We start from the raw sequence: 47,615 nt of genomic DNA, 5'->3' as shown, positions 1-47,615 counted from the left end.
GCCCTGGCTGTGCTCCGCCCCCCGGGCGGGGGGTGTGCAACCAATTGGGGTGACACACCCCGCTCCTGGTATTTAATGCCTACGACTCGGCAGCAGCCATCTCGGCTTTGACCACCTCGTACGACATCCCCGCTGAATATCCCTTTCGTGCGAGCATCGAGACCAGTCGGCGCGTGACCTTGTCACGATCATCGACGGGCTTGTTCTTCAGCTTCCGCCGAACCAGCTCAGCTGCTCGCTCGCGCTCGTCTTCCGGATCGATCTGCGACAGCGCTTCGGAAGCCACATCCTGGTCGATGCCTTTGAGCCGCAATTCGACTGCAAGCGCGCGCTTTCCCTTGCCCGAGTACGTGTGCCGCGAATGAACCCACTGGTTCGCGAAGTCTGCGTCGTCGATCAAGCCGATTTCCTGGAGCCGATCGAGAACGCTCGTGATGATCTCAGGCTCGAAACCGCGCCCGATCAGCTTTGTGTCCAGTTCGGAACGACTGCGCGCCCGGTCGGCCAGGAGGCGTAGGCAAGCATCTTTGGCCTGCGCCTCCGTCCCACCTTCCGCGCGTTGCGACGGCTTCTCGGATCGTTGACGGGATCGACGCCGAGGCGCGCCGTACTCTTCACGAGCATTCTCGCCGTTGTCACCGTCGTCGAAGCTCATGACTGAACTCAGAAGTCAGCGGGAGCTTCGTCGGTTGCAGTGACGTCAGCACCGATACCGAGCTTTTCCTTGATCTTCTTCTCGATCTCGTCGCGGATATCGGTGTTCTCCAGCAAGAACTTACGAGCATTTTCCTTGCCCTGACCCAACTGGTCACCTTCGTAGGTGTACCAGGAGCCGGACTTGCGGATGAACCCGTGCTCGACACCCATATCGATGAGCGAGCCTTCCTTGCTGATGCCCTGGCCGTAGAGAATGTCGAACTCGGCCTGCTTGAACGGCGGCGCGACCTTGTTCTTGACGACCTTGACACGAGTGCGGTTACCGACTGCGTCGGTACCGTCCTTGAGAGTCTCGATGCGACGGATGTCGAGGCGAACCGAAGCGTAGAACTTCAATGCCTTACCACCGGTGGTGGTTTCGGGAGAACCGAACATCACGCCGATCTTCTCGCGAAGCTGGTTGATGAAGATGACGGTGGTGCCCGAGTTGTTCATGGCACCGGTGATCTTGCGCAGCGCCTGGCTCATCAGTCGAGCCTGCAAACCGACGTGGCTGTCACCCATCTCACCTTCGATCTCGGCGCGAGGAACAAGAGCGGCCACGGAGTCGATCACGACGATGTCGAGGGCGCCCGAACGGATCAGCATGTCGGTGATCTCGAGAGCCTGCTCACCCGTATCGGGCTGCGAGACCAGAAGCGCGTCGGTGTCGACACCCAACTTGGCTGCATAGTCAGGATCAAGCGCGTGCTCGGCGTCGATGAATGCGGCGATGCCGCCGTTGGCCTGAGCGTTGGCAACTGCGTGCAGTGCCACGGTGGTCTTACCCGAGGATTCCGGGCCGTAGATCTCGATGACGCGGCCACGCGGCAGTCCGCCGATACCCAGCGCGACGTCGAGCGCGATGGAACCGGTGGGAATGACGGCGATGGGCTGGCGGACACCCTCACCCAGGCGCATCACCGAACCCTTGCCGAAGTTCTTGTCGATCTGCGCCAACGCGAGGTCGAGTGCCTTGTCCCGATCAGGTGCCTGTGGTGCCATCGTGATCCCCATCCTTGTTTCAGTCTTCAGTGCCTGCCTGAGCAGACTCCGTCTCTTCAGCGCCTGCCTGAGCCGACCCTGTTGGTGTGTTGCGATCAGAGTAGATCCGGCCACCGACAGACTTTTCGATCTTGGTTTCGTGCTCGTCGATCACTGTGTTTGTCGATCACCGAAAGTTCGCAGTTACGAAAGGAGCGTCACCACCGAACAGCTTCAGCATAGACGAACACGTGTTCGAACAGAAGACGAGAGACGTTCGACACGCCGAAAAATCAGCGGCGGGCCGGCGGTACGTCGAACTCCACGCAGAGCGCGCGCCACACCTCACGGGGCTCCCAGCCTGCTTCGACGGCCTCCGCGGCAGTCATTCCGTCGAGACTCTGGAGTACATGGTCGATCAGCATCGAGTCACCTCGTACCTGCCCGAACTCTTCGCGCACCATTTCATGAAATTCGGTCAACCGCACAGCCGCCACCGTAGTCCACAGGGTGATGTATCTGCACCCAGGCGCAGTCGGCTCACGCCGACACACCGCCGTTGACCACCTGTCGGCACACCACGACCGGATCGACGACCTGCGACGCAGTAGCGGCAGCCGCCCTCGCCGCTTCCGTGAATCGCCCATCGGAAAGCACCTGTAGTACTGCATCGCGAATCGACTGCGCATCCGCAGGCCGCACGATCACCGACGTGCCTGCCCGCGCAGCGCGATTGGCCAGCTCCCACTGGTCCCCTCCCCCAGGAACGACGACGGTCGGCACTCCGGCCAACAGCGCCTTCGCCAACATGCCGTGCCCGCCGCCGCACACCAACACCGCCGCGTCACGCAGCATCGCGTCCTGACGACCGAGACCTGCACGAACCCAGTCAGGTTGTTCGCCTTCTGCTCCCTCGAGTATCGATGCGATCAGCCTGACACCGGCTCCGTCGAGGCCTTCGACGGTCCCCTCGAACATTCCCACTGCGCCGGTGTGTGCCGTGGACGGCGCCACCATGACCAGCGGCTCGTCACCTGGCGGTGGATCCAGAATCACCTGAGTCGGCTCCCACAGAAGTGGGCCGACGACGTGTGCGTGCTCCGGCCAGTCGGGGCGAGGCACCTCCAGTGCCGGAAGTGTTGCGATCAGCCGCGCTTGGGGACCGGGATCGAGAGCGGGCAGTCCGACACCGACACGGGCCTGCGAGCGCTGGGCCAACCCTTGCTTGATCGAACGTCCTGTCGCTGCGCGCATCAGGGTGTCGCGGAGTCGACCGCGAATTCCGACGCCGGGCGCGAGCCCACTGCCGATCGGCGGCAGACCGCGCGAGGGTGAGTACAACGGGTGAGGCGAGAGTTCCACCCAGGGGATGCCCAGCCGTTCCGCGGCCAATCCACCTCCGGCAGTGAGGATGTCGGAGACGACGAGATCCGGGGAGACGGATTTCAGGTCGGGAAGCAGTTCGCTCGAAATATAGGCGGCGCGCGAATGAATCCGAGCGCCTGCATCGAGATCGTCGTCTCCCGGCCGCGGAGCCAAGCCTTTGAGAGGCTCGGCTTCCACGCCCGCTGCTCGCGCTGCCTCCACCCACCGGGTCCCGGTGTACAGGATCGGATCGTCGCCGGCCTGGATCAACGCCAGCGACAACGCTATTGCGGGAAAAGCATGACCCGGGTCCGGCCCGGCAACGACGGCTACACGCACCGGATCAGAGTGTCACACCGAGTGAAACGCCTGTTCCGCCGCACCCAGTGCGCCTTCGCGATCCGAAGCCACCAATCCGATTCTGGTCCTGCGATCAAGGACGTCGTCGACATCGAGGGCAGCTTCGTGTGATACCGCGAAATCGAACTCGGCGCCGCAGATCTCCAAGTCCGCAACCGGCCGAAGACGATCACTGCTCGCGGAGGCAACGATCTCCGCTTCGGTGCCGTATCGCGCCACGAGAGAGGCGGGAGCCTTGATCTTTTTCAATTCCGCCGGCGATGCAGCACCTACCAGCGGCAATGCGCGTGTCCTACACGCACCGGCACTCAGCGACCCGACCTCGACCGCAGCGCCGACAGCGTCTTCGGCCATCTTGCGGTACGTCGTGAGCTTGCCGCCCACCACCGTGACCAGGCCCGAAGCCGAACGAACAACAGCGTGATTGCGGGAGAGGTCGGCAGTCGAGCCTTCACCGGTGTCCAGCAAGGGGCGCAGACCCGCAAAAGTCCCCAGAACGTCCTGCCGTGTCAGCGGAACTTCCAACGCCGTGTTCACGGTGCTGAGCAGGAAGTCGATCTCGTCCTCGGACGCCGTCGGCACGTCGGGCACCGGCCCCGGCGCTGCTTCGTCGGTCAACCCGAGGTAGATCCGCCCGAGCTGCGCGGGCAGGGCGAAGACGAAACGGTTGGTCTCACCGGGAATCGGCACGGTCAGCGCTGCCGTGGGGTTCCCCAATCGCGCCGCGTCGAGCACCAAGTGCGTTCCGCGGCTGGGGCGAAGAGTGATGCTGGAGTCGACCTGATCAGCCCACACCCCGGTCGCATTGATCACGACGCGCGCCCGCATCAAGAACTCGGACCCGGTCAACTCGTCGCGCAAGGTGGCCGATGTTCCGGATACGTCGTACGCACCGACACGGGTCAGGATTCGCGCGCCGTGGGACGCTGCGGTTCGTGCGATGCCGACGACAAGACGGGCGTCGTCGATGAGCTGCCCGTCGAACGCAGTCAAGGCGCCGCGTAGGTTCTCTTGCTTGACCGCAGGTGCCAATTCGCGAGCGCGAGCAGCACTGACCGTCCGTGATCTTGGTAGTACCGACGCCGGGGTTCGCGCCGACATGCGCAGAGCGTCACCGGCCAGGAAACCGGTGCGCACCAGGGCCTTGCCGAAGAACGACGTCTCCGGTAACAGCGGTACGAGTTGAGGCATGGCGCGAACCAGGTGCGGCGCGGTGCGCGTCATGAGAATTCCACGCTCGACCGCACTTTCACGGGCGATGCCGACATTGCCCGAAGCAAGGTACCGCAGGCCGCCGTGTGCCAGTTTCGAACTCCACCGGCTGGTACCGAACGCGAGGTCGCGCTTTTCGACCAGCGCAACACTCAGCCCACGAGTCACGGCGTCGAGAGCGACACCGACGCCCGTGATTCCGCCACCGATTACCAGGACGTCGACCGAATCGCCGTTCGCCAACTGCTCGAGTTCACGAGTACGCCGCTGTGCGTTGAGAGCTGAATCGCTGCCTGCTGAATCTCGAGGGTTCACAGCTATTCTCCCGAATTCTCGACAGGTGCCAGATACGCAGCGACCGCATATCGAAGTTGCTCGACCGACGCCTCGGAGGAAAGCTCCGGCTCGAGTGTCGGTGCGGAGATGACGACGGACTGAGCCATCAGCAGAACCATCGCCGCGATCTCGGTGACGCTTCCCTCGCGAATCGAACCGTCCTGTTGACCGGCGGCGACGACGGATGTGATCAGCTCGAGAATCGACTTCTGGCTTGCGCCGAGCCGGTCCACGATGTACGTGGTCAGCAACTCTTGATCAGCTTGCCGAATTTTCACGAAGAGCGGATGGTCGCGAATCTGACCGACGACGTCACCGATCGCCTCCACGAGCAGCGCGCCCGCAGACCCGGTGAAGGTCACCTCGGGCAGCACCGATCGGATCTCCCGGGTGAGCAGGTCCGCGACCACGGCCCTCGTGTCCGGCCACCGCCGGTAGACCGTCGGTCGGCTCACGCCGGCTCGACGGGAGATCTCGGCAAGTGTGGTTCGCTGCATTCCGAAATCGAGGACACACGATCTTGCGGCGTCGAGAATCACGTCGTCGATCTCGCGGCTGGGGATGCGCTGACCGTCGGCCTTGCGAGGGGCAATTGGGTCATCTGCGTTACGGATTACCATCGTATGTAACACAATACCGGACAAGTCACCGGTAATCCCGTCGGGACTTGCGACTTTTCTCGCTCAGCTCATCAGAAATAGTACAACTCGAAACCAACTGCGCGCTCGGCATCAAAACCAGGCTTCGGTCCGCTGACCATGTCGATCTGTGCGCGGGCCTGTTCCCGGATCGGCACGGAACTCAATGCCGCCAGATAGCGTGCGTGTTCCGCGAGCGAATCCACGGCGCGATCGACCGTCGACGTCACGTCGACGCAGTGTGTGGGAGTCATCGTGTTCACCGCGACCCACCGAACACCGGACCACGGCGCCAACCCCTGAGCCGTCAAGGACGGAAAGATCCATTCGTTTGCTGCGTCGGCAGTTGCATCCAGGACGCTGATCCCGAGCGCGCGGTGATCCGCACTGTTGAGGTAGCCGGGCCCCCAGGTGTGCGAGTAGTTCATCGTCACCACCAATTCCGGACGGTGGCGACGAATTGCAGCGGCGAGAGTCGAGCGCAACTCCAGGCCTTCCACGAGACGACCGTCGGGTAGGCCGAGGAACTCCACCTCACTGACGCCGACGATCGCGGCCGAGCGGCGCTCTTCTTCCTCACGGACCGGGCCGGACTCTTCGGGCGACAGACCAGCGATTCCGGCCTCGCCTCGCGTGGCCAGGACGTATCGGACGTCCTTGCCTCGATCGGTCCACTGCGCCACCGCTGCAGCTGCGCCGTATTCGATGTCGTCTGGATGCGCCACGATGACAATCGCGCGCCGCCAGTCCTCGGGGAAATTTTCCATAGGGCCGATCTTGCCCGTCAGAACCGCGAAGCGGGGGAATTGTCATCACTTCCCGACATCGCCTTCACCAGGAAATAGATTCCGAAGCCGACAGCGCCGACCACCAGAACCCAGAAAAGCCCTTTGATCAGGGCACCGACCACCGCGAGTGCAACCCACACCAGAACGACGGCCAAAGCGATCTTCCAAAACATGCTTACCTCCAACGTGCCGTTGAATAATCAGTCGAATCGGACAGGTGCTGCGTCGTCCGTAGAACCAGCCTGACAGGTCTGACGCGACAAAGCAGCAGCTCAGCGGCAAGTTCAGGTAAAGATCAGGGTTCACCCCGAGACCGCCCCTCACGCAGGTCAGGTGTCCAACCCATTGCAGCGTGCGACTGGCGTAAACTCGCGAAGTTCCATCCCGTACGTCGAAGGAGCACGTCCGCAGTGTCTACGACCCGTTTCCCCGCTCGCGATCTCGCGCATGTAGCCGTCTTCGCCGCACTCATCATCGCGCTGGGCCTCCCCGGGTCGATCAACATCGGCATTTCCGGCGTACCGATCACACTTCAGTCGATGGGCGTCATGATGGCCGGCGCTCTGCTCGGACCGCGCAAGGGTGTTCTCGCCGTCCTGACGGTCATCGCCCTGGGATTGGTGGGGCTACCGGTCCTTGCCGGCGGTCGCACCGCACTCGTGTCTCTTTCGAGCCCGACGGCCGGATTCCTCATCGGCTGGATCCCGACGGCATTTGTCATCGGGTGGCTGACTGCCAAGATGTTGCCGAAGTACCGGATCATCGCGGGCATCGGGATCAACCTGCTCGGCGGGGTTGTCATCCTCTACGCGTTCGGCATCGTAGGAATGATGGTCCGCGGACACATGAGCTTCCTGGCCGCCTGGTCGGCCAACGCTGCCTTCATTCCTCTCGACGCGGCAAAGGCTGTGGTCACCGCGCTCGTCGCGTCCCAGGTCCATCGCGCATATCCAGCACTCCTGCGTGATCCGGTGATCTCGTCCACCAAGACCGTGGTGGCGAATTAATCTCCGATGAGTGAGATCGTCTTCGAGAATGTCGGCCACAGTTTCGGTGAACGAGCAGTCCTGCAGCAGATAAATCTGCGACTGAGCGAGCAGCGAATCGGGATCGTGGGTGCGAACGGAAGCGGCAAGTCTACCCTCGCTCGCATGATCAACGGACTGGTCGTTCCCACCGAAGGGCGCGTCCAGGTGAACGGCCTGGATACCGCGAAGAAGGGCCGCGACGTACGCAAGCAGGTCGGGTTCGTCTTCACCGATCCCAACCATCAGATCGTGATGCCGACGGTGGCCGAGGACATCGAATTCTCGCTCCGCCGTAGCGGTTTGGGTAAATCCGAGCGCGCCGCCAAAGTCACCTCGGTCCTGCAACGCTATGGTCTCGCCGGGCACGCCGACCATCCCACCCACCAGCTTTCCGGTGGGCAGAAGCAGCTTCTCGCACTTGCGGCCATCATGGTGACGGAGCCGAACGTGCTCGTCGCCGACGAACCCACCACGCTCCTCGATCTTCGCAACTCGCGACTCATCAGCTCGGTGTTCGAGTCACTCGATCAACAATTGATCGTCGTGACCCACCAACTCGATCTCCTCGAATCCTTCGAACGTGTGTTGGTTGTCGACCAAGGTCGTGTCGTCGCTGACGGCTCCCCCGCCGACTCGATCGGCCATTACCGGTCGTTGGTCTCGTGACCACACTCGGCGTCTACCGGCCTGGCACGTCGCTCCTGCACCGGATGCCGACGGGGATCAAGCTCCTCGGATTGGTCGTGGCCATCCTCTCCGTCTCGATCTTCGTACGTGAGCCGTGGCAACTGGCAGCTCCCGCGATCGTCGTTGTTGCCCTGTACGTCATTGCGCGCATTCCTCCGATGACTGCCATCCGGCAGCTGCGTCCGGCGCTGTGGATGTTGCTGTTCATCGGGGCGTTCCAGCTGGTGGTCGCGGGGTGGCAGCGGGCGGCCGTCGTTTGCGGCGTCCTGATCATCTCGATTGCCTTCGCGGCGATCATGGGATTGACGACACGAATCTCCGAGATGCTCGACGCGATCACCACATTCCTGACACCCTTGCGACGCTTCGGCGTCAATCCCGAACGGATCGCCTTGCTCCTGGCAATGACGATCCGGTGCATCCCACTCATGTTCGAGGTCATTACACAGGTGTCCGAAGCACGCAAGGCACGGGGGCTCGGCTTCTCGCTGCGTTCCTTCGCAGTGCCGGTCATCGTCGGCACCCTGATGACAGCGGATGCAATGGGTGAAGCATTGGCAGCCCGCGGCGCCGACGACTGAGCGCCGATCAGACCGAGCTGTCAGTTGTACTTGCGCGTGATGTCGTCCACCTCGCCGATGGCGTCGGCAAGCGCCGAAAGTCGCTCGGCGGCCGCGTGCAGCGCCGAGAGTTCTCGGTTGAATCCCACGAGCGCCGAAGGGCTGTGAGGCGCTGTCAGTGCAGCTGCCGAGGTCACCAGATCCTCGTACTGATCCAACCCCGACTGCAACTCACGAACTGCGCTGTCGATTGTGGGATCAAGAGGCTCGGTTACCTTGGGCGTCGCGGCCACCGCGCGTTCCATCGCGACCACGTCCGAAGACACCGCGAACATCGCTATCAGTGCCGAATCGGCGGTAGCGGTGATTTCGTCCAACTCACCAGGGTCGATGGTGTCGGCGCGTCTGAGAACACTCAAAATCTCGAACAGCGACGTCTCGGCACCGATGAGGCGAGACATCGGAACGAACGCGCGAGATGACGACGGTGGCAATCGTCTGCGAATCGGCGCCAACGGCGGTGGGCCGGAGCTCATCGAACGGTAACGGCCGACCGCGATGACGGCGGGAACCGCGAACAGTGCCGCTCCCCCGCCTGCCACCACCACCGACCACTCGGGAGCTGCTGCAACCGCGAGGCCGGCAGTGCCGACCACTGAACCGCCGGACATGAATCCCCATCGCTGCGCCCGTCGACGCGCACGGGCACGCTTGCGCTCGAACTTGGCACGCGGGTCCTGCCACCGCCGAGCGGCATCCGCCGCCGACAGTCCGACCTCGCGCAACGTGTCCGCGGTACGTCCCAACGCTCCGAAAGCGCCGGATACGGAAACGGGAACGGCCGACCGGGGCTCACGCCCAGATCGACCGTCTCGTGAAGAAAACATCAGAGCATCACTGCCGACATCGAGGATTCGGCTACTGCCCGGTCTGACCGGCAGCCGGGGGCTGCTTCTCGACGGACGGCGTCGCGGGAGTGGCTGCTGCGCCGCCGGACGGCAGTGCCTCGCCCTTCATGGATGCACGAATCTGCTCGAGGCGGCTGTGCCCTGCCATCTGGACCGAGGCCTGCTGGACCTCCATCATTCGGCCCTGGACGGAGTTCTGGGCGAGCTCGGCTGAGCCGAGTGCGTCAGCGTAGCGGCGCTCGATCTTGTCGCGCACAGCCTCGAGGCTGGGTGTGTTGCCGGGAGCCGACAGCGTGCTGTCCATGGAACGAAGCGACTCGCTCACGCGCTCCTGCATCTTGGCCTGCTCGAGCTGGCTGAGCAGCTTGGTGCGCTCGGCAACCTTTGCCTGCAGAGTCATCGCGTTCTGCTCAACGGCCTTCTTGGCCTGAGCGGCTGCCTGCAAGGACTGGTCGTGCAGTGCCTTCAGATCCTCGACGCCCTGCTCGGCCGTCACCAACTGAGCCGCAAAAGCCTCGGCGGCGTTGGTGTACTGGATCGCCTTGTCGTTGTCACCGGCAGCAGCAGCCTGATCGGCAAGGTTGACGGCTTGGCGCGCGTTGGCATTGAGCTTCTCGACCTCGTCGAGTTGACGGCTGAGCTTCATCTCGAGTTGACGCTGATTACCGATCACCGACGCAGCCTGCTGGGACAACGCCTGATGCTGGCGCTGTGCGTCCTCGATCGCCTGCTGAATCTGAACCTTTGGATCTGCCTTCTCATCGATCTTCGAATTGAAGAGCGCCATCAGGTACTTCCAGCCCTTGACGAAAGGATTAGCCATTGGTTTGATCCTGCCTCCATCTGATGCGCCGCGCCGAACGCGACCCGGAGCGCGACCGTCGCGCACCGAAACAAGGGCTGCGCCCTATCTGCTCTGACCCCACCTGCTGGAAACCGGCGGTTACGTACAAAATCTATCGGTTACGGCCGGTAGTGGCTACGCCGCCGCCAACCTTCGAGCGTTCGGTGCCGGAATCACGACGCGGGTATCTCGTGCGATAGTCGGCGAACCGGAAGCCGAGACAGAGCCGGATGCCGACACGGCAGGTTCGGTGACCTGTCGACCAGCTACCGGAGCGCTCTTCTTCGTGGCCAAGGTCTCGCTCACGTCGACCAGCACGTCGGACAGTGGGACTGCGAGCGCATCACAGATCGCTGCCAACAGTTCGCTCGATGCTTCCTTACGTCCACGTTCCACTTCGGACAGATAGCCCAAGCTCACACGCGCGCTGTTCGACACCTCACGTAGCGTGCGGCTCTGCGAAACGCGCGTACGCCGGAGACTGTCACCGATTGCCTCACGCAATAGCAGCGCCATCTCGCTCCTCCTTCATCCGTGACCTCATCGTGCATGGTCGTACGTCTTCACAATCGTCAACGTCCGAACACATCCGATTGGTTCCCGAGCCTATCTTGCCGCACGCTCTACGACACGATCACGCAACCGCGACACGGCAGTCGCGACCGCGGTTGTCCGAATCTCCCACCGTTCGCCGCAAAGCGCGAGCGCTACACATTCGGTTCCGTCCGGGCCGGCGATACCGAGAAACACCGTTCCGACCGGGTGTCCGTCCTGCTGACTCGGACCGGCAACTCCGGTCAGTCCGATACCCCAATCGGCACCGCACCTCGTCCGGGCGCCGAGCGCCAAAGCCACGGCAGTGCTCTCGGACACGGGGCCGTCTGACGCCAGGCGGTCGGGATCCACGCCGGCCAGCGTTGCTTTCAGGTCGGTCGCATACACGACCAGGCCCCCACGCAGCACCGCGCTCGACCCCGGAACGGACGCGACCGCAGCCGTGAACAATCCGGCCGTCAGAGATTCGGCGGCGGCGACAGTTTGCCTCGCAGCGCCGAGGGCTTCGACGAGTTCGACCACTCCGAGTCCGAGCAGCGGGTCGGTCATGACTCGACTGCGCGAACTCCGGCGCGAAGCCTGATCGCCTGCACGATGTATTCGATTCCCGTCGCCACCGTCAGCACGACGGCAGCAGCCATCAGCAGTCCGCTGACGATGGCCCAACTGCTCGGCAGCGGGCATAGGTAGAACCCGATCGCGACGGCCTGCACGAGGGTCTTGAGCTTGCCGCCCTTGCCTGCCGGGATGACCGCGTGCCGCAGCACCGCGAACCGCAACAGAGTGATTCCGAGTTCTCTGGCGATGATCACTCCGGTCACCCACCACGACAGATCGCCGAGAACCGAGAGCCCGATCAGCGCGGCTCCGATCAATGCCTTGTCCGCGATCGGGTCCATGAGTTTCCCGAAATCGGTGACCAGACCGTACTTCCGAGCCAATTGGCCGTCGATTCGATCCGTGATCGCGGCGACGATGAACACGCCCATCGCTCCGAGACGCCACCACGTCGAGTGTCCGCCGTCGACAAACAGAACAACGAGAAACACCGGAACGAGAACCATTCGCACCATCGTGAGAATGTTCGCGATGTTCAGCAACGGAACCGGGTTGTCCGCGACAGGTGTGCCATCGGACGGGCCGACGGCGGCGCGATGGGCGTCGGTCTGATCGCGCGGGGTACTCATCGGATCACCGCGCGGGCGGTGAGCCGAACCCGGGATACAGCCGAGCGGCGCGGGAATTGCGTGGGGCGGACAGGCACGCGACTTAGAATATCGGTAGGGCCATTGACTAATGTGCACCACATGACTTCGACCGCGCCGACCTATACCGAGAGCCAGTTGATCGTGCGTCGCGCGCGAACGTCGGACATCCCCGAAATCAAGCGCCTGATCGACATCTACGCCGGCAAGATCCTGCTCGAGAAGAATCTCGTGACGCTGTACGAGGCCGTCCAGGAGTTCTGGGTCGCCGAGCGTGGTGACCAGGTAATCGCTTGCGGCGCACTGCATGTGCTGTGGGCAGACCTGGGCGAGATCCGCACCGTCGCAGTCGATCCGACAGCCAAGGGGCAGGGTGCGGGTTTCCACGTCGTCGACAAACTCATCGAGGTCGCCAAGGAATTGGAGTTGGAACGACTGTTCGTGTTGACGTTCGAGACCGAGTTCTTCCACCGTCACGGATTCGCGGAGATCGACGGCACTCCCGTCACAGCCGAGGTCTATGCCGAAATGTGTCGTTCCTACGACGCCGGCGTCGCCGAGTTCCTCGATCTGAGCTATGTGAAACCCAACACACTCGGCAATACTCGCATGCTCCTGACTCTTTGAACCGTTCAGACTCTTCACACATCCCTGTCTCGATCACCCGTCCCGAAAGCGGTTCACGATGTCGTTGTTCCTCGTCGAATACACCTACGCGCCCGAGAAGAATCCTCAGCGCGACGAACTCCGCAGCGATCACCGCGCGTGGCTCGCCGATCTGGTTTCCCGCTCGATCGTGTTGTCGTCAGGCCCGTTTGCAGATGGAAACGGCGCGCTGATCATCGTCGACGCAGCTGACACCGATACCGTCTCGCTTCTCTTCACCCACGATCCGTTCGCGATCGCCGACCTGATCGAAAACGTCCGGATCACCGAGTGGGTGCCGGTTCTGGGCCAGTTCAGCGCCTGACAGGCACAGTCCCCGGCTTTACTCCCCGGCCCGGTCGCGAGTCTTCAACAGGCTCGCGACCGTTGTCACCGCCAGCACTCCGATGATCACTCCGAGAGAGAGCGCCGTCGAGATTTCCGGCACCGAGACGTGTTCACCGCCGTTGACGAATGAGAGCGTGTTCTCGTGCAACGCGTGCAGTACCAGTTTCACGCCGATGAACGCCAGAATTATCGAGAGCCCGTACGAGAGGTAGACCAGTCGTTCGAGCAACCCGCCGATCAGGAAGTACAGCTGTCGTAGACCCATCAGCGCGAAGGCGTTGGCGGTGAACACCAGGTACGGTTCCTGCGTCAGACCGTAGATCGCCGGAATCGAATCGAGCGCGAAGAGCACGTCGGCGAACCCGATTGCGATGAGCGCCAACAACAACGGCGTCACGACGCGCTTGCCGTCGATCCGGGTGATCAGTTTATCCCCGTCGTACTCCTCGGTGGTGGGCAGCACCCGCTTCACGAGCGAGATGATGCGACTGTCGCGCTTCTCTTCCGCTTCCTTCTCGTGGCCGTGATCGCGGATCAGGGTGTACGCGGTGTAGATCAGAAATGCACCGAAAAGGTAGAACACCCAGCTGTACGCGTTGATAGCGGCCGCGCCGACTCCGATGAAGATTCCGCGCATCACCAGCGCGAGGACGATGCCGATCAGCAGGACCTTCTGCTGGAACTCTCGCGGAACGGCGAACGTCGACATGATGATCACGAAGACGAACAGATTGTCTACCGAGAGCGCCTTCTCCGTGACGTAGCCGGCGAAGTACTCACCCCCGTACGTGGAGCCCCAGATCCACATCACGACCAGGCCGAAGACGATGGCTATCGAAATGTAGACCGTCGACCAGAATGCCGACTCCCGGAACGTCGGCGCATGTGGAGTACGGACGTGGGCGAAGAAGTCGAAGACGAACAGGCCGAGGATCACCACGATCGTGATTCCCCAAGCCAACGGCGTCACATGCACGGGTTCCTCCGGTCGTCTGTCGACGGCTTGTCCGCCGATGTGTCGCTACTCGTCTGCGGGTGCCGCGTCCGGGTCGCCACCGCGAATCGACCACAGCAGACCGTCGAGTTCCTCAGGCTTCATCAAAACTTCGCGTGCCTTCGAGCCCTCGCTGGGGCCGACGACGCCACGATTTTCCATGAGATCCATGAGTCGGCCGGCCTTGGCGAACCCGACGCGCAGTTTGCGCTGCAGCATCGACGTCGAACCGAACTGACTCGTGATGACCAATTCCACGGCCTGCAGGAGCACGTCCATGTCGTCGCCGATGTCGGGATCGACGTCTTTCTTCTCCCCGGCCTTCTGCGCGGTGACACCTTCGGTGTACTCGGGCTCGGCCTGGTTCTTCGCGAAGTCGACAACCGCCGAGATTTCCTCGTCGGTGATGAACGCGCCCTGCATACGGGTCGGCTTGCCCGCTCCCATTGGCAGGAACAAGCCGTCACCCATACCGATGAGCTTCTCGGCGCCGGGTTGATCGAGGATGACTCGGGAGTCCGTGAGCGAGGACGTCGCGAACGCCAGACGCGAAGGCACGTTGGTCTTGATCAGACCGGTGACGACGTCGACAGACGGGCGCTGCGTTGCCAGCACCAGGTGGATGCCGGCCGCACGGGCTTTCTGGGTGATGCGGACGATTGCTTCTTCGACGTCGCGCGGAGCGGTCATCATGAGGTCGGCCAGCTCGTCCACGATAGCCAGGATGTACGGGTACGGGCGGTAGACGCGCTCGCTGCCCAGCGGCGCGGTGATTTCGCCGGACTTGACCTTGGAGTTGAAGTCGTCGATGTGACGCACTCGGTTGGCCTGCATGTCCTGGTAGCGCTGTTCCATCTCCTCGACCAACCAGGCCAGCGCTGCCGCTGCCTTCTTGGGCTGAGTGATGATCGGCGTGATCAGGTGCGGGATACCTTCGTACGGCGTGAGCTCGACCATCTTGGGGTCGATGAGGATCATCCGTACTTCTTCCGGCGTCGCCCGGGTCAGCAGTGACACGAGCATCGAGTTCACGAAGCTCGACTTACCCGAGCCGGTCGAACCTGCCACCAGCAGGTGGGGCATCTTCGCGAGATTCGCACTGACGAAGTCACCTTCGATGTCCTTACCCAGACCGATCACCAGTGGATGGTGATCGCGTCGGGTGCTCGGCGCGTTCAGCACGTCGGCTAGGCGAACCATTTCACGGTCGGAGTTCGGTACCTCGATACCCACCGCGGATTTACCCGGAATTGGGGCAAGGAGGCGGACGTTGTCGGTTGCCACCGCATAGGCGATGTTGCGGGCGAGCGCAGTGATCTTCTCGACCTTCACGCCGGGTCCGAGTTCGACCTCGTAGCGCGTCACTGTCGGTCCGCGGGTGAATCCGGTAACGGCGGCATCGATCTTGAACTGTTCGAGGACCTCGCTGATCGCTTCGATCATCGCGTCGTTCGCAGAGCTGCGGAGCTTGGGCGGATCACCCTCGATCAGCAACGTCGTCGGCGGGAGGTTGTAGTCGCCGTCGGTCACCCGATCGGTGACGAAGTGTTCCTTCTCCTCCGGCTCCGGTTCGGGTTTCGGCACGGGCTTGGCGATGGGGACCGAACGAGCCGGCACCTTGGGGCGCGGTGCCGGAGTCTCCACGACGGGCGCTGGCGCAGCCACGACGGGCTCGTCGGGCTCTGCGGTTTCGTCAGCGTTCCACAGACCGAGTACTTCGGTCTTCTTGTCTCCGGACTCGAACTCGTCCGTCGGGTAGTTGTCGATCGGTGCGCGTCGACTGGTCCGCTTGGCGGGCTTGAGCGGCGGCTCGGCGTAGGTGTCGACCGGGTAGCCGTCGGCGTCGAACAGCGAAGGATCGTAAGCAGATTCGCCGTAATGGTGCTCGCCGTCCTCGTCGAATTCGGATCCGTAGTCGCCGTATTCGTCCGAGCGATACGAGGCACCGAAGAAGGACTGGAACTTGCTCGGTACCTCACGCAGAGTGGTTCCGGTCAGAAGCAGGATTCCGAATGCGGCGGCGATGACCAACAGCGGCGCCGACAGCCAGACGGTGAGGCCGTCGGTCAGCGGGCCTCCGACGACGTATCCGACAAACCCTGCGCCGTTGGAGCGGCCGGTGGCGTCTGTCGGTGATCCCGAGATGATGTGCCACAGGCCGAGCGCAGGCAGACCGACCAGCAGCGATCCCATGATCAGTCGAGGTCGGATCTCAGGTTTGGGTTCTGTGCGCATCAACAGGATCGCGAGGCCGACGCCGACGATGGGGAGCACAGCCGAAGCCGCGCCGAAGATCGCCCGCACGAGGGTGTCGATGCCGCCGCCGATCGGACCTCCGGCCTTGAACCAGACTCCGCCGGCGATGACAACGCTGAATGCGATCAGGCCGAGCGCTATTCCGTCGCGGCGATGGCCGGCTTCGATCTCGCCGACCTTGCTGACTGTGCGCGTAGTGGCGCCGACTCCGCGAGCGGCCAGGGACCACCCGGCTCCGATCCCTTTGCCGACCGCAGCCAACGGGCTGGCCCGTTGAGACGTTTTCGATACGGGTCGGCGCGAAGCCGAAGACGTACCGGACGACTTCTTCGGCGCCGGCTTGGAGCCTTTCCCCGACGCCGGGCGGCCACCGGCTTTGGCCGAAGTCGTGACATTTCGAGGAGTCGAGACAGTCCGCGTGGTGCGCGATGTGCGGGGTTTTGCGGTCGCTCTCGCGCTCGGCGCAGACGCTGACGACCTGGTCGATGCCCTGGACGTGGACGTGCTTGTACTGGATCCCCGGGCGCTCGACTTACCTGCCATGGAGTTCAGGCTAGTCTGTGCGACCCCATCTGGACCATCCGCAACACCAGCAACACAGGTTGCGAGTGCGAAACGTGATCTTCACAACCCGTCTGTCGAACCCAGTACAGGTCGAAAGACGGGCAGATCGAAACAGGCGGATCAGAAACTGCGATCGAGCGCCATCACCGATTGAACGTCGCCGAGTTCGCCTTTTGCTTCGATCTGCACCTCGTTGCGACCGAAAGCGTGAAGCAGCAACTCGGCAGGTTCACCCTGCAGGACAACACTGCGAGAGCCGGATTTGTGGACGACCGCGCTCTCTCCGGACGGAAGTTCGAAAATCACCTCGACAGCGGCTTTGCGGTAGCCCATCTTGCCGATCTGCCGCGCGTACTTCCACAGCTGAGCCTGCCGACCCTCCGACAACGGACGCGGCGCCCAGTTCAGGTGTGCGCGTCGTACATCTTCGTGGTGGACGAACATTTCCGTGGTGTTGACCTGCGCGTCGAGCCAGTACATCGGCGACCACCGCGGCGGCCCGCTGCGAACGTCGTCGAGGATGTCCTCCCACGGACGCGCCGCTGCGGCCTTTCGCACACTCTCGGTGTGACCGGCCAGGGGGCTGAACATGATTCCGGGAGCGGCGTCGAGACGCCGCTCCCGGACGATCAGATGCGCTGCCAGGTCACGATTGGTCCACTCCCCACACAGTGTCGGAGCATCGGGGCCGAATTCGACCATGCTGTCCACCAGGGCGAGTCGTTCGTCATGAGCGAAGGTCACCTTCGCCAAAGTACTCGAACCGGACCGGGTTCGAGCGGAAGCGACCTGCTGTGCCGAATCTACTGCTGTGTCGAATCTACGGAACCGCGATGACCGTCGGAATGATCATCGGACGGCGGCGGTACTTGTCCGCGACCCAGCGTCCGACGACGCGGCGCACGGACTGCGCGATGCGATGAGCGTCGATGACGCCTTCGCTCGCCAACCGTGCCAGGTCCGATTCCACGAGATCCGCGGCGGCCTTGAGCGCTGTCGGATCGTCGGAGAAACCGCGACCGGACACCTCAGGAGTGCTGACCGCGCGGCCCGTCGACTCGTTGATGACGATGGTGATGGCGATGAAGCCGCCCTCACCGAGCACGAGGCGATCGGAAAGCGTCGGCTCACCGACGTCACCGACAGACAGACCGTCCACGTAGACGTGTCCGACCGGTACCCGTCCGACGATCTCGGCGAGGCCGTCGACCATGTCCACCACGACGCCGTCCTCGGCCAATACGATGCGCTCTTCCGGAACGCCGGTTGCCTTGGCAAGTGCGGCGTTGGCACGCAGGTGGCGCCATTCACCGTGAACAGGCATGGCGTTGGTGGGCCGAACCGCGTTGTAGAGGTAGAGCAACTCACCGGCAGAGGCGTGGCCTGAGACGTGAACCTTGGCGCTCTGCTGCGTCACGACGGTGGCACCGCGCTTGGCCAAGCCGTTGACGACGGCAAAAACCGAGTTCTCGTTGCCCGGGATCAGCGAGGACGCGAGTACGACCAGGTCGTTGGCGCGGATGTTGATCTGGCGGTGTTCGCCGCGTGCCATCCGCGAGAGCGCTGCCAACGGCTCACCCTGCGAACCCGTGGAGATGAGGACCAGGCGATCGTCGGGAAGCGTCGCGGCGGTGTCGATGTCGACGACCAGGCCGTCGGGCACCGTGAGGTAGCCGAGATCCTGGGCGATCTGCATGTTGCGGACCATCGAGCGGCCGACGAAGACGATGCGGCGGTTGTACCGAGCGGCAACGTCGACGACCTGCTGGATACGGTGCACGTGGCTGGCGAACGATGCCACGATCACGCGCTGCTTCGCCTTGCCGATGACGTTGTCGAGCACTCCCCCGATTTCACGCTCGGGCGTGACGAATCCCGGGACCTCGGCGTTGGTCGAGTCCACGAGGAACAGGTCGACACCCTCGTCGCCCAGGCGGGAGAAACCGGCGAGGTCGGTCAGGCGTCCGTCGAGCGGCAGCTGATCGAGCTTGATGTCACCGGTGTGCAGTACGACGCCGGCGTCGGTGCGAATCGCGATCGCGAGCGCATCGGGAATCGAGTGGTTGACGGCGAAGTACTCGCAGTCGAACGGGCCGTGGGTGGTGCTGTTTCCTTCGACGACCTCGACGAGGTTCGGTCGCAGGCGATGCTCGCGGCACTTGGCGGCAACGAGGGCGAGAGTGAACTTCGCGCCGATGACCGGAATGTCCGCGCGCAGGCGCAGCAAGAACGGCAGAGCACCGATGTGGTCCTCGTGTCCGTGAGTCAAGATGACGGCTTCGACGTCGTCCATACGGTCTTCGATGTAGCGGAAGTCCGGGAGGATCAGGTCGACGCCAGGCTGCTGGTCTTCGGGAAACAGCACACCGCAGTCGACGATCAGCAGCTTGCCGCGGTGCTCGAACACCGTCATGTTGCGACCGATTTCGCCGATGCCGCCGAGAGCGACGATGCGCAGACCTGATGCCGGCGCCTTCGGGGGTGTTCCGAGTCGACCCGTGGGATCGACGGCCGGACGGTTCTCAGGGCGCTTGTTTCCGCGCCCGTTCCCCGCCTTCGACGCTGCCGGACGGTTGCCGCCGGAAGATTTGCGTGGCGACCTGTCTTCGGTCGACTTCTTGGGTGCAGCAGATTTGGTTGCTGCAGATTTGGCTGCTGCAGATTTGGCTGCTGCGGCCTTCTTGGGCGGGGCGGCTGCGGCGGGGGCCGCTTCTGCCGCCTGCGCAGCTGGTGCCTCTACCGGTGCGGCCTTCGCGGCCGTTTCGGGAGCCGGAGGCGAAGGCGGACCGGCTTGACGACTGGCACTACGACGTCGGGGGGGACGGGTCATTTACAAAACTCCTGCCGCATGCAGATCGGCGGCAAGACCGTCGATCTGCTCTTTAGTGGGTGCAACCTGCGGAAGGCGTGGTTCTCCGACATCGATTCCGATGAGTCGCAGACCCGCCTTCGAAGCGCTGACACCGCCGAGGCGGGCAACGGAACGAATCACAGGGATCAAACTGAGGTTTATCTCGCGTGCGCGGGCGATGTCGCCGGACACGAACGCGGTGTGAAGGTCGCGGAGGCGACCCGGAACAAGATGGCCGATGACGCTGACGAAGCCGGTAGCACCGACAGCGAGCCACGGCAGGTTCAGCGGGTCGTCACCGGAGAAGAACTGAAGCTCGGTGGTGCCGATCAACTCTGCGCCGGCGTTGAGGTCGCCCTTGGCGTCCTTGACGGCCTTGATCCGCGGGTGCTCGGCGAGTCGGCGGATCGTCTCGGTCTCGATGGGGACGACGGAGCGGGGCGGAATGTCGTACAACATGACGGGCAGGTCGGTCGCGTTGGCGACGGCGGTGAAGTGTGCAAAAAGTCCGGCCTGGGGCGGACGCGAGTAGTACGGGGTGACGACGAGCAGACCATGCGCTCCGGCGCGAGCCGCGTCACGGGCGAGTTCGACACTGTGGGCGGTGTCGTTGCTGCCGGCGCCTGCGACGATCTTCGCGCGGTTGCCGACGGCGTCGATCACCGCGCGGAGCAGGTCGAGCTTCTCGGACTCGGTGGTGGTGGGAGATTCACCGGTGGTACCGGCAAGGACAAGGCCGTCGCAGCCGTTGTCGACGAGATGGGCTGCGAGGCGCACTCCCGCGTCGACGTCCAACTTCCCGTCGGCAGTGAACGGGGTCACCATCGCAACGGAAATGGTGCCGAACGGACGCTCGACAAGAGAAGCGGAATCACCGTAGGTCATGGTCAGAAGGTTACCCGGTTCAGCTCTTACTTCTGCACACGAGTCACGACTCGGCCGCAAATGCACTGAGGGCGATTTCCGATCCGTCGCTTCCGCGAAGAATCTCGTAGTCCCCGAACACATTTGGCGCGACGTCGCGAAGCTGGCGCAGGCACTCGATCGCGACTCGCCGGATCTCGACATCCGCATGTTCGGTGGCACGCATCTCGACGAAGTGCCGCCAGGCCCGATAGTTCCCGGTCACGACCAAGCGCGTCTCGGTGGCGTTGGGCAGCACCGAGCGCGCGGCTTGCCTGGCTTGCTTCCCTCGCATCGGGGCGCCGGGCACAGATTGCAGTTTCCCTTCGAGGGCGGTCAGCAGTTCACCGTAAGCGCGACGGCTTTCGTCGGTGGCCGACAGAAACAGTGCTTCGAGCTCGGGATCGCCTTCGACAGCGGGAGGCACAACGACGTTCGCATCGTTCTCGCGGACGAATCGCTGCGAGAGTTGCGAGTACGAGAAGTGCCGGTGACGAATCAATTCATGAGTGCACGAGCGCGAGATACCGGTGATGTAGAAGCTCACAGTTGCATGCTCGAGCACCGAAACGTGTCCGACCTCGAGCAGATGCCTCAGGTAGCCGGCGTTGGTTGCCGTGCGCGGATTCGGCTTGGACCAACTCTGGTAGCAGGCTCGGCCGGAGAACTCGACGAGCGCTTCGCCGCCGTCCGCGTCCGTCTCCCACGGAATGTCCTCGGGCGGGAAGAACTCGGACTTCGCCACCAACTGCACTTTCAGCGACACCGTGTTCGGCACAACCCACTCCTCGACAAGCACGAAACAACCAGCACGAAACCCGGACGCTGTTCGCCTCAGGTGCGGGGCAACTCTATAGCGGTCGACCATCCCCGAGATCGAGTGACGTCACCAGCATCCTTGACTGACGTCACTTTTGACGCCACTCTGGTGTCATGGACATTTCGGAGTACACCGCAAAGCTGCAGAACGACCTCGTCACCGCAGCTGAACTCGGCGACGATCACACGCGCCGGATTGCGGCGTCGCTGTCCGCCGCCATCGAACCCTCGGTCCGCCTGGTCTTGCTGGCCGCGGCGACTGAGCTGGCCAAGGAGATCGGGGCGAAGCTCGGCGACCGAGAGGTCAAGGTCAATCTCGACGGCAGCGAGCTGCTGGTCGACGTCGTTCGCCCGCCCAATTCGACCGGCGGCGAGGCCGCAGACAACGAGAAGGCAGACGAGAAGAAGGACTCCACCTACTCGTTCGACGACGTCAGCGGCGATATCAGCCGAGTGACGTTGAGGATGATGGAGCAGATCAAAGCCCGCGCCGAGGAGGCAGCCAATCAGAACGGCGTCTCCCTCAACTCGTGGGTTTCACAAGCCGTACAGGGCGCACTGCGGGACCAGATGCGCAAGAACGGCATGGACTAGTTCGACGCCACCCCGATCGCCGAATGATCTAATTGCGCAACTGCAGTAATCACGAAATGTTGCCGCAAGGCGAGAAGGAGCACGTTCATGGCCGTTTCGGGCGTCAAGGAATTCGAGATCAAAGCTGATCCGGCAACGGTGATGCAGGCGGTCGCAGCGGTCGATCGACTGCCGGAGTGGTCGTCTGCGCACAAGAAGATCACCATCGAGAGCACCCACGACGACGGTCGCCCCCATCGCGTTCGCATGGCCGTGTCCATTCTCGGAATCAACGACGAGCAGGTAGTCGACTACACCTTCGAGGGCGACGAGAAGGTGACCTGGACCCTCGTCGAGAGCGGCCAGCAGAACCAGCAGGACGGCTCGTACGTCTTGACGCCCACCGACGGTGGAACCAAAGTCACCTTCGAATTGACCATCGATCCCAAGATCCCGCTGCCGGGTTTCCTGGTGAAGAAGGCGCAGAAGACGGCCCTGGAAACGGCAAGCAAAGGCCTGACGAAGTTCGTCGAAAACTTCTGAGCGCACACGCAATTCAGGCGGCCCTTACTTCGGCGTTCATCGCCAGGTTGGGGCCGTTTGCCGTAAAGTCGTGCTGCGATTTCGCGGAAGTTCTTGCCGATGTTGAAGATTCGCCGGTAGCCGGGGACCGCCCGGAGTAACGTCGGCCGCGTGTCCGCCGAGACCGCAGAGCCCAACTCCATGGCACCCGTGCGCATCCTCGTCTACAGCGACGACGCGCACACGCGCGAGCAAGTGCGGCTCGCTCTCGGCGAGCGTCCACATCCCTCGATGCCCACCATCGACTACGTCGAGGTCGCGACGGCGCCGATCGTCGTCGACAAGCTCGATGCCGGCGGAATCGATCTCGCCATCCTCGACGGCGAGGCGAGTCCGGCCGGCGGCATGGGCGTCGCGAAACAACTCAAGGACGAGATCGCCGACTGTCCACCGATCCTCGTACTGACCGGTCGACCCGACGATGCGTGGCTGGCGTCGTGGTCGAGAGCGGAAGCCTCAGTGCCGCAGCCGATAGATCCGATCGAACTCGCTTCCACCGTCATCACGCTTCTTCGTCGGCAACTGAGCCGGTGAGCGCCCGTTGCAGCGGTGATTCGTTGCGGCGCCGACTACTTCGGACTTTCGAGAGCGAAACTCGGGACCCCGAAAATCAACCCAATGTCGGAGGCCTCCCCTAGTGTGGGTGTCGCAGGTCACATATGAGTTGAATTGCTGGCAGTATCGAAATCGAACGGCACCTTCGGGCTAGGCGGACATCCGCACAGCGGAGAGGAGTTCGGGTGACATGAACGCATACATCCCCATTCTCGTCCTCGGGGTCATCGCGATGGCCTTCGCCGTGGTGTCGGTTGTTCTCGCGTCCGTGGTCGGCCCGAAGCGGTACAACAGGGCAAAGCTCGAAGCCTACGAATGCGGAATCGAACCGGCACCTCGTACCGCTGGTGGCGGACGGTTTCCCGTCAAGTTCTATCTGACGGCGATGCTGTTCATCATCTTCGACATCGAGATCGTCTTCCTCTATCCGTGGGCCGTGCATTTCGATTCGCTCGGCTTGTTCGGTCTCGCGGCCATGGGCCTTTTCATAGTCAACGTCTCGGTGGCATACGCATACGAATGGCGACGAGGCGGTCTCGGTTGGGACTAGCTGGGCAAAGACAAACAACACAATGAAGTCAGACAAAACCGGTCATACCGAAGCTGTTACGACTGAAAAGAGTCGGATATGGGTCTCGAAGAAAAGCTCCCCAGCGGATTTCTACTGACAACGGTCGAAGGTCTTGCCGGGTATGTCCGTAAAGGATCACTGTGGCCTGCCACCTTCGGGCTCGCGTGCTGCGCCATCGAGATGATGGCAACCACGTCCGGCCGCTTCGATCTGGCGCGGTTCGGCATGGAGGCCTTCCGTGCGTCGCCGCGCCAGGCAGATCTTCTGATCGTGGCCGGCCGGGTCAGTCAAAAGATGGGCCCGGTACTTCGTCAGGTCTACGACCAGATGGCCGAGCCGAAATGGGTTCTGGCCATGGGTGTGTGCGCGTCCTCCGGCGGAATGTTCAACAACTACGCAGTGGTACAGGGCGTCGACCACATCGTTCCGGTCGACATCTACTTGCCCGGTTGTCCGCCGCGGCCGGAGATGCTCCTCAACGCGATCATCGAACTGCACCGGAAGATTCAGGAGATGCCCCTCGGCGTCAACCGCGAAGAGGCTCGCGCGGCAGCCGAGCGCGCCGCACTGGCATCGACCCCCACCATCGACATGAAGGGGCTGCTGCGATGACCTCGGGCAACACCAGCGCGAGAGGGATGTTCGGGGTCCGCGGCAGTGGCGACACCTCGGGCTACAGCCGTCTTGCCCCTCCGATCTCTGTAGAAGACAAGGCTTCTCGACCATTCGGTGGATACTTCGACGAGGTTGCAGACTCCTTGGACACCACATTGCGCAGCGCGGGTGGCACTTTCAATGACGCAATCGAGCGCGTAACAGTTTTTCGAGACGAGATGACGCTGCACGTCGAACGGTCTCACCTCCCGCAGGTCGCGCGCAGACTGCGCGACGAACCGGATCTTCGCTTCGAACTCTGCCTGGGTGTCGACGGAGTGCACTACCCGCAGGACACCGGTCGCGAACTCCACGCCGTGTATCCACTCGCCTCCATTACGCACAATCGCCGGATCAGACTGGAAGTGTCTGTGCCTGATTCCGATCCGCACATTCCGTCGATCGTCGGGATCTACCCGACCAACGACTGGCACGAACGTGAGACCTACGACTTCTTCGGAATCGTCTTCGACGGCCACCCGGCATTGACCCGCATCGAGATGCCCGACGACTGGAAAGGCCACCCGCAGCGGAAGGACTATCCGCTCGGCGGTATTCCGGTCGAGTACAAGGGCGCCCAGACTCCGCCACCCGACGAGCGTAGGTCGTACAACTGATGAACAACACGACAGGAAATAGCGCCGGCGCTACGACGGAAACCGTCGTCACAACATCCGGTCAGGACTGGGACGACATCGTCACCGCGGCTGCCCGGCAGCGAACCGGCGAGGCCGAACGGATCGTGGTCAACATGGGCCCGCAGCATCCGTCCACGCACGGCGTCTTGCGCCTCATTCTCGAAATCGAGGGTGAGACCGTCGTGGAAGCACGGTGCGGAATCGGCTACCTGCACACCGGAATCGAAAAGAATCTCGAATACCGGAACTGGACGCAGGGGGTCACTTTCGTTACTCGGATGGACTACCTGTCACCGTTCTTCAACGAAACCGCCTACTGCCTCGGGGTCGAAAAACTTCTCGACATCACCGACGACGTTCCCGAGCGAGCCACCGTCATTCGCGTGATGATGATGGAGCTCAATCGAATCTCCTCACATCTTGTCGCCCTGGCGACCGGCGGAATGGAACTGGGCGCCGTGACGGCGATGCTGTTCGGATTCCGTGAACGCGAACTGATTCTGGACGTGTTCGAGACGATCACCGGACTGCGGATGAATCACGCGTACATCAGGCCTGGCGGTCTCGCGCAAGATCTACCCGACGGCTCGGTGGCAAAGGTTCGACAACTGTTGAAGGTCCTTCCGAAGCGGTTGCGTGACGTCGAACTGATGCTCAGCGACAACTCCATCTGGAAGGCCCGTACTCAGGGAATCGGATATCTCGATCTCACCGGTTGCATGGCGCTCGGAGTGACGGGACCGGTCCTGCGCGCCACGGGTCTCCCCCATGATCAGCGTCGAGCTCAGCCCTACTGCGGCTACGAGAACTACGAGTTCGATGTTGTCACGCACGACGGATCAGATTGCTACGGAAGGTACGTCATCCGCGTCGAGGAGATGAAGGAGTCCCTCAAGATCGTCGAGCAGTGTCTCGACAAGCTGCAACCGGGGCCGGTCATGTTGGACGACAAGAAGATTGCCTGGCCTGCCGATCTCGCCGTCGGACCGGACGGCCTCGGCAACTCGCAGAAGCACATCGCCAAGATCATGGAGTCGTCCATGGAGGGTCTGATTCACCATTTCAAACTGGTCACCGAAGGCATCCGTGTGCCGCCCGGTCAGGTGTACGTCGCCGTCGAGTCTCCGCGTGGCGAACTGGGCGTGCACATGGTCAGCGACGGGGGGACCCGGCCGTACCGCGTCCATTTCCGGGATCCGTCGTTCACAAACCTTCAAGCGGTAGCGGCGATGTGTGAGGGAGGCATGGTGTCCGACGTGATCGCTTCGGTCGCCAGTATCGATCCCGTCATGGGCGGAGTGGACCGATGACCGGCCCGAACGGTTCGTCACGGGTGTTCATCGAACTCGGGCCGCGACCGGAGGAACCCACGCAATTGGTACGCCCGGGCGCACGATCGAGCTATCCACCCGACGTGCTCGCCCGACTCGAAACAGACGCCGAAACCGTCATCGCTCGTTATCGCGAGCCCGACGCCGCCGCGACAACCAGTCGATCGGCCCTCCTGCCGCTCCTCCATCTTGTTCAATCCGAGGACGGGTACATCACGCCGGCCGGGATCGATTTCTGCAGTGCCAAGCTAGGTTTGACGGGCGCTGAGGTCGCCGCCGTTTCCACCTTCTACTCTATGTATCGCCGTGGTCCGACGGGTGAGTATCTGGTCGGAGTCTGCACCAACACGCTGTGCGCGATCATGGGCGGTGACGACATCCTCGCGGCACTCGAAGAGCACCTGGGCTCGGCAGGTTCCAGGGACGAAGGCGCACACACCATCTCGACGTCCGACGGCAAGATCACCCTCGAACACATCGAGTGCAATGCGGCGTGCGACTACGCGCCCGTCGTGATGATCAACTGGGAGTTCTTCGACAACCAGACTCCGGAATCGGCGCGCTCACTTGTCAATGCGTTACGCGCCGGAGAGCGCGTGACGCCTAGTCGCGGTGCGACGCTGTGTTCGTTCCGCCAGACCGCGCGCACCCTGGCCGGTTTCCCGGATACGCGAATCGAAGCAGCCGAAGCGCAGACCGTCGGCGGGGCAACTCTTGCCGGACTGCGTATCAGCCGATCTCTCGACGACAACCGCCCCGGCCCGGCTTCCGCGGTCGACGCTCCCGGCGAAGGGAAGTGACATGGCACTCGCCCCCGTCCTGAGTCGTTACTGGGATCAACCGAACTCGTGGACCCTCGACAGCTACCTTCGTCACGACGGCTACCAGGCCCTACGCAAAGCACTCGACGGCTCCCCCGATGCCGTGATCGAGACGGTCAAGGACGCGGGCCTTCGCGGGCGCGGTGGCGCCGGCTTCCCGACGGGCCTCAAGTGGAGCTTCATCCCGCAGGTCTCTGAAGACACGCCCGGAGACGGCAAGCCTCATTACCTCGTCGTCAATGCCGACGAGTCCGAGCCGGGCACATGCAAGGACATGCCGTTGATGATGGCGACTCCCCACACGTTGGTGGAGGGAGTGATCATCGCGGCGTACGCAATTCGAGCAGCCAAGGCGTTCATCTACGTCAGGGGCGAGGTAGTACCTGTCCTACGGCGCCTGCAGACCGCTGTGACAGAGGCTTACGCCGCCGGATACCTGGGCCGAAACATCCTCGGTTCGGGATTCGATCTGGACCTCGTCGTGCACGCCGGAGCAGGCGCGTATATCTGCGGAGAGGAGACAGCCCTCCTCGATTCTCTGGAGGGACGGCGCGGTCAGCCTCGATTGCGGCCGCCGTTCCCCGCTGTCGCCGGCCTCTACGCCTGCCCGACCGTCGTCAACAACGTCGAGTCCATCGCGAGTGTTCCGTCGATCGTCCTGGGCGGCCCGGAGTGGTTCCGTTCGATGGGAAGTGAGAAGTCGCCGGGATTCACGCTGTACTCGCTCTCGGGTCATGTCACCACTCCCGGCCAGTACGAGGCGCCGCTCGGCATCACCTTGCGAGAGCTTCTCGAATACGCAGGTGGCGTTCGCGCCGGACACACCCTCAAGTTCTGGACTCCCGGCGGATCCTCGACACCGATCTTCACCGAGGAACACCTCGATGTCCCACTCGACTACGAGGGCGTCGGCGCCGCGGGATCGATGCTGGGCACCAAGGCACTGCAGATATTCGACGACACAACCTGCATCGTGCGCGCGGTGTTGCGATGGACCGAGTTCTACGCCCACGAATCCTGCGGTAAATGCACGCCGTGCCGAGAAGGCACGTACTGGCTGGTGCAGATCCTGCGGCGACTCGAAGGCGGAACAGGAACGGAGGCCGATCTCACCAAACTTCTCGACATCTCGGACACGATCCTCGGAAAGTCCTTCTGCGCGTTAGGTGATGGAGCGACCAGCCCGATCATGTCCTCACTGAAGTACTTCCGCGAGGAATACGTCGCACATTTCGACGGCAATGGATGCCCGTTCGATCCTCACCGGTCCGTTCTCGCGACAGGAGCGTTCGTCTCATGACTGCAGCCGACGCTACCGAGAACGACGCCACCAAGGCCGACACGGCACCGCCTACTGATCTCGTCACTCTCACCATCGACGGCCGGGAACTCCAGGTTCCCAAGGGCACGTTGATCATTCGCGCCGCAGAAATGATCGGCACCCAGATTCCGAGGTTCTGCGATCATCCCCTTCTGGATCCGGTCGGGGCGTGCCGCCAGTGCATCGTGGAGGTCGAAGGTCAACGCAAGCCGGTGGCGTCCTGCACGACACCGGTTGCGGACGGAATGGTCGTCACCACGCAGCTCACGTCGCCGGTGGCCGAGAAGGCGCAGCGGGGGGTGATGGAACTCCTGCTCATCAACCACCCGTTGGACTGCCCTGTATGCGACAAGGGCGGCGAGTGCCCGCTCCAGAACCAGGCGATGTCGACCGGTCGCACGGAGTCCCGGTTCGGTGAGGAGAAACGGACCTACCCCAAACCCATCCCACTCTCGTCCGAGATCCTCCTCGACCGCGAGCGTTGTGTCCTCTGTGCCAGGTGCACACGGTTTTCGGGCCAGATCGCCGGCGACCCGTTCATCGATCTCCTCGAGCGCGGTGCGCTTCAACAGGTCGGGATCTACGCCAACGAGCCTTTCGAGTCCTACTTCTCGGGCAACACCATCCAGGTTTGCCCGGTCGGAGCGCTCACCAGCACGGCGTACCGATTCCGGGCACGACCGTTCGATCTGGTGTCCAGCCCCAGCGTGTGCGAACACTGCGCCGACGGTTGCGCCCAGCGCACCGACCACCGTCGCGGCAAGGTTCTTCGTCGTCTCGCCGGGGACGACCCCGACGTCAACGAGGAATGGAACTGCGACAAGGGACGTTTCGCTTTCACGTACACGACCCAAGGCGATCGGATCACCACCCCCCTCATCCGCAATGCTGACGGCGAGCTGATTCCGGCGTCGTGGCCCATGGCACTCGACCTCGTTGCGCGATCCTTCGCACAGGCACACGGTGACGCAGGGGTACTCGTCGGCGGGCGCTCGACCCGGGAGGACGCGTACGCCTACAGCAAATTCGCGCGAGTTGCTCTCGCTACCAACAACATCGACTTCCGAATCCGCGCTCACTCAGCCGAAGAGACCAGCTTTCTCTCAGCTCACGTCGCGGGCCGCACGCTCGAAGAGTCGGTGACGTACCAAGATCTCGAATCAGCCCCGGCCGCGTTGCTGGTCGCTCTCGAGCCTGAGGAGGAGTCACCGATCATCTTCCTGCGGCTACGCAAAGCCGCTCGTTTCGGCAAGACAACAGTGCTCGCCAGCGCGCCGTTCGCTACGCGGGGCCTGCAGAAGATGGGCGGCGCTTTGCTGCGGACCGTACCCGGAAGTGAAGCAGCTCTGATGGATTTGTTGGCTCGCCCCAGTAGTGAGGAGGGTCAGCTCCTCCGACAGCCCGGCGCGGTGATCCTGCTCGGCGAACGACTCAGTGAGGTGACGGGCGGCTTCTCGGCGGCGGTACGTCTCGCCGAAGCGACGGGAGCTTCACTGGCTTGGGTCCCACGCCGCGCTGGTGATCGCGGCGCCGTCGAGGCCGGCGCGTTGCCGGGATTACTTCCCGGTGGACGCCCCGTTGCCGACCCAGTAGCACGTCAAGAGGTGGAATCGGTGTGGGGCGCCGCCATCCCGGCATCCGACGGTCGCGATGTCGCGAGCCTCCTGGGTTCAGGGCGGTCGACTGCGACGCTTCTTGTCGGCGGCGTGGAGTTGGGTGATCTCCCGAACCCGGCAAAGGCACGAGCCGCGATCGAAGCCGCAGCGTTCGTGGTGAGTTTGGAGATCCGTCACAGCGAAATCACCGAACTCGCCGACGTCGTCTTCCCGGTGGCGCCGGTCGCCGAGAAGCCCGGAACCTTCCTCGACTGGGAAGGCCGCGAGCGCGTCTTCGACACCGCGTTGAGAACGACAGGAGTAATGCCAGATCAGCGCGTCCTTCACGCGATCGCAGCCGAGATGGGTATCGATCTGGGCGTGCCCGACGCAGCTTCCGCGCGCGCAGAGATACACCGCCTCGGACCATGGTCCGGATCGCGCCCCACCTCACCTCAGGTACCCGCAGGCACCGCGCCCACACCGGCGCAAGGCGAGGCGGTGTTGTCGAGTTGGCGGATGTTGCTCGACAACGGCCGTTTGCAGGACGGCGAGCCCAACCTGGCGGGTACTGCACGGTCCCCGCTCGTGCGTTTGTCGGCCGAGACCGCGGCCGAGATCGACGCCGTGAGGGGCGATCAGGTTGCCGTATCGACTGAATCCGGCATCGTCACATTGCCGTTGGAGATCACCGAGCTACCGCCTCGAACAGTCTGGTTGCCGCTCAATTCACCAGGTAGCGCCGTCTACGAAACGCTCTGCGCCTCCGCGGGGTCCGTGGTGAAGATCGCGAAGGTGACGACGCAATGACTGGCTACGAGTACTTCGCGAACGCCGATACTGTCGCAGCTTCGGTCGACCTGTCGGCGTTCGGGCACGACCCGTGGTGGTTGGTGATCGGCAAGGCTCTCGCCATCTTCGTGTTCCTCGTACTCACCCCGCTGGTGGCGATCTACGCGGAACGAAAAGTCATGGCGCGTATGCAGATGCGGGTCGGACCGAACCGCGTCGGCCCCCGCGGAATGCTCCAGAGCCTCGCTGACGGAATCAAGCTCGCCCTCAAGGAAGGCATCACTCCTACCGGAGCCGACAAACCGATTTACCTCCTCGCGCCCGTCATCGCAGTCGTGCCGGCGTTCATGGCTTTTGCCGTCATTCCGTTCGGTCCGCAGGTGTCGATCTTCGGAACCCTTTCACCCCTGCAACTGACCGATCTGCCGGTCGGAGTTCTCTACATCCTGGCCGTGACCTCGATCGGTGTGTACGGCATCGTGCTTGCCGGCTGGTCGTCGGGATCGACGTATCCACTATTGGGCGCACTTCGATCGACCGCGCAGGTCATCTCTTACGAGGTAGCGATGGGTCTGTCCTTCGCCGCAGTCTTCCTCTACGCCGGAACGATGTCCACGTCCGGAATCGTCAGTGCCCAACAAGGTGCCTGGTACGTCTTTCTTCTCCTGCCGTCTTTCCTGATCTACGTGACAGCGATGGTCGGCGAGACCAACAGAGCGCCCTTCGACCTTCCGGAGGCCGAGGGTGAGCTGGTAGGTGGGTTCCACACCGAGTACTCCTCACTCAAGTTCGCGATGTTCATGCTCGCCGAGTACGTGAACATGGTGACGGTGTCCGCTCTGGCCACGACGCTGTTTCTGGGCGGGTGGCACGCACCGTTCCCATTCAACCTGTGGGACGGCGCCAATTCCGGTTGGTGGCCCGTGCTGTGGTTTGTCGCCAAGGTGTGGGGCTTCCTCTTCGTCTTCATCTGGTTGCGCAGCACTCTTCCGCGGTTGCGCTACGACCAGTTCATGAATCTCGGCTGGAAGATTCTGATTCCCGCAGCCTTGGTGTGGGTGATGGTGATTGCGACTGTTCGCGGCTTCCGCAACGAGGGTTACAACACGTGGCTCGTACTCCTCTGCGTAGCACTGGTTCTCGGAGCTGCGCTCCTCATGGTGTTGGCCGGAACCTACCGGGGCCGTCGCCGAACCGCCGCGTTGGAGCCCGCTTCGGGGACCCGGCCTTTCGATGCGATGTCGGGCGGCTTCCCGGTTCCACCCCTACCGGGTCAAACACTGCCTGGTCAAAGACTGCCGACCCGAAAACAACCGGGTCAGAACGTGCCACCGCCGCGGCGGACAGATGTTTCCGACACATCGGAGGACTCCCATGCCTGATTTCCTCGGACCTATCGCGGGTTTCGGAGTGACGCTCTCGACAATGTTCAAGAAGCCCGAGACCGAGTTCTATCCGGAGGAGAAGCGCCCCACCGCCCCCGGATATCACGGCCGCCACCAACTCAACCGGTATGCGGACGGACTCGAGAAGTGCATCGGGTGCGAACTGTGCGCGTGGGCCTGCCCCGCCGACGCAATCTACGTCGAAGGCGCTGACAACACCGAAGAAGAACGGTTCTCCCCCGGTGAGCGTTACGGGCGGGTGTATCAGATCAACTACCTGCGGTGCATCGGCTGTGGCCTCTGCGTCGAGGCATGCCCCACTCGGGCCCTCACGATGACCAACGAGTACGAGATGACCGACGACAACCGAGCCGGGTTGATCTACGAGAAGGACCGCCTCCTTGCACCATTGAACCCCGACATGACAGCACCACCACACGCGCTGCGTCCCGGCACAACTCAGGACGACTACTACCGCGGCGACATCGCAGCAGCACCCGAACAATCAGCAGCCCCCGAGCAAGTGGCACCCGAACCGAGGCCGAGCCAGGAGACCGAGAAATGATCGCGGCGGTCACGACCACGATCCTGGCGGAGGGCACGATGACATCGACCTCCACCGGCGAAGCCGTGCAGTTCTGGATCCTCGGAACCTTGGCGGTTATAAGCGCTTTGGGTGTCGTGGCCGCTCCCAAAGCCGTCTATTCTGCACTGTTCCTTGCAATGACGATGATCATCCTGGCCGTGTTCTACATCGTGCAGGGCGCACTGTTCCTGGGCGTCGTCCAGATCGTCGTCTACACCGGCGCGGTGATGATGTTGTTCTTGTTCGTGTTGATGCTGGTGGGCGTGGATTCTTCGGATTCCTTGATCGAAACTCTACGGGGACAACGAGTCAGCGCGATCGTGATCGGCGTCGGATTCGGACTGCTGCTCATCGGCGGCCTCGGAAATGCGTCGATCTCGGGCTTCACCGGCTTCACCGGACTCGACCAGGGCAACATCGACGCTCTCGCCGATCTCATCTTCATCCGATACGTGTGGGCCTTCGAACTGACCGGCGCACTGCTGATCACGGCGACACTCGGCGCCATGATGCTCGCGCATCGGGAGAAGATCGGAGCCACACTCAGCCAACGCGAACTCTCGCAGCAACGATTCGCGTACCTGGGCAGCGATGAGAATAGCCCCGAAAAGGGCTCGGCCACTCCACTCCCGAGTCCCGGTGTGTATGCACGTCACAACGCGGTGGACATGCCGGCCTTGTTGCCGGACGGATCGTTCTCGACACTCTCTGTCAGCAGCGCGCTCACTCCGCGATCCCCGGATCCGAGTACCGGTGAGGAGACTCAGCGATGAATCCCGAGAACTACCTGTACCTGTCGGTCCTGTTGTTCACCATCGGGGCCGCGGGAGTCCTCCTGCGGCGCAACGCCATCGTGGTGTTCATGTGCATCGAGTTGATGCTCAACGCCGCCAATCTGGCGTTCGTGACTTTCGCGCGTACGCACGGCAATCTCGACGGCCAGATCTTCGCCTTCTTCACGATGGTGGTCGCTGCGGCCGAAGTGGTCGTCGGCCTGGCAATCATCATGATCATCTTCCGATCTCGGCGTTCTGTATCCGTCGACGACGCAGACCTGCTGAAGTACTGACATGTCAGGAGGAATCACGTCCGCCATCTGGTTGCTCCCCGCCCTGCCGCTGTGCGGCGCCGCTGTCCTTTTGCTGGCCGGTCGTCGCACGAACGTGTGGGGTCACCTACTCGCCTGCGTCATGGCTCTCGCGTCGTTTGTCGTGGCAGTAGTGTTTTTCATCGCCATGCTCGGCCGCGACACCGCTGACCGCACCGTCACCGAGCACCTGTTCAGTTGGGTCCCGGTCGACAGTCTTCAGGTCGAGTTCGGACTACAGCTGGACCAACTGTCGATGTGTTTCGTTCTGCTCATCACCGGTGTGGGTTCGCTGATCCACATCTACTCGGTCGGCTACATGGCGCACGACCCCGAGCGTCGTAAGTTCTTCGCGTACCTCAATCTATTTCTGGCAGCGATGCTGCTTCTGGTGCTCGCCGACAATTTCCTCGGGCTCTACGTCGGCTGGGAAGGCGTCGGTTTGGCGTCGTACCTGCTCATCGGATTCTGGCAGCACAAGCCGTCGGCGGCGACCGCGGCGAAGAAAGCATTTGTTGTCAATCGTGTCGGCGACATCGGCCTGATGATCGCAATGATGTTGATGTTCAGCACGTTCGGGTCGCTGTCGTTCAGCAGTGTCTTCGGCGGCGCTTCCGGTGCAAGCGAAGGTGTACTGACGGCGATCGGTCTGATGCTCCTCCTCGCTGCGTGCGCGAAGTCGGCGCAGGTGCCGCTGCAGTCGTGGCTCGGCGACGCGATGGAGGGCCCCACTCCGGTATCGGCTCTGATCCACGCCGCCACGATGGTCACTGCCGGTGTGTACCTGATCGTGCGCTCGAATCCGATCTTCGATCTCGCACCCGCTGCTCAGCTCGTGGTTGTCATCGTCGGTGCAGTGACGCTCTTGTTCGGTGCGATAATCGGCTGCGCGAAAGACGACATCAAGAAAGCGCTCGCCGCATCGACCATGAGTCAGATCGGATACATGGTCCTGGCCGCGGGTCTCGGACCGGCCGGGTATGCCTTCGCGATTTTGCACCTCATCACCCACGGTTTCTTCAAGGCGGGTCTGTTCCTCGGCGCAGGTTCGGTGATGCACGCGATGAACGACGAAACCGACATGCGGCGCTACGGCGGACTCCGAGCGTTCATGCCACTGACTTTTGTCACATTCGGACTCGGTTACCTTGCCATCATCGGTGTTCCGCCGTTCGCAGGGTTCTTCTCCAAGGACAAGATCATCGAAGTTGCGATCGGCGAGGGCGGCGTGAAGGGTGTCGTGCTGGGCCTCGTCACCCTGTTGGGCGCAGCGCTCACTGCCTTCTACATGAGCCGCGTGATGCTGATGACCTTCTTCGGGAAGGCTCGCTGGGAAGACCAGAAACCTCACGAATCCCCCGCGGTGATGACGTCTCCGATGATCATCTTGGCAGTGGGGTCCGTCGGGGCCGGCATGCTCCTGACCATCGGGTCCAGCTTGCAGAACTGGCTCGAACCAGTAGTCGGCTCCCATCACGTCGAACCGCCGATACCAGCATGGTCGATCACCGTGCTCGCACTGCTCGCAGTTGCCGCCGGCGTCGCGATTGCTTACCGCGAGTACGCCACCAGAGAGATTCCACTGGCCCCGCCGACTCCGGCCTCTCCGTTGACCGTTGCGGCTCGCCACGATCTGTACGGCGATGCCTTCAACGAGGCGGTATTCATGAAGCCCGGTCAACAACTCACCAAGTCGTTGGAAGTGGTCGATACCAAGGGAATAGGCGGCGTGGTGGGCAGCTTTGCGGTGATCATCACCGGGTTGTCTGCGCTCACGCGGAAGCTACAGACCGGGTTTGTTCGCTCGTACGCGCTGGTGATGTTTGTCGGAGCAACACTCGTGGTCGCGACAATGATGGCGGTGACACTGTGGTGAGCGACTCTGTGACAAATGCCGGCTTCCCTGCACTGACGGTGCTCTGGCTGCTTCCGCTCATCGGAGCGGGTGTTGTCCTCGCCCTACCGGCACGGTCGTACCAATTTGCCAAGTCTCTCGCATTGACTGTGTCCGTAGCGGTCCTGGTGGTCGCCGCCGTTCTCGGAGTTGCCTTCGACCGCGGCGGCGAACAGTTTCAGTTTGTCGAAAGCCACAACTGGATACCGGCTTTCGGTACCAGCTACACACTTGGACTCGACGGGATCGCACTCGTTCTGGTTCTTCTCACCGCCGTGCTGGTTCCATTACTTCTGATCGCGGGCTGGAACGACGTCCCCGCGGACCCTGCATCACCCAAGAGAATGCCGCACACCTACTTCGCCCTCATCCTTGTCGTCGAGTCCATGGTGATGATTTCCTTCAGCGCCTTGGACATTCTCTTGTTCTACATTTTCTTCGAGGCAATGCTGATACCGATGTATTTCCTCATCGGTGGGTTCGGTGGAGTGGGTAGATCTCGCGCCGCCGTGAAGTTTCTGCTCTACAACCTCCTCGGCGGCCTGGTCATGCTCGCTGCAGTCATCGGCCTGTACGTGGTCACCACGCGCGACGAGAGTCCCTTCACCAGCGGCACTTTCGACTTCCGGGCGATCGCGTCCGCGGCAAACAGCGGTGAACTCGGTGTGGGACCCGGTGTGCTCAACGCCTTGTTCCTCGGATTCATGTTCGCGTTCGCGGTGAAAGCGCCGCTCTGGCCGCTGCACAGTTGGTTGCCGGACTCCGCGGTGGAATCGACTCCGTCGACGGCGGTGTTGATGATGGCGGTCGTGGACAAGGTGGGCACCTTCGCGATGATTCGGTACTGCCTGCAACTGTTCCCGGAGTCGTCGTCGACTTTTGCACCGTGGATCATCACGCTCGCCGTGATCGGGATCGTCTACGGCGCAATACTGGCGATCGCGCAGACAGACGTCATGAGACTGATCGCCTACACGTCGATCTCACACTTCGGCTTCATCATTCTCGGGATCTTCGCGATGACCAGCCAGAGCCAGGCAGGTTCCGCGCTGTATATGGTCAATCACGGAATATCCACTGCCGCACTGTTCTTGATCGCGGGATTCCTGGTCTCGCAGCGAGGTACACGCTCGATCGCTGCGTACGGCGGCGTTCAGAAAGTCGCACCCGTCCTGGCCGGTACCTTCCTCGCAGCGGGGTTGGCAACGCTGTCGCTGCCGGGTCTGGCTCCGTTCATCAGTGAGTTCCTGGTGCTGATCGGAACGTACTCGCGCTACCACGTGGCCGCTATCGCGGCGACGGCCGCGCTTGTACTGTCCGCGATCTACATTCTCTGGCTCTATCAGCGCATGATGGGCGGACCCGTAAAGGAAGGGCAGGGAACGATCCGCGACCTCGCTCGACGCGAACTCGTCGTGATCGCGCCCCTGATCGCACTCCTTCTACTGCTCGGCATCTACCCCAAACCTGCCTTGGACGTCATCACCCCCGCAGTGAGCCACACTGTCGTCGACGAGGCGCCGCCCCCGCTCGTCGCCGACCACGAAGGAGGTGCCCACAAATGAGTTCCTTCAGCGACTTGACCATCCTCGGCTCAGCCGGCACGGCGTCACCCAGTGTCGAATACAGCCTGCTTTCGCCGATGTTGATCGTGTTCGGTGTTGCGGTTGTGGGCGTACTCATCGAGGCATTTGCACCTCGGCGTATTCGATACCCAGTGCAACTCGTCCTCGGTGTCGCAGGCTTGGCGGCCGCATTCGTGGCAGTGCTTCTGCTCGCCGGCACGCGGTCGACGGCGATGATGGGTTCTGTTGCGGTCGACGGTCCTACGCTCTTCCTGCAGGCAACGATCCTTCTCGTATCGATCCCCGCTGTCCTCCTGATCGCCGAACGAGGCTCGGGCAACACCGCCGAAGCAATCGCGCAACACGACGCGCTCGGCAGTTTCACCCCTCAAGCGTCGAGCGTCCCGGGAAGTGTTGCGGAACAAGAAGCGGTCAAGGTCGGTATCGCCCAGACCGAAGTCTTTCCGCTCACGCTCTTCGCGGTCGGCGGCATGCTCCTCTTTCCCGCTTCGAACGATCTACTGACGATGTTCCTTGCGCTCGAGGTGTTCTCACTGCCCCTGTATCTCCTGTGCGGTCTGGCACGTCGACGTCGTATGCTCTCCCAGGAAGCTGCGCTCAAGTACTTTCTCCTCGGGGCATTTTCGTCGGCGTTCTTCGTTTTCGGAATCGCGTTGCTGTACGGCTATGCCGGGACGGTCACGCTCTCCGGTATCGCCGACGCAGCACGCATCGGGTCGGGTACCGACGCCTTCCTGTGGCTCGGGACGGCACTGGTGGCGGTGGGATTGCTGTTCAAAGTCGGTGCCGTGCCGTTCCATTCGTGGATTCCCGACGTCTATCAAGGGGCGCCGACGCCGATCACCAGTTTCATGGCGACTGCGACCAAGATCGCCGCATTCGGTGCCATCCTTCGTGTCTTCTATGTGGCCCTGCCCAACGAATACGTGAACTGGCGTCCGCTGATGTGGGCGGTCGCAATTCTCACGATGGTTGTCGGGTCGATCGTCGCTGTGACGCAAACCGACATGAAGCGGATGCTCGCGTATTCGGCCATCGCGCACACCGGATTCATTCTGACCGCTGTGGTTGCGGATTCGGACGCCGGCCTGGCCTCGGCGATGTTCTATCTTCTGGCTTACGGATTCAGCACCGTGGGCGCGTTCGCCGTCGTGAGTCTGGTTCGGGACGCTGACGGTGAGGTCGCGACGCTCTCGCGCTGGGCCGGATTGGGCCGGCGCTCACCACTGGTCGGAGTGGTGTTTGCACTGTTCCTGTTGGCTTTCGCCGGGATCCCGTTGACCAGTGGGTTCATCGGAAAGTTCGCCGTGTTCAGCGCGGCCGCCGAGGGTGGTGCCGCACCTCTCGTGATCGTGGGCGTCTTGTGCAGCGCGATCGCCGCGTACTTCTACGTGCGAGTGATCGTGTTGATGTTCTTCACCGAATCGGCCGCAGACGCTCCGACCGTCGTGGTGCCGAGTGCACTGACCAGCAGTGTGATCGGCCTCGGCGCCGGCGTGACGCTCATCCTCGGCATACTCCCCCAGCCGGCGCTCGACCTCGCCGAGCGCGCAGCGGATTTCCTACACTGAGCACGATGAGTGAATCCGATCTCGACTATCGCGCCGCCGGACTGGCGAGCACCATCCGGTCGCCGTGGTTTGTCGGGTTTTCAGCAACGGCGATTGTTCATCTGATCCTCAATGCCGCTGATGCTGCGCCCTGGGACGGAATCACCAAGGTCATGCTCGCTCCGATTCTGGCTGCCTGGGTTGTCGCCCAACGTGGACCCCGAATTGTTGCTGCTGCACTGATTGCCTGTGCTTTCGGAGACTTGTTCCTGATCTGGGAGACCACGTTCGTCATCGGGATGGCAGCCTTCGCGATCGGGCACCTGTGTTTCATCCGATACTTTCTCTCACACGGCGCTCTTCGAGAGATACGAAGGCGGCCATGGTTTCTTTCCGCCTACGCCGTCGCTGGAATCGCTCTTGTGTCGTACACCTGGACCGGTCTCGAACCTGAACTCCGAATTGCCGTCCCCGTGTACGCCACAATACTGGTGGGAACCGCATCAACCGCACTGGCGTACAACACGATCACCGGTATCGGCGGCGCTCTGTTCCTCGTCTCCGACGCCCTCATCCTGCTCGGTCAGGCGAACAGGTGGCAGCCTGCCGCTGCGGGCATCTGGATCATGACGCTGTACATCCTCGCTTTGTTGCTTCTGACAGTCGGAGTCCTCGGCCGGACTAACACGACAAACCGCCCATTAGCTCAGACGCTGTAAGGATCGGTAACCAGCTGGACATCTCTTCTTATGACCCCGAAATCCGAGGAACGGCCGCCGCCGAGAGACGAAGAGCGGTTCACCGCCCTGTGGGACGCCTACGCCGGTCGTGTGTTCGCGTACACCTACCGGCACGTCGATCATCACAGCGCGCAGGAAGTTGTCGCCGAGACTTTCCTCGTAGCCTGGCGACGCTTGGACGAAGTGCCCGAGCAGGCACTGCCCTGGCTGTTGGTGGTGGCTCGCAACACCGTGAACAACAACCGTCGCAGCGTTCGGCGCCTTGATGCGCTCACCGAGAAGATGGGACGCATCGAGCAGATTGCGGCATCGACGCCGGGCGCCGACGTCACTGTCACCGAACGCTCGGAACTGCTCGAAGCACTGGCAACACTCACCGTCACCGAACGTGAAGCCTTGCTCCTGACTGCCTGGGACGGATTGACCGCCACCGAAGCCGCGCGGGTCGCCGGGTGTTCGGTTCCAGCCATGCATGTTCGTCTCTTTCGCGCTCGGCGTCGATTGAGCGCCGGGTTAGCTTCAGAATCCGTCACCGTAATCCCGATGAAGACCGCCCGACCTTGCGCTGCCGCCGAACACGGGAGTACCCCATGAGCAAAGATCTGCTGACCACGCTCGAGATGCTGCGGCCGACTGATACGGTATCCGCCGAATTCTGGCCCGAGAAGGTCCAGGATGCCGCACGCACCCGAATCATGGCTACCGAAAACAGTATTGGGGCGCCCAGAGCTCCACGCCGCCGCGTCGGCGCCATCGTTCTCGTCGCGGCGATCTGCGCAGCAGGGGTGGTGGGCTGCGCCGCTGCCACGGCGATGATGCCAAAACCGTTTACCGATATGTACTCGGGTTGGCAGACGATGCCGGGAACCAACGGCGGAATAGATCCGTCCACCGCCGAGCGGGTCGGGTCCATCCCCGGACCTGACGGAACCCTGTTCAGCGTCTTCGTTGCCCACGGCGCGGACGGATGGAGGTGCGTCGCACCGGTTTTCGAGGCATCAGTCGAGACAGACAAGGTTGGTCCGTCGAAATTCATCAGCCTCGGACACGGCTGCAGATCCAACGATGACATTTACGGCGCAGATTCTTTCGGAGGTGGAGCCGGCATCATGGTTGCCGGTCCGCACGAGGCAACCTACGACGCAGGGGCAGGAGGCGCCGTTCGGGCCGAACTTCACACCGCGGACGGCAAGATCTATCCGACTGTTCTTGCCGAAGACCGCTTCTACGGATGGATTCCCCTGTCGCTCACTTCCCCGCGTCCAACCCTCGTCGGATATGCCGCAGACGGGACAGTCGTCGGCACCAGGTGAGCTATCGGTACCCTCGAAAGATGACTGCACAGGCCCCGAACGAGCGCATCCCCAGCCAGTGGGAAGAGATCACTGCAGCCGACTCGGCGCATTCCACACGATATGTCGAGCGATTCCGTTCCATGAGGGCGGACGGCAAGGACATTGTCGGGGAAGCACGTTTGATCGACGCGATGCTCGGACGCGGCGGCCGGGTTCTCGATGCAGGCTGCGGGCCGGGCCGACTCGGCGGCTATCTGCACGACGTCGGTCATGTGGTTGTCGGAGTCGACGTCGACCCGGTTCTCATCGCTGCCGCGGAGGAGGACCATCCCGGCCCGACGTGGCTTGTCGGCGATCTCGCCGAGCTCGATCTACCGGCCCGCGGTGTCGAGGCGAATTTCGACGTCATCGTGTCGGCAGGCAACGTGATGGCATTTCTCGCCCCTTCCACCAGGCAAGCTGTATTGGCAGGATTCGCTCGTCATCTCGCTCCGACCGGCCGGGTGGTCATCGGGTTCGGGGCCGGCCGTGGCTACGAGTTCCCCGAGTTCCTTGCCGACGCGACCGCGAGTGGCCTCGAGGCTGATCTGCTGCTCTCCACATGGGATCTGCGCCCGTTCAAGGACAATTCCGAATTCCTCGTCGCGGTGTTCTCGCGCTCCTAGCCCGGCACTTCCCTGCCGTCCAGGCAGCCCGTCACACTGCGATCAACTCACCCTGATCACAATCATGGCGATTGTTGTTCACTACGAACATAATTGGATCATTGCGGGTGTGGCCGAGCGGCAAGGCAGCGGTCTGCAAAACCGTCCACGCAGGTTCGAATCCTGCCATCCGCTCCCCTTGGGAACCAGCGACTCATCACGCAACCAGCCCCCTACGAATGACATTCGGTGCACGCAGCATGCATCACTCCGCTCCGTCTCCGCGCAGTGCACTCCGAACAGTTACCCTCGATCGATGCACCCTCTCCCCGCGACAGGACAGTTACCTCCCGGACCGATGGCTTTGCAGGTGGAGCACCTCTGCATGGCGTTCGGCGCGAAAGTTGCTGTGAACGACCTTTCCCTCGCGGTGCCATCAGGTTCGTTGTTCGGTCTGGTGGGGCCGAATGGTGCGGGAAAGACGACCACACTGTCGATGGCTGTCGGCTTGCTTCGCCCGAACTACGGTCGCAGCCTGGTGTACGGATACGACGTGTGGAACGACCCTGTGGCAGCGAAGGGTCTGCTCGGCGTTCTACCCGACGGTTTGGCGCTGCCCGCCCAGTTCACCGGCCATGAACTGCTCACCTACTTCGGGCGCCTGCGCGGCATGCCAGAGGACGTCATCGCGTCACGACGAGACGAATTGTTGGCCGCTCTCGATCTTGCCGATGCAGGTGGAACGGTCATCGCCGACTATTCAGCGGGCATGACGAAGAAGATCGGGCTGGCCTCGGCGTTGTTGCACGGTCCTCGCCTGCTGGTGCTGGATGAGCCGTTCGAAGCTGTCGACCCCATTTCTTCGGCCGGAATTCGGAGTATTCTGCTCTCGTTCGTCCACTCAGGTGGCTCGGTCATTCTGTCCAGTCACGTTATGGCCCTTGTCGAACAACTGTGTACTCACATCGGAGTCATCGCAGACGGTCGCGTAGTGGCCTCAGGAACGGTCGACGAGGTGCGCGGCGACAACACACTCGACGAGGCATTCGTTCGACTTGTCGGTAGCCGCAGTCCCAATCCCGACGGACTGTCCTGGATGCGCGCATGACCACCACCAGCTTTTCACCGACGCGATGGAACACGTCGGCCTCAGTCTGGCGCACGGTCCTTCGAATGCGTGTGACCCTCTACAAACGTCAGTTCACCGGCGGAAGAGCTGTACTCAAGGTCGTTGTAGCGCTGTTCGGGGTTCTGGGGGCAACGCTACTGTGCCTGCGAGCTTCGGGAACGAACGGCGATTCTCCCGAACTCGTTGGCGGCACAACCAGTCTCGCGCTGTCCGCTATCGGCTTGATGTGGATCTTGATGCCGATCATGTCCGGTCTCTCGGACGACAATCTGCACCCACGACATTTCCAACTACTTCCCTTGGAACCTGCCCGACTCGCCAGAGCACTGTTCGCAACTTCGTTGATCGGCATGCCAGTGCCGATTACCGCGTTGGCTGCCGCAGCGATACCGATCTATGCAGCGACGCACCACTCTGCCGCACTGCCCCTGGCCATTGTCGCGTGGCCCGCAACGGTCCTGCTTATGGTCGGAACCTCACGTGTCGCGATGCTGACGACGTCGCAGCTCCTACGGAGTCGGCGCAGTCGCGAACTGGCACTGCTGGCCTTCGGCGCGTTCTTCGGCGGGCTGTATCTGCTGCAGTTTCCGCTGCAGAGTCGACTCGGCACGGTCGTGGACGGCGATGTGACGTGGCCGCTCACGGTCGCGCATTCGATACCGTTCGCGTGGGGAATCACCAGTGTCGATGCCGCAGCGGGTGGTGCCTGGTTCCTCGCCGCCGGAGCGGTCATCGCCCTGATGCTGGTCGATCTCGCACTGCTGTGGGCATGGCAACGCCTGGTCGTTCGCTACTTCAATGGGAAGGTCGCAGAATCAGCGGGCGCCACCTCCGTGCAATTGAAGAACGAGGGGCGTGACATTCGAACCGGTTGGCGTGCATCTCGACTGGGCACCGTGATCTCCCGCGAGCTTTCGCTCTGGCGCGGAGATATGCGCCGACGAACGCAGCTGCTATCCGTCGCCATCATGACACTGCTTTCCGGCTTCGGGCCGCTGGTCTCGTCATCGATTCCGTTCTCCGCCGCATGGGGTGCGTGGTTCGTGATCTACCTGGCGATGGCGGCGGGATCGAATCTGTACGGATTCGACGGCGCATCGATGTGGCATCTGGTGATGATCCCCGAAGCCGCTGCCGCTGACGTCCGGGGCCGACAAATCGCCTGGGTAATCGTGATGACACCCTTCGCGGTCGTCGCGACGACCGCGGTACGCGTCTTCGGAGACCTCGGGACCGACCGACTGGCCGTGCCGATCGCCGTCGGTATTTCGATGATCGGAGTCGGCGCAGGACTGGCAGTAGCCATATCCGCCAAAGCCCCCTACCCGGTTCCGGAGATGAAGAAGACGTTCTCCCTGAATACCCGTGGGTCCTTCAACGGCTCGTCCTTCGGACTGATCATCCTTGGCATCGTCATCTTCGCCGCGACAACGGCGCCCGGGGTGCTACTCGGAGCGCTGCTACCGAGCCCGGTGAACTATTTCGCCGTCCCTGTCGCTGTTGCGATTGGTGCACTTGGTGCTTGGATCGGGGGCCGCGTGGCGATCACCCGTATGCAACGCGAGCCGGATCGGATTCTGTTCGCAGTTACCACCACGTGATCGACGCCTGGAAACAGCGGGTGTCAGCGCAGTATTCGCAGCTGACACCGAAGAACTCAGTGTGGGCATTCGGATGGTCAGGTAGCCAGGAGCGCAGGCACGGCCGTGCTCGGTCCTCGCACGTCGCCGACGGAGATCGCTGTGCCGAAGTGCGTGGCGCCGGCAGTTCCAGATACTCGGGGAGACTGTCGTGACATCGCTTCCGCTCGAGCGGAACCATGGTCGTTGAAACATCGCCCCACCAAGATGTTTGCATGCCCCCGGAGCACCATGGTTCCGTTCGTATCGCAGAACGTCCCGGTCGATGCACGAACTGCACACATCCCGCCCCTTCCCTGGAGCGTGGGTGGGTCGAGCGCTGCCTCAGGTTCGCACCGCAGCCCGCTCGGTGCGCAGAAATACTGGTAATGGACCACTACACCGGAGCGATGGAATTCTGCCGGTGCCGACATCCGTTCCACGGATCCTGATCGCGGCCGGATCGTCGAGGTCCGCTGTCGAGCCGAGTCCCTCGGCGCCCCGGCTCGACAGCGGATCTCACACCTGAATCAGCTCAGCGAGCTCAGCAGCGGCTCGAGAAGCTTGTAGAGCTCGAAGATGCCGATGATCGTCGAAATGGAACCCATGATGACCCTCCGTAATTCGTGAACTTTCCGTGACGTCGCGTCACAGGCAGAAAGCTAACAAACCCGGCATTCAAACGGGGACCGTGGATGTGTCCGGCAGATGAACTCCCTGCTCGCAGAGCCCCTTTGGTGACCAGCGTCATGTTCGACGAGAAATATGCTCGGTCATCACATCGCCTAGCACGAAGCGACGGTAACCGTCAGCCCTCCCGTCGAGGTGTCGCAATACTTGGCGCCATGTCGGCTCCGGTCAGGCACATCGCCTCGGTGATCTCCGGAAAGTTGGCACAACGAGTGGGTACGAAAGCCATTGCGGTAGCGGGAGTTACCTTCCTCGGCCTCAGCGGCGCCGTCGGCGTCTTTGCAACGACAATGTGGAAGAACGTTTTCGTCCTGATCCTGGCGGGTACCGGCGTCGGGACCCGGATTGCCGCCGGGATCACCGCGGGCGCGACATCTTCAGGCGGCCTTCCCCAACACTCGGCATTCGCCACGGCTTTCGGTGTAGCGACAATCGTGGCGATTGTCGGACTCGTTGTCGCGGTGACGATACCGAAGGCTGAGGCTACCGATGTTCAGTGGTCGTCGTCCTCGTCGAAGTCCGCGACTCCGCGCTTCCAGTAGCCGGTGATCAGGTGATCGCCCGAACTCAATCCGAGTTCGTCGCGCACGAATCTGCGAATCGGCTTGAGGCTGGTGGCCTCACCGGAGACCCAGGCGTAGACGCGTTCGCCCTCGGGGACGGTGACCGTCCGGACTGCCTGCTCGAGCAAATCCGAGTGACCGGCTGGGACGTCACCGCGGTGCAGCCATCGCACCTCGACGCCTTCCGGAACGGTGAGTTCGATTTCCTGCGAAGGGTCGGTGATCTCGACGAACACCCACCCTGCTGCAGCAGCCGGCATCATCTCGAGCCAACGAGCAATGGCAGGAAGGGCGGTGATGTCACCAGCGAGCAGATAGCGGTCGTACGTCCACGGAACCACGACGCCACCGGGCGGCCCCGCTACGTGTACCCGAGTGCCGATCGTGGCGGCCTGAGCCCAATCAGAGGCGTACCCACCTTCGTGGAGTGCGAAGTCGAGGTCCAACTCTCCTGCCTCGGCGTCGTAGCGGCGGACGGTGTACTCACGCGAGATCGGCAGTGGACGAGGCCACTTCAGGCTGAATCCGTCTCGTTCGGGCAGTCGCAAAGTTCCGTCGACATCCGGGTAGACGAGGCGGACATGCTCGTCGGGAGCGTGCGATTCGAAGCCCGCCAACTCGGGTCCACCCAAGGTCAGACGCAGCAGTCCTGATCCGACCATTTCGCTGCGAACAACTTCGAGTTCGCGAATACCGATGGGGTACGGCACTTTTGCACCGGTGTTACCCGCCAGCACTTCGGCGATGGTCGCGAGGTGGTCTCCTCGGTTCATGAACTACCTTCCTTTTCCGGCGGAGCATTCCCCACCGGCACAGTGATTTCGGAGTGATCTACTTCGGCGATCTCCGAAGTTACCCGGCGCACCGAACCCAAGGTTGCCAGGAGTACCAGGCCCAGTGTCAGACCGGCGAGACCCAAGGCCAGCAACGCGGCGCCAGGCTCGAGCCACTGCCCGAGGAACCCGGCTGCCATCGAACCGATCGCAGTGCCCGTCACGGCCTGCACCATCCACAGACTCGACACGCGTCCACGCAATTCGTCCGGGGTGTTCTGTTGAAGGACGGCAAATCTCAAAATGTCGTTGAGGGCGCGTCCGAAGCCGAAGCCGGCGAGACCGAGGAACGCGACGATCGCTGCTCCCGACGCACCCAGTACCACGAGACCGAGCGGCATCAACGCTACCGAAATCAGCATCGCGGCACCGTTGCGGTGGACTCGTCCGGTCCAACCGCTGGTGAGCGAACCGATCACGGCGCCGACTGCCGGTGCGCCGTAGAGCAAACCCAGCATGGTGGGTCCGCCGCCGAGGACCTGGTCGACGAAAGCGGGCAGCAACACCATCGGTCCGCTGACGAACATGACCAACAGTCCGCTGATCAGGATGCCGCGAATGACTGTGTGCGTCCCGGCGAATTTCACGCCGGTCACGAGTGCACGAATCGGGCTTTCGTGATTCGTACCCGGTGCAGGCGACGGGCCTATGGCTTGGAACAACGTGACCGTTGCTGCGGTGGCCACCGCGGCAACAAAGTATGTGGCGGGGATGCCGCCGGAGGCGATGATCACACCGGCGATTGCCGGCGAGATCATCGTCCCGATGTCCGTGGTCAGCGCTACCAACGCGCCGGCCGCTGCCATCTTGTTGCGCGGCAACAACGTCGGCATCAAAGCCATCAGGGCCGAACTACTGACGCCGCCGGCCATGCCGTCGACAGCGGCCGCGACGTAGATGACCCACATCGACGGGTGCGGCAAGAGCGCATTACACCCGAGAATGACAAAGCCGAGACCCGCAGCACTGCGGGCCAACTGGATGGTGCGTCGCCGGTCGTAACGATCAGCGAGCACGCCGCCGAACAGGCTGCCG

The 47,615-nt window shown here is 62.6% G+C and carries 50 protein-coding genes and 1 tRNA gene (1 of these 51 running past the window's edge); 30 read left to right on the top strand and 21 right to left on the bottom strand.

Features of this window, described 5'->3' with window-relative positions; translation table 11 throughout:
* Positions 1–79: 79 nt before the first annotated feature.
* The 8 genes from recX to QM716_RS09700 all read right to left on the bottom strand — a co-directional run bounded on the left by recX (position 80) and on the right by QM716_RS09700 (position 6,552).
* Entirely contained in the window at positions 80–655 is a 576-nt protein-coding gene (gene recX / locus QM716_RS09735; RefSeq protein WP_283303942.1) for a recombination regulator RecX, read from the bottom strand.
* Positions 656–663: 8 nt separating this feature from the next.
* On the bottom strand, positions 664–1,701 hold the full coding sequence (recA, locus tag QM716_RS09730) for a recombinase RecA (RefSeq protein WP_007735170.1): 1,038 nt from the start codon (positions 1,699–1,701) through the stop codon (positions 664–666).
* A gap of 272 nt (positions 1,702–1,973) precedes the next feature.
* A complete protein-coding gene (locus tag QM716_RS09725; protein ID WP_003942185.1) occupies positions 1,974–2,168 on the bottom strand; it encodes a DUF3046 domain-containing protein in 195 nt (64 codons plus the stop codon).
* A 52-nt stretch (positions 2,169–2,220) separates the two neighbouring features.
* Complete coding sequence (locus QM716_RS09720) at positions 2,221–3,384, bottom strand: glycosyltransferase (protein ID WP_283303941.1); 1,164 nt, start codon at positions 3,382–3,384, stop codon at positions 2,221–2,223.
* Positions 3,385–3,396: 12 nt separating this feature from the next.
* Positions 3,397–4,932 (bottom strand): glycerol-3-phosphate dehydrogenase/oxidase, encoded by a 1,536-nt coding sequence (locus QM716_RS09715; RefSeq protein WP_283303940.1) that lies wholly within the window; start codon positions 4,930–4,932, stop codon positions 3,397–3,399.
* Between the two features lie 2 nt (positions 4,933–4,934).
* On the bottom strand, positions 4,935–5,573 hold the full coding sequence (locus QM716_RS09710) for a TetR/AcrR family transcriptional regulator (RefSeq protein WP_283303939.1): 639 nt from the start codon (positions 5,571–5,573) through the stop codon (positions 4,935–4,937).
* A 71-nt stretch (positions 5,574–5,644) separates the two neighbouring features.
* Entirely contained in the window at positions 5,645–6,358 is a 714-nt protein-coding gene (locus QM716_RS09705) for a PIG-L deacetylase family protein (protein ID WP_283303938.1), read from the bottom strand.
* 17 nt (positions 6,359–6,375) lie between these two features.
* Positions 6,376–6,552: a hypothetical protein gene (locus tag QM716_RS09700; RefSeq protein ID WP_283303937.1), complete on the bottom strand. Its 177-nt coding sequence runs from the start codon at positions 6,550–6,552 to the stop codon at positions 6,376–6,378.
* A gap of 237 nt (positions 6,553–6,789) precedes the next feature.
* On the opposite strand from QM716_RS09700, the gene QM716_RS09695 reads away from it, so the two are divergent.
* Genes QM716_RS09695 through QM716_RS09685 form a run of 3 tightly spaced genes read left to right on the top strand, consistent with a single transcriptional unit; the run spans position 6,790 to position 8,675 of the window.
* Entirely contained in the window at positions 6,790–7,386 is a 597-nt protein-coding gene (locus QM716_RS09695) for a biotin transporter BioY (protein ID WP_283303936.1), read from the top strand.
* Positions 7,387–7,392: 6 nt separating this feature from the next.
* Positions 7,393–8,073: an energy-coupling factor ABC transporter ATP-binding protein gene (locus QM716_RS09690; RefSeq protein WP_283303935.1), complete on the top strand. Its 681-nt coding sequence runs from the start codon at positions 7,393–7,395 to the stop codon at positions 8,071–8,073.
* Positions 8,070–8,675 (top strand): energy-coupling factor transporter transmembrane component T family protein, encoded by a 606-nt coding sequence (locus QM716_RS09685; RefSeq protein ID WP_283303934.1) that lies wholly within the window; start codon positions 8,070–8,072, stop codon positions 8,673–8,675. Before QM716_RS09690 ends, QM716_RS09685 begins: the two co-directional genes overlap by 4 nt.
* 20 nt (positions 8,676–8,695) lie before the next feature.
* Here the strand turns inward: QM716_RS09685 and pspM are convergent, their stop codons facing one another.
* The 5 genes from pspM to pgsA form a co-directional block, all read right to left on the bottom strand.
* On the bottom strand, positions 8,696–9,541 hold the full coding sequence (gene pspM, locus QM716_RS09680) for a phage shock envelope stress response protein PspM (RefSeq protein ID WP_283303933.1): 846 nt from the start codon (positions 9,539–9,541) through the stop codon (positions 8,696–8,698).
* Between the two features lie 31 nt (positions 9,542–9,572).
* Entirely contained in the window at positions 9,573–10,385 is an 813-nt protein-coding gene (gene pspA / locus QM716_RS09675) for a phage shock protein PspA (protein ID WP_283303932.1), read from the bottom strand.
* Positions 10,386–10,541: 156 nt separating this feature from the next.
* The gene (locus tag QM716_RS09670; RefSeq protein WP_283303931.1) at positions 10,542–10,922 is read right to left on the bottom strand and encodes a helix-turn-helix domain-containing protein; all 381 of its coding nucleotides are present in this window, start codon (positions 10,920–10,922) and stop codon (positions 10,542–10,544) included.
* Between the two features lie 90 nt (positions 10,923–11,012).
* A complete protein-coding gene (locus QM716_RS09665) occupies positions 11,013–11,510 on the bottom strand; it encodes a CinA family protein (protein ID WP_283303930.1) in 498 nt (165 codons plus the stop codon).
* The gene (gene pgsA, locus QM716_RS09660) at positions 11,507–12,148 is read right to left on the bottom strand and encodes a CDP-diacylglycerol--glycerol-3-phosphate 3-phosphatidyltransferase (RefSeq protein WP_283303929.1); all 642 of its coding nucleotides are present in this window, start codon (positions 12,146–12,148) and stop codon (positions 11,507–11,509) included. Before pgsA ends, QM716_RS09665 begins: the two co-directional genes overlap by 4 nt.
* 120 nt (positions 12,149–12,268) lie before the next feature.
* On the opposite strand from pgsA, the gene QM716_RS09655 reads away from it, so the two are divergent.
* Together QM716_RS09655 and QM716_RS09650 are read left to right on the top strand one after the other, a co-directional pair.
* On the top strand, positions 12,269–12,793 hold the full coding sequence (locus tag QM716_RS09655) for an amino-acid N-acetyltransferase (protein WP_019748183.1): 525 nt from the start codon (positions 12,269–12,271) through the stop codon (positions 12,791–12,793).
* A 58-nt stretch (positions 12,794–12,851) separates the two neighbouring features.
* Positions 12,852–13,136 (top strand): YciI family protein, encoded by a 285-nt coding sequence (locus QM716_RS09650; protein WP_230817127.1) that lies wholly within the window; start codon positions 12,852–12,854, stop codon positions 13,134–13,136.
* Positions 13,137–13,154: 18 nt separating this feature from the next.
* Here the strand turns inward: QM716_RS09650 and QM716_RS09645 are convergent, their stop codons facing one another.
* The 6 genes from QM716_RS09645 to thyX all read right to left on the bottom strand — a co-directional run bounded on the left by QM716_RS09645 (position 13,155) and on the right by thyX (position 21,505).
* Positions 13,155–14,135, bottom strand: a complete 981-nt coding sequence (locus QM716_RS09645) for a TerC family protein (protein WP_283303928.1) — start codon at positions 14,133–14,135, stop codon at positions 13,155–13,157.
* 45 nt (positions 14,136–14,180) lie between these two features.
* Positions 14,181–16,952, bottom strand: a complete 2,772-nt coding sequence (locus QM716_RS09640) for a DNA translocase FtsK (RefSeq protein WP_283303927.1) — start codon at positions 16,950–16,952, stop codon at positions 14,181–14,183.
* A 141-nt stretch (positions 16,953–17,093) separates the two neighbouring features.
* On the bottom strand, positions 17,094–17,717 hold the full coding sequence (locus tag QM716_RS09635) for a TIGR03085 family metal-binding protein (protein ID WP_283303926.1): 624 nt from the start codon (positions 17,715–17,717) through the stop codon (positions 17,094–17,096).
* A 76-nt stretch (positions 17,718–17,793) separates the two neighbouring features.
* Entirely contained in the window at positions 17,794–19,803 is a 2,010-nt protein-coding gene (locus QM716_RS09630) for a ribonuclease J (RefSeq protein ID WP_283303925.1), read from the bottom strand.
* Positions 19,804–20,709, bottom strand: a complete 906-nt coding sequence (dapA, locus tag QM716_RS09625; protein ID WP_003942142.1) for a 4-hydroxy-tetrahydrodipicolinate synthase — start codon at positions 20,707–20,709, stop codon at positions 19,804–19,806.
* Positions 20,710–20,752: 43 nt separating this feature from the next.
* Positions 20,753–21,505 (bottom strand): FAD-dependent thymidylate synthase, encoded by a 753-nt coding sequence (gene thyX / locus QM716_RS09620; protein ID WP_283303924.1) that lies wholly within the window; start codon positions 21,503–21,505, stop codon positions 20,753–20,755.
* Positions 21,506–21,660: 155 nt separating this feature from the next.
* Here thyX and QM716_RS09615 point away from each other — a divergent pair, with 155 nt between their 5' ends.
* From QM716_RS09615 to QM716_RS09495, 25 genes are all read left to right on the top strand, one after another.
* On the top strand, positions 21,661–22,140 hold the full coding sequence (locus QM716_RS09615; protein WP_283303923.1) for a toxin-antitoxin system HicB family antitoxin: 480 nt from the start codon (positions 21,661–21,663) through the stop codon (positions 22,138–22,140).
* An 87-nt stretch (positions 22,141–22,227) separates the two neighbouring features.
* A complete protein-coding gene (locus QM716_RS09610) occupies positions 22,228–22,662 on the top strand; it encodes an SRPBCC family protein (protein ID WP_283303922.1) in 435 nt (144 codons plus the stop codon).
* A gap of 180 nt (positions 22,663–22,842) precedes the next feature.
* The gene (locus tag QM716_RS09605; protein ID WP_283303995.1) at positions 22,843–23,235 is read left to right on the top strand and encodes an Rv3143 family two-component system response regulator; all 393 of its coding nucleotides are present in this window, start codon (positions 22,843–22,845) and stop codon (positions 23,233–23,235) included.
* Positions 23,236–23,446: 211 nt separating this feature from the next.
* Complete coding sequence (locus QM716_RS09600) at positions 23,447–23,806, top strand: NADH-quinone oxidoreductase subunit A (RefSeq protein WP_003942165.1); 360 nt, start codon at positions 23,447–23,449, stop codon at positions 23,804–23,806.
* A 78-nt stretch (positions 23,807–23,884) separates the two neighbouring features.
* The gene (locus QM716_RS09595; protein WP_095970587.1) at positions 23,885–24,439 is read left to right on the top strand and encodes a NuoB/complex I 20 kDa subunit family protein; all 555 of its coding nucleotides are present in this window, start codon (positions 23,885–23,887) and stop codon (positions 24,437–24,439) included.
* The gene (locus QM716_RS09590; protein WP_283303921.1) at positions 24,436–25,098 is read left to right on the top strand and encodes an NADH-quinone oxidoreductase subunit C; all 663 of its coding nucleotides are present in this window, start codon (positions 24,436–24,438) and stop codon (positions 25,096–25,098) included. Before QM716_RS09595 ends, QM716_RS09590 begins: the two co-directional genes overlap by 4 nt.
* A complete protein-coding gene (gene nuoD, locus QM716_RS09585) occupies positions 25,098–26,429 on the top strand; it encodes an NADH dehydrogenase (quinone) subunit D (RefSeq protein ID WP_283303920.1) in 1,332 nt (443 codons plus the stop codon). The genes QM716_RS09590 and nuoD overlap by 1 nt, the downstream gene beginning before the upstream one ends.
* Complete coding sequence (gene nuoE, locus QM716_RS09580; protein WP_283303919.1) at positions 26,426–27,250, top strand: NADH-quinone oxidoreductase subunit NuoE; 825 nt, start codon at positions 26,426–26,428, stop codon at positions 27,248–27,250. The genes nuoD and nuoE overlap by 4 nt, the downstream gene beginning before the upstream one ends.
* A 1-nt stretch (position 27,251) precedes the next feature.
* On the top strand, positions 27,252–28,571 hold the full coding sequence (nuoF, locus tag QM716_RS09575) for an NADH-quinone oxidoreductase subunit NuoF (RefSeq protein ID WP_283303918.1): 1,320 nt from the start codon (positions 27,252–27,254) through the stop codon (positions 28,569–28,571).
* A complete protein-coding gene (locus QM716_RS09570) occupies positions 28,568–30,997 on the top strand; it encodes an NADH-quinone oxidoreductase subunit G (protein WP_283303917.1) in 2,430 nt (809 codons plus the stop codon). The genes nuoF and QM716_RS09570 overlap by 4 nt, the downstream gene beginning before the upstream one ends.
* Positions 30,994–32,361, top strand: a complete 1,368-nt coding sequence (gene nuoH / locus QM716_RS09565) for an NADH-quinone oxidoreductase subunit NuoH (protein WP_283303916.1) — start codon at positions 30,994–30,996, stop codon at positions 32,359–32,361. Before QM716_RS09570 ends, nuoH begins: the two co-directional genes overlap by 4 nt.
* Positions 32,354–32,929 carry an NADH-quinone oxidoreductase subunit NuoI gene (gene nuoI, locus QM716_RS09560; RefSeq protein WP_283303915.1) on the top strand — a complete coding sequence of 192 codons (576 nt, stop codon included), beginning with the start codon at positions 32,354–32,356 and terminating at the stop codon, positions 32,927–32,929. Before nuoH ends, nuoI begins: the two co-directional genes overlap by 8 nt.
* Positions 32,926–33,723: an NADH-quinone oxidoreductase subunit J gene (locus QM716_RS09555; RefSeq protein ID WP_283303914.1), complete on the top strand. Its 798-nt coding sequence runs from the start codon at positions 32,926–32,928 to the stop codon at positions 33,721–33,723. The genes nuoI and QM716_RS09555 overlap by 4 nt, the downstream gene beginning before the upstream one ends.
* Positions 33,720–34,019, top strand: coding sequence for an NADH-quinone oxidoreductase subunit NuoK (nuoK, locus tag QM716_RS09550; RefSeq protein ID WP_283303913.1), 300 nt, complete (start codon positions 33,720–33,722; stop codon positions 34,017–34,019). The genes QM716_RS09555 and nuoK overlap by 4 nt, the downstream gene beginning before the upstream one ends.
* 1 nt (position 34,020) lies before the next feature.
* Positions 34,021–35,913, top strand: coding sequence for an NADH-quinone oxidoreductase subunit L (gene nuoL, locus QM716_RS09545; RefSeq protein WP_283303912.1), 1,893 nt, complete (start codon positions 34,021–34,023; stop codon positions 35,911–35,913).
* Positions 35,910–37,496, top strand: coding sequence for an NADH-quinone oxidoreductase subunit M (locus QM716_RS09540; RefSeq protein ID WP_283303911.1), 1,587 nt, complete (start codon positions 35,910–35,912; stop codon positions 37,494–37,496). Before nuoL ends, QM716_RS09540 begins: the two co-directional genes overlap by 4 nt.
* Positions 37,493–39,088 carry an NADH-quinone oxidoreductase subunit NuoN gene (gene nuoN / locus QM716_RS09535; protein ID WP_283303910.1) on the top strand — a complete coding sequence of 532 codons (1,596 nt, stop codon included), beginning with the start codon at positions 37,493–37,495 and terminating at the stop codon, positions 39,086–39,088. The genes QM716_RS09540 and nuoN overlap by 4 nt, the downstream gene beginning before the upstream one ends.
* A 5-nt stretch (positions 39,089–39,093) precedes the next feature.
* Positions 39,094–39,786 (top strand): lysoplasmalogenase family protein, encoded by a 693-nt coding sequence (locus QM716_RS09530; protein WP_283303909.1) that lies wholly within the window; start codon positions 39,094–39,096, stop codon positions 39,784–39,786.
* 30 nt (positions 39,787–39,816) lie between these two features.
* Positions 39,817–40,401, top strand: coding sequence for an RNA polymerase sigma factor (locus QM716_RS09525; protein ID WP_283303908.1), 585 nt, complete (start codon positions 39,817–39,819; stop codon positions 40,399–40,401).
* The gene (locus QM716_RS09520) at positions 40,398–41,120 is read left to right on the top strand and encodes a hypothetical protein (protein WP_283303907.1); all 723 of its coding nucleotides are present in this window, start codon (positions 40,398–40,400) and stop codon (positions 41,118–41,120) included. The genes QM716_RS09525 and QM716_RS09520 overlap by 4 nt, the downstream gene beginning before the upstream one ends.
* Positions 41,121–41,140: 20 nt before the next feature.
* On the top strand, positions 41,141–41,767 hold the full coding sequence (locus tag QM716_RS09515; protein WP_283303906.1) for a class I SAM-dependent methyltransferase: 627 nt from the start codon (positions 41,141–41,143) through the stop codon (positions 41,765–41,767).
* 103 nt (positions 41,768–41,870) lie between these two features.
* A tRNA-Cys gene (locus QM716_RS09510) sits at positions 41,871–41,941 on the top strand.
* 121 nt (positions 41,942–42,062) lie between these two features.
* Positions 42,063–42,854: an ABC transporter ATP-binding protein gene (locus QM716_RS09505; protein WP_283303905.1), complete on the top strand. Its 792-nt coding sequence runs from the start codon at positions 42,063–42,065 to the stop codon at positions 42,852–42,854.
* Positions 42,851–44,476, top strand: coding sequence for an ABC transporter permease (locus tag QM716_RS09500; protein ID WP_283303904.1), 1,626 nt, complete (start codon positions 42,851–42,853; stop codon positions 44,474–44,476). Before QM716_RS09505 ends, QM716_RS09500 begins: the two co-directional genes overlap by 4 nt.
* An 863-nt stretch (positions 44,477–45,339) precedes the next feature.
* Positions 45,340–45,726 carry a hypothetical protein gene (locus QM716_RS09495; protein ID WP_283303903.1) on the top strand — a complete coding sequence of 129 codons (387 nt, stop codon included), beginning with the start codon at positions 45,340–45,342 and terminating at the stop codon, positions 45,724–45,726.
* Here the strand turns inward: QM716_RS09495 and QM716_RS09490 are convergent.
* The gene (locus QM716_RS09490) at positions 45,678–46,520 is read right to left on the bottom strand and encodes a siderophore-interacting protein (RefSeq protein WP_283303902.1); all 843 of its coding nucleotides are present in this window, start codon (positions 46,518–46,520) and stop codon (positions 45,678–45,680) included. The genes QM716_RS09495 and QM716_RS09490 overlap by 49 nt on opposite strands.
* Positions 46,517–47,615, bottom strand: partial view of an enterobactin transporter EntS gene (entS, locus tag QM716_RS09485; protein WP_283303901.1) — the 3' portion only. 203 nt of this gene lie beyond the right edge of the window; only the last 1,099 of its 1,302 coding nucleotides appear in the window; the start codon falls outside the window, past its right edge; it ends in the stop codon at positions 46,517–46,519. Before entS ends, QM716_RS09490 begins: the two co-directional genes overlap by 4 nt.

Origin of the sequence: Rhodococcus sp. IEGM 1409, assembly GCF_030056735.1 — a bacterium.
GTDB lineage: Bacteria > Actinomycetota > Actinomycetes > Mycobacteriales > Mycobacteriaceae > Rhodococcus_F.
The sequence above is the reverse complement of the archived record's forward strand: the minus strand, read 5'-3'. Positions and strand labels throughout refer to the sequence as shown.

Excerpts from the sequence above, each read along its gene's own strand:
- recX (WP_283303942.1), bottom strand. The coding sequence starts at position 655 with ATGAGCTTCGACGACGGTGACAACGGCGAGAATGCTCGTGAAGAGTAC.
- recA (WP_007735170.1), bottom strand. The coding sequence starts at position 1,701 with ATGGCACCACAGGCACCTGATCGGGACAAGGCACTCGACCTCGCGTTG.
- QM716_RS09710 (WP_283303939.1), bottom strand. The coding sequence starts at position 5,573 with ATGGTAATCCGTAACGCAGATGACCCAATTGCCCCTCGCAAGGCCGAC.
- QM716_RS09705 (WP_283303938.1), bottom strand. The coding sequence starts at position 6,358 with ATGGAAAATTTCCCCGAGGACTGGCGGCGCGCGATTGTCATCGTGGCG.
- QM716_RS09700 (WP_283303937.1), bottom strand. The coding sequence starts at position 6,552 with ATGTTTTGGAAGATCGCTTTGGCCGTCGTTCTGGTGTGGGTTGCACTC.
- QM716_RS09690 (WP_283303935.1), top strand. The coding sequence starts at position 7,393 with ATGAGTGAGATCGTCTTCGAGAATGTCGGCCACAGTTTCGGTGAACGA.
- pspM (WP_283303933.1), bottom strand. The coding sequence starts at position 9,541 with ATGTTTTCTTCACGAGACGGTCGATCTGGGCGTGAGCCCCGGTCGGCC.
- pspA (WP_283303932.1), bottom strand. The coding sequence starts at position 10,385 with ATGGCTAATCCTTTCGTCAAGGGCTGGAAGTACCTGATGGCGCTCTTC.
- QM716_RS09670 (WP_283303931.1), bottom strand. The coding sequence starts at position 10,922 with ATGGCGCTGCTATTGCGTGAGGCAATCGGTGACAGTCTCCGGCGTACG.
- QM716_RS09665 (WP_283303930.1), bottom strand. The coding sequence starts at position 11,510 with ATGACCGACCCGCTGCTCGGACTCGGAGTGGTCGAACTCGTCGAAGCC.
- pgsA (WP_283303929.1), bottom strand. The coding sequence starts at position 12,148 with ATGAGTACCCCGCGCGATCAGACCGACGCCCATCGCGCCGCCGTCGGC.
- QM716_RS09655 (WP_019748183.1), top strand. The coding sequence starts at position 12,269 with ATGACTTCGACCGCGCCGACCTATACCGAGAGCCAGTTGATCGTGCGT.
- QM716_RS09650 (WP_230817127.1), top strand. The coding sequence starts at position 12,852 with ATGTCGTTGTTCCTCGTCGAATACACCTACGCGCCCGAGAAGAATCCT.
- QM716_RS09640 (WP_283303927.1), bottom strand. The coding sequence starts at position 16,952 with ATGGCAGGTAAGTCGAGCGCCCGGGGATCCAGTACAAGCACGTCCACG.
- QM716_RS09630 (WP_283303925.1), bottom strand. The coding sequence starts at position 19,803 with ATGACCCGTCCCCCCCGACGTCGTAGTGCCAGTCGTCAAGCCGGTCCG.
- dapA (WP_003942142.1), bottom strand. The coding sequence starts at position 20,709 with ATGACCTACGGTGATTCCGCTTCTCTTGTCGAGCGTCCGTTCGGCACC.
- QM716_RS09615 (WP_283303923.1), top strand. The coding sequence starts at position 21,661 with ATGGACATTTCGGAGTACACCGCAAAGCTGCAGAACGACCTCGTCACC.
- QM716_RS09610 (WP_283303922.1), top strand. The coding sequence starts at position 22,228 with ATGGCCGTTTCGGGCGTCAAGGAATTCGAGATCAAAGCTGATCCGGCA.
- QM716_RS09605 (WP_283303995.1), top strand. The coding sequence starts at position 22,843 with ATGGCACCCGTGCGCATCCTCGTCTACAGCGACGACGCGCACACGCGC.
- QM716_RS09600 (WP_003942165.1), top strand. The coding sequence starts at position 23,447 with ATGAACGCATACATCCCCATTCTCGTCCTCGGGGTCATCGCGATGGCC.
- QM716_RS09595 (WP_095970587.1), top strand. The coding sequence starts at position 23,885 with ATGGGTCTCGAAGAAAAGCTCCCCAGCGGATTTCTACTGACAACGGTC.
- QM716_RS09590 (WP_283303921.1), top strand. The coding sequence starts at position 24,436 with ATGACCTCGGGCAACACCAGCGCGAGAGGGATGTTCGGGGTCCGCGGC.
- nuoD (WP_283303920.1), top strand. The coding sequence starts at position 25,098 with ATGAACAACACGACAGGAAATAGCGCCGGCGCTACGACGGAAACCGTC.
- nuoE (WP_283303919.1), top strand. The coding sequence starts at position 26,426 with ATGACCGGCCCGAACGGTTCGTCACGGGTGTTCATCGAACTCGGGCCG.
- nuoF (WP_283303918.1), top strand. The coding sequence starts at position 27,252 with ATGGCACTCGCCCCCGTCCTGAGTCGTTACTGGGATCAACCGAACTCG.
- QM716_RS09570 (WP_283303917.1), top strand. The coding sequence starts at position 28,568 with ATGACTGCAGCCGACGCTACCGAGAACGACGCCACCAAGGCCGACACG.
- nuoH (WP_283303916.1), top strand. The coding sequence starts at position 30,994 with ATGACTGGCTACGAGTACTTCGCGAACGCCGATACTGTCGCAGCTTCG.
- nuoI (WP_283303915.1), top strand. The coding sequence starts at position 32,354 with ATGCCTGATTTCCTCGGACCTATCGCGGGTTTCGGAGTGACGCTCTCG.
- QM716_RS09555 (WP_283303914.1), top strand. The coding sequence starts at position 32,926 with ATGATCGCGGCGGTCACGACCACGATCCTGGCGGAGGGCACGATGACA.
- nuoK (WP_283303913.1), top strand. The coding sequence starts at position 33,720 with ATGAATCCCGAGAACTACCTGTACCTGTCGGTCCTGTTGTTCACCATC.
- nuoL (WP_283303912.1), top strand. The coding sequence starts at position 34,021 with ATGTCAGGAGGAATCACGTCCGCCATCTGGTTGCTCCCCGCCCTGCCG.
- nuoN (WP_283303910.1), top strand. The coding sequence starts at position 37,493 with ATGAGTTCCTTCAGCGACTTGACCATCCTCGGCTCAGCCGGCACGGCG.
- QM716_RS09530 (WP_283303909.1), top strand. The coding sequence starts at position 39,094 with ATGAGTGAATCCGATCTCGACTATCGCGCCGCCGGACTGGCGAGCACC.
- QM716_RS09525 (WP_283303908.1), top strand. The coding sequence starts at position 39,817 with ATGACCCCGAAATCCGAGGAACGGCCGCCGCCGAGAGACGAAGAGCGG.
- QM716_RS09520 (WP_283303907.1), top strand. The coding sequence starts at position 40,398 with ATGAGCAAAGATCTGCTGACCACGCTCGAGATGCTGCGGCCGACTGAT.
- QM716_RS09515 (WP_283303906.1), top strand. The coding sequence starts at position 41,141 with ATGACTGCACAGGCCCCGAACGAGCGCATCCCCAGCCAGTGGGAAGAG.
- QM716_RS09505 (WP_283303905.1), top strand. The coding sequence starts at position 42,063 with ATGCACCCTCTCCCCGCGACAGGACAGTTACCTCCCGGACCGATGGCT.
- QM716_RS09500 (WP_283303904.1), top strand. The coding sequence starts at position 42,851 with ATGACCACCACCAGCTTTTCACCGACGCGATGGAACACGTCGGCCTCA.
- QM716_RS09495 (WP_283303903.1), top strand. The coding sequence starts at position 45,340 with ATGTCGGCTCCGGTCAGGCACATCGCCTCGGTGATCTCCGGAAAGTTG.
- QM716_RS09490 (WP_283303902.1), bottom strand. The coding sequence starts at position 46,520 with ATGAACCGAGGAGACCACCTCGCGACCATCGCCGAAGTGCTGGCGGGT.